This window comes from Undibacterium sp. GW821-FHT11B02, assembly GCF_058808955.1.
Map to the genome: position 1 here is coordinate 1 of NZ_JBXASD010000016.1, position 57671 is coordinate 57671.

At 51.6% G+C, this 57671-nt stretch carries 51 protein-coding genes (1 of these 51 running past the window's edge); 21 read left to right on the forward strand and 30 right to left on the reverse strand.

Annotation, left to right across the window (positions count from 1 at the left end):
- Together AC1RVX_RS26310 and AC1RVX_RS26315 are read left to right on the forward strand one after the other, a co-directional pair.
- Positions 1–177: a tautomerase family protein gene (locus AC1RVX_RS26310; RefSeq protein WP_493219632.1), complete on the forward strand. Its 177-nt coding sequence runs from the start codon at positions 1–3 to the stop codon at positions 175–177.
- Between the two features lie 12 nt (positions 178–189).
- Complete coding sequence (locus AC1RVX_RS26315) at positions 190–1035, forward strand: MBL fold metallo-hydrolase (RefSeq protein ID WP_493219550.1); 846 nt, start codon at positions 190–192, stop codon at positions 1033–1035.
- 1299 nt (positions 1036–2334) lie between these two features.
- Here the strand turns inward: AC1RVX_RS26315 and AC1RVX_RS26320 are convergent.
- The 6 genes from AC1RVX_RS26320 to AC1RVX_RS26345 form a co-directional block, all read right to left on the reverse strand.
- Positions 2335–2817, reverse strand: a complete 483-nt coding sequence (locus AC1RVX_RS26320; protein WP_493219551.1) for a DUF4405 domain-containing protein — start codon at positions 2815–2817, stop codon at positions 2335–2337.
- Positions 2818–2844: 27 nt separating this feature from the next.
- Positions 2845–3675 (reverse strand): FAD:protein FMN transferase, encoded by an 831-nt coding sequence (locus AC1RVX_RS26325; protein ID WP_493219552.1) that lies wholly within the window; start codon positions 3673–3675, stop codon positions 2845–2847.
- Entirely contained in the window at positions 3672–4208 is a 537-nt protein-coding gene (locus tag AC1RVX_RS26330) for an FMN-binding protein (protein ID WP_493219553.1), read from the reverse strand. Before AC1RVX_RS26330 ends, AC1RVX_RS26325 begins: the two co-directional genes overlap by 4 nt.
- A 9-nt stretch (positions 4209–4217) precedes the next feature.
- Positions 4218–5573 (reverse strand): porin family protein, encoded by a 1356-nt coding sequence (locus AC1RVX_RS26335; RefSeq protein WP_493219554.1) that lies wholly within the window; start codon positions 5571–5573, stop codon positions 4218–4220.
- A gap of 53 nt (positions 5574–5626) precedes the next feature.
- Complete coding sequence (locus AC1RVX_RS26340; RefSeq protein ID WP_493219555.1) at positions 5627–6874, reverse strand: cytochrome-c peroxidase; 1248 nt, start codon at positions 6872–6874, stop codon at positions 5627–5629.
- 723 nt (positions 6875–7597) lie between these two features.
- Positions 7598–8470, reverse strand: coding sequence for a helix-turn-helix domain-containing protein (locus tag AC1RVX_RS26345; RefSeq protein WP_493219556.1), 873 nt, complete (start codon positions 8468–8470; stop codon positions 7598–7600).
- A gap of 144 nt (positions 8471–8614) precedes the next feature.
- On the opposite strand from AC1RVX_RS26345, the gene AC1RVX_RS26350 reads away from it, so the two are divergent.
- Positions 8615–9589, forward strand: coding sequence for an alpha/beta fold hydrolase (locus AC1RVX_RS26350; protein ID WP_493219557.1), 975 nt, complete (start codon positions 8615–8617; stop codon positions 9587–9589).
- 133 nt (positions 9590–9722) lie between these two features.
- Positions 9723–9959: a hypothetical protein gene (locus AC1RVX_RS26355; RefSeq protein ID WP_493219558.1), complete on the forward strand. Its 237-nt coding sequence runs from the start codon at positions 9723–9725 to the stop codon at positions 9957–9959.
- A 192-nt stretch (positions 9960–10151) separates the two neighbouring features.
- Here AC1RVX_RS26355 and AC1RVX_RS26360 read toward each other — a convergent pair whose 3' ends face one another.
- The 3 genes from AC1RVX_RS26360 to AC1RVX_RS26370 all read right to left on the reverse strand — a co-directional run bounded on the left by AC1RVX_RS26360 (position 10152) and on the right by AC1RVX_RS26370 (position 12274).
- Positions 10152–10451, reverse strand: coding sequence for a hypothetical protein (locus AC1RVX_RS26360; protein ID WP_493219559.1), 300 nt, complete (start codon positions 10449–10451; stop codon positions 10152–10154).
- 163 nt (positions 10452–10614) lie between these two features.
- The gene (locus AC1RVX_RS26365; RefSeq protein WP_493219560.1) at positions 10615–11124 is read right to left on the reverse strand and encodes a Crp/Fnr family transcriptional regulator; all 510 of its coding nucleotides are present in this window, start codon (positions 11122–11124) and stop codon (positions 10615–10617) included.
- Positions 11125–11335: 211 nt separating this feature from the next.
- Positions 11336–12274 carry an AraC family transcriptional regulator gene (locus AC1RVX_RS26370; RefSeq protein ID WP_493219561.1) on the reverse strand — a complete coding sequence of 313 codons (939 nt, stop codon included), beginning with the start codon at positions 12272–12274 and terminating at the stop codon, positions 11336–11338.
- A gap of 201 nt (positions 12275–12475) precedes the next feature.
- Between AC1RVX_RS26370 and AC1RVX_RS26375 the strand changes: the two genes are divergently transcribed.
- Entirely contained in the window at positions 12476–13948 is a 1473-nt protein-coding gene (locus AC1RVX_RS26375) for an MFS transporter (RefSeq protein ID WP_493219562.1), read from the forward strand.
- Entirely contained in the window at positions 13945–14313 is a 369-nt protein-coding gene (locus AC1RVX_RS26380; protein ID WP_493219563.1) for a hypothetical protein, read from the forward strand. The genes AC1RVX_RS26375 and AC1RVX_RS26380 overlap by 4 nt, the downstream gene beginning before the upstream one ends.
- 24 nt (positions 14314–14337) lie before the next feature.
- Here the strand turns inward: AC1RVX_RS26380 and AC1RVX_RS26385 are convergent, their stop codons facing one another.
- On the reverse strand, positions 14338–14694 hold the full coding sequence (locus AC1RVX_RS26385) for a hypothetical protein (RefSeq protein ID WP_493219564.1): 357 nt from the start codon (positions 14692–14694) through the stop codon (positions 14338–14340).
- Positions 14695–15449: 755 nt separating this feature from the next.
- Here AC1RVX_RS26385 and AC1RVX_RS26390 point away from each other — a divergent pair.
- Complete coding sequence (locus AC1RVX_RS26390; protein ID WP_493219565.1) at positions 15450–17999, forward strand: chemotaxis protein CheW; 2550 nt, start codon at positions 15450–15452, stop codon at positions 17997–17999.
- Between the two features lie 70 nt (positions 18000–18069).
- Here the strand turns inward: AC1RVX_RS26390 and AC1RVX_RS26395 are convergent, their stop codons facing one another.
- Together AC1RVX_RS26395 and AC1RVX_RS26400 are read right to left on the reverse strand one after the other, a co-directional pair.
- Positions 18070–19053 carry an aldo/keto reductase gene (locus AC1RVX_RS26395; RefSeq protein WP_493219566.1) on the reverse strand — a complete coding sequence of 328 codons (984 nt, stop codon included), beginning with the start codon at positions 19051–19053 and terminating at the stop codon, positions 18070–18072.
- Positions 19054–19375: 322 nt separating this feature from the next.
- On the reverse strand, positions 19376–20284 hold the full coding sequence (locus AC1RVX_RS26400) for an AraC family transcriptional regulator (RefSeq protein ID WP_493219567.1): 909 nt from the start codon (positions 20282–20284) through the stop codon (positions 19376–19378).
- A 181-nt stretch (positions 20285–20465) separates the two neighbouring features.
- Here AC1RVX_RS26400 and AC1RVX_RS26405 point away from each other — a divergent pair, with 181 nt between their 5' ends.
- The 10 genes from AC1RVX_RS26405 to AC1RVX_RS26450 all read left to right on the forward strand — a co-directional run bounded on the left by AC1RVX_RS26405 (position 20466) and on the right by AC1RVX_RS26450 (position 33674).
- Positions 20466–21056 carry an NAD(P)H-dependent oxidoreductase gene (locus tag AC1RVX_RS26405; protein ID WP_493219568.1) on the forward strand — a complete coding sequence of 197 codons (591 nt, stop codon included), beginning with the start codon at positions 20466–20468 and terminating at the stop codon, positions 21054–21056.
- Positions 21057–21112: 56 nt separating this feature from the next.
- Positions 21113–21586 (forward strand): (2Fe-2S)-binding protein, encoded by a 474-nt coding sequence (locus tag AC1RVX_RS26410; protein WP_493219569.1) that lies wholly within the window; start codon positions 21113–21115, stop codon positions 21584–21586.
- A 10-nt stretch (positions 21587–21596) separates the two neighbouring features.
- Positions 21597–23834 (forward strand): xanthine dehydrogenase family protein molybdopterin-binding subunit, encoded by a 2238-nt coding sequence (locus AC1RVX_RS26415; protein WP_493219570.1) that lies wholly within the window; start codon positions 21597–21599, stop codon positions 23832–23834.
- A 17-nt stretch (positions 23835–23851) separates the two neighbouring features.
- Positions 23852–24877, forward strand: a complete 1026-nt coding sequence (locus tag AC1RVX_RS26420) for an XdhC family protein (RefSeq protein WP_493219571.1) — start codon at positions 23852–23854, stop codon at positions 24875–24877.
- 295 nt (positions 24878–25172) lie between these two features.
- Positions 25173–26756 carry a ferritin-like domain-containing protein gene (locus AC1RVX_RS26425; protein WP_493219572.1) on the forward strand — a complete coding sequence of 528 codons (1584 nt, stop codon included), beginning with the start codon at positions 25173–25175 and terminating at the stop codon, positions 26754–26756.
- Positions 26757–26765: 9 nt separating this feature from the next.
- Positions 26766–28175 (forward strand): hypothetical protein, encoded by a 1410-nt coding sequence (locus AC1RVX_RS26430; protein ID WP_493219573.1) that lies wholly within the window; start codon positions 26766–26768, stop codon positions 28173–28175.
- Positions 28175–28996 (forward strand): LodA/GoxA family CTQ-dependent oxidase, encoded by an 822-nt coding sequence (locus AC1RVX_RS26435; RefSeq protein WP_493219574.1) that lies wholly within the window; start codon positions 28175–28177, stop codon positions 28994–28996. The genes AC1RVX_RS26430 and AC1RVX_RS26435 overlap by 1 nt, the downstream gene beginning before the upstream one ends.
- Positions 28986–30425, forward strand: coding sequence for a radical SAM protein (locus AC1RVX_RS26440; protein WP_493219575.1), 1440 nt, complete (start codon positions 28986–28988; stop codon positions 30423–30425). The genes AC1RVX_RS26435 and AC1RVX_RS26440 overlap by 11 nt, the downstream gene beginning before the upstream one ends.
- The gene (qhpG, locus tag AC1RVX_RS26445) at positions 30418–31890 is read left to right on the forward strand and encodes a flavin-dependent monooxygenase QhpG (protein WP_493219576.1); all 1473 of its coding nucleotides are present in this window, start codon (positions 30418–30420) and stop codon (positions 31888–31890) included. Before AC1RVX_RS26440 ends, qhpG begins: the two co-directional genes overlap by 8 nt.
- 50 nt (positions 31891–31940) lie before the next feature.
- Entirely contained in the window at positions 31941–33674 is a 1734-nt protein-coding gene (locus AC1RVX_RS26450; RefSeq protein ID WP_493219577.1) for a phospholipase D-like domain-containing protein, read from the forward strand.
- A gap of 37 nt (positions 33675–33711) precedes the next feature.
- Here AC1RVX_RS26450 and AC1RVX_RS26455 read toward each other — a convergent pair whose 3' ends face one another.
- From AC1RVX_RS26455 to AC1RVX_RS26470, 4 genes are all read right to left on the reverse strand, one after another.
- Positions 33712–35241: a response regulator gene (locus tag AC1RVX_RS26455; protein ID WP_493219578.1), complete on the reverse strand. Its 1530-nt coding sequence runs from the start codon at positions 35239–35241 to the stop codon at positions 33712–33714.
- Between the two features lie 40 nt (positions 35242–35281).
- Positions 35282–36439, reverse strand: a complete 1158-nt coding sequence (locus AC1RVX_RS26460; protein WP_493219579.1) for a response regulator — start codon at positions 36437–36439, stop codon at positions 35282–35284.
- A gap of 372 nt (positions 36440–36811) precedes the next feature.
- Complete coding sequence (locus tag AC1RVX_RS26465) at positions 36812–41572, reverse strand: response regulator (protein ID WP_493219580.1); 4761 nt, start codon at positions 41570–41572, stop codon at positions 36812–36814.
- 178 nt (positions 41573–41750) lie between these two features.
- A complete protein-coding gene (locus AC1RVX_RS26470) occupies positions 41751–42398 on the reverse strand; it encodes a c-type cytochrome (protein WP_493219581.1) in 648 nt (215 codons plus the stop codon).
- 560 nt (positions 42399–42958) lie between these two features.
- On the opposite strand from AC1RVX_RS26470, the gene infA reads away from it, so the two are divergent.
- Positions 42959–43222, forward strand: coding sequence for a translation initiation factor IF-1 (gene infA / locus AC1RVX_RS26475; protein ID WP_110258049.1), 264 nt, complete (start codon positions 42959–42961; stop codon positions 43220–43222).
- 96 nt (positions 43223–43318) lie between these two features.
- Here the strand turns inward: infA and AC1RVX_RS26480 are convergent, their stop codons facing one another.
- Genes AC1RVX_RS26480 through dctP form a run of 11 tightly spaced genes read right to left on the reverse strand, consistent with a single transcriptional unit; the run spans position 43319 to position 53072 of the window.
- A complete protein-coding gene (locus AC1RVX_RS26480) occupies positions 43319–43951 on the reverse strand; it encodes a carboxymuconolactone decarboxylase family protein (protein WP_493219582.1) in 633 nt (210 codons plus the stop codon).
- A 37-nt stretch (positions 43952–43988) separates the two neighbouring features.
- Complete coding sequence (locus AC1RVX_RS26485) at positions 43989–44924, reverse strand: ACP S-malonyltransferase (RefSeq protein ID WP_493219583.1); 936 nt, start codon at positions 44922–44924, stop codon at positions 43989–43991.
- The gene (gene mdcB, locus AC1RVX_RS26490) at positions 44917–45846 is read right to left on the reverse strand and encodes a triphosphoribosyl-dephospho-CoA synthase MdcB (protein WP_493219584.1); all 930 of its coding nucleotides are present in this window, start codon (positions 45844–45846) and stop codon (positions 44917–44919) included. Before mdcB ends, AC1RVX_RS26485 begins: the two co-directional genes overlap by 8 nt.
- Entirely contained in the window at positions 45840–46532 is a 693-nt protein-coding gene (gene mdcG, locus AC1RVX_RS26495) for a malonate decarboxylase holo-[acyl-carrier-protein] synthase (protein ID WP_493219585.1), read from the reverse strand. The genes mdcB and mdcG overlap by 7 nt, the downstream gene beginning before the upstream one ends.
- A 3-nt stretch (positions 46533–46535) precedes the next feature.
- Positions 46536–47246, reverse strand: a complete 711-nt coding sequence (gene mdcE / locus AC1RVX_RS26500; RefSeq protein ID WP_493219586.1) for a biotin-independent malonate decarboxylase subunit gamma — start codon at positions 47244–47246, stop codon at positions 46536–46538.
- Positions 47246–48163, reverse strand: a complete 918-nt coding sequence (locus AC1RVX_RS26505) for a biotin-independent malonate decarboxylase subunit beta (RefSeq protein WP_493219587.1) — start codon at positions 48161–48163, stop codon at positions 47246–47248. Before AC1RVX_RS26505 ends, mdcE begins: the two co-directional genes overlap by 1 nt.
- Entirely contained in the window at positions 48160–48474 is a 315-nt protein-coding gene (gene mdcC / locus AC1RVX_RS26510) for a malonate decarboxylase acyl carrier protein (protein ID WP_493219588.1), read from the reverse strand. Before mdcC ends, AC1RVX_RS26505 begins: the two co-directional genes overlap by 4 nt.
- A gap of 8 nt (positions 48475–48482) precedes the next feature.
- Complete coding sequence (gene mdcA / locus AC1RVX_RS26515) at positions 48483–50147, reverse strand: malonate decarboxylase subunit alpha (protein ID WP_493219589.1); 1665 nt, start codon at positions 50145–50147, stop codon at positions 48483–48485.
- A complete protein-coding gene (locus AC1RVX_RS26520) occupies positions 50147–51496 on the reverse strand; it encodes a TRAP transporter large permease (RefSeq protein WP_493219590.1) in 1350 nt (449 codons plus the stop codon). Before AC1RVX_RS26520 ends, mdcA begins: the two co-directional genes overlap by 1 nt.
- A complete protein-coding gene (locus AC1RVX_RS26525; protein ID WP_493219591.1) occupies positions 51493–52047 on the reverse strand; it encodes a TRAP transporter small permease in 555 nt (184 codons plus the stop codon). Before AC1RVX_RS26525 ends, AC1RVX_RS26520 begins: the two co-directional genes overlap by 4 nt.
- The gene (dctP, locus tag AC1RVX_RS26530; RefSeq protein WP_493219592.1) at positions 52044–53072 is read right to left on the reverse strand and encodes a TRAP transporter substrate-binding protein DctP; all 1029 of its coding nucleotides are present in this window, start codon (positions 53070–53072) and stop codon (positions 52044–52046) included. Before dctP ends, AC1RVX_RS26525 begins: the two co-directional genes overlap by 4 nt.
- A gap of 195 nt (positions 53073–53267) precedes the next feature.
- Between dctP and AC1RVX_RS26535 the strand changes: the two genes are divergently transcribed.
- Positions 53268–53921: a GntR family transcriptional regulator gene (locus AC1RVX_RS26535; protein ID WP_493219593.1), complete on the forward strand. Its 654-nt coding sequence runs from the start codon at positions 53268–53270 to the stop codon at positions 53919–53921.
- A 46-nt stretch (positions 53922–53967) separates the two neighbouring features.
- Here the strand turns inward: AC1RVX_RS26535 and AC1RVX_RS26540 are convergent, their stop codons facing one another.
- Positions 53968–55257 carry a cyclic di-GMP phosphodiesterase gene (locus AC1RVX_RS26540; protein ID WP_493219594.1) on the reverse strand — a complete coding sequence of 430 codons (1290 nt, stop codon included), beginning with the start codon at positions 55255–55257 and terminating at the stop codon, positions 53968–53970.
- Between the two features lie 197 nt (positions 55258–55454).
- On the opposite strand from AC1RVX_RS26540, the gene AC1RVX_RS26545 reads away from it, so the two are divergent.
- Together AC1RVX_RS26545 and AC1RVX_RS26550 are read left to right on the forward strand one after the other, a co-directional pair.
- Positions 55455–56165, forward strand: a complete 711-nt coding sequence (locus AC1RVX_RS26545; RefSeq protein ID WP_493219595.1) for a queuosine precursor transporter — start codon at positions 55455–55457, stop codon at positions 56163–56165.
- Positions 56166–56294: 129 nt separating this feature from the next.
- Complete coding sequence (locus tag AC1RVX_RS26550; RefSeq protein ID WP_493219596.1) at positions 56295–56600, forward strand: hypothetical protein; 306 nt, start codon at positions 56295–56297, stop codon at positions 56598–56600.
- A gap of 3 nt (positions 56601–56603) precedes the next feature.
- Here AC1RVX_RS26550 and AC1RVX_RS26555 read toward each other — a convergent pair whose 3' ends face one another.
- Positions 56604–56813: a YgaP family membrane protein gene (locus tag AC1RVX_RS26555; RefSeq protein ID WP_493219597.1), complete on the reverse strand. Its 210-nt coding sequence runs from the start codon at positions 56811–56813 to the stop codon at positions 56604–56606.
- A protein-coding gene (locus tag AC1RVX_RS26560) for an efflux RND transporter permease subunit (protein ID WP_493219598.1) crosses the window boundary here: on the reverse strand, positions 56810–57671 show its final stretch. It continues 2348 nt past the right edge of the window; the window shows 862 of its 3210 coding nt (coding positions 2349–3210); its start codon lies beyond the right edge, outside the window; the stop codon is at positions 56810–56812. Before AC1RVX_RS26560 ends, AC1RVX_RS26555 begins: the two co-directional genes overlap by 4 nt.

Here is a 57671-nt window from a genome sequence, read left to right on the forward strand (position 1 = left end):
GTGGAGCAGAAACGCAAGCTCGCGGAGTTGGTTACCCGATATGCAGTAGAAAAGGTTGGCGTCAGCCAGGACGATGTTACCCTGATGATGTATGCCATTCCCTTGGAGAGCATGAGCTTCGGTGGTGGGAAGCTGGTCTCTGACATCGACCTTTCCATGCCTTGGGTAAACAAGTAAGAAGGACTGATCATGGCCTCAACAAACATCGCCTACGCTACTCTGAAATGGAAGCTGCTGACCAAGAAACGCGGGAGTTCAACCCAGGGACTTCCACCGGGGAAAGAGGCACTGGCATGGGTGAGCGGTACGGTGACCCTGATTTATGGTGAGCGGGATGCAATCCTCGTCGACACCTTCCTCTCTGAGGAACAGTCGAAGGAACTAGTGGAATGGGTCGCCGAGAGTGGCAAGAATCTCACCACGATCTATGTGACGCATGCCCACGGGGACCATTTCTTCGGCCTAAAGCTGCTGCTTGACCGGTTCCCGAATGCCAAGGCGGTCGCCAGTCCAGCTATCGCCGAAGGTATCCGCAAGCAGGTCGATCCCGATTTCATCAGGACCTTCTGGGAAACGCGGTTCCCCGGCCTGATTCCAAAAGAACTGGTCGTCCCCGATGTTCTGGAGGGAAACGAGCTGGAACTCGAAGGGCAAAAATTGGTGGTTGTGCAACTTGGACACACCGATACAGTCAGCACGACTTGTCTTCATGTTCCTTCGATCGATCTCGTCGTCTCAGGCGACTGTGTCTATAACAACACGCACCCCTATCTGGCGGAATGTGATGCAGCTGCCCGTGAGGAATGGCTTGCGGCACTCGACAAGGTCGAATCGCTGCATCCCCGTTCGGTAGTCGCTGGACACGGTGTACTTGATCCCGATAGCGACCCGAGACACATTGAGGAAACCCGGAAATACATTCTCGATTTCAACAAATCCTTGCAATCGGCGGCGAGTGCGCGAGACCTCTATGACGCCATGCTTGAGCTTTACCCGGATCGGGTTAATCCCGGGCTCCCTGTGGGCTGCCGCTAACGCCGCAAAGCCTTCGTAATGCCCGGTACAGATGGTTTATGCTCTTCTCAAGCGCATGAACCATCCGCTAGCATATTCGACGCTAATTTTTTGTTCCGCCACGTCTAACACTGTTCGGTCCATAAAGTCTTACTGTGCGATAAAGAATTTGGTTAAAATAAACGCTTGAGTAGGTAGCACACGAACATATCTATTTCCCGTGCGCTAGGAAAATATGACCTATCAGTACATCATTGGTATTGGGTACGTGATCAAGTGCGTGACGTGACTCAAACTCACATGGCAGTATATGTCGACATACTGACCATCAGCATGCAAACTCAACACTGGCAGCATTCGCAAGGTAGCAAATGGAAACACTAGCCTTGTAAATCTGAAATGCTCTTGAGGTCACAGACCATTCTCAATGGACATCTATTTGTAATGCGATGAATAAAGTTGAGCACCAAGCTTTTGCCATTGGCTAGATTTGAACGCCGAAAAATCCATTTCATCAATAGCTTTTAACATATTTCTATGAGAACTTTCACTCAACTCGTGTCCTGCCTCAATAATTTTTCTAAGACATACAATTAATCCATTAATTGCTGTTGGGGAATACGCAATTAATCGTTTTCACAATGATCCAGATTGTCGCGTTGCAATTGCTAATCCAGCCGCTTGTAGCGAAAGCATTAGTCTGCATAGGGCAAGCCATCATGCGATTTATTTGGACAGAAACTATAACGCGGCTCATTATCTGCAGTCGATTGATCGTATTCATCGGTTAGGGCTGGAGTTTAAGTTTTTGCCAGGTACCGCGCCGCTTTAACTGGCAAGCCTTCTTAGAGCAGTATGTCTGCGTGGGATTTTGGGGACGACTCGGAAATGATTCGCCACAAGCTAAACAGATTCTACTGTTCACGATCACCTCCCCTGGAGCAAACATGTCATCTACCGGGGAATTGTAAATAGTTTTCAGATCGGGATTTTAGATGTCGTTAAATATTCTCATTAATTGCTGACTTTTTTCTCATTTACTTCTGAATAATATTGCTTGATTTAAACGTTATTTCTCAATAACTTCTGATTGTTCACAACGGATGTGAAGGTGTAAAATATACGTATAAAAAGCGGCTCATTATTGACAATAATGAGCCGCTTTTTATGTCTGGCCTTTGCAATTTCGTAGGAGGCGCATAGAATCAGAATCGCGTATTTATGCTGTAATCATTGATGGGACGACATACAGGAAATAGTTTTTTTGCACGCGGCATCTCATGTTCCAGTCAGAATAAGAAGAAGTGGCAACTTTATTTATTAGAAGGGGTGGCGCCCCAAGCGTATATGCAGCCACAAAATTAGAGGTAACATTAAACCGATCATCCAGTGTGCCACAGACCAGTAAGGGCGCAAGGCTTCGCTAGCGAAGTAATACAGGGCATAGCCTGTCAGCGCCAGCCAGACGAAGGTGAAAATCATACTCCAGCCACTATTGCGATTCCGCCGTGCACGGTGGGCACGCCGCATGTGCTGGAACAGCAAACCGCCTGTAAGGAAACTCAGAGGAATGATGAACGCCCCATGGGCTTGCATGGCCCAGTGTTCCAACGGATGAATATTTTCACCAAACTCACCCGCAACACGCAAGTAGTAATGCGCCAACAACCAGGCAATTCCGCTGATGAACAGCGCTGTCACCAGCGCGTATTGCGCGTATCTGTGCCAGCTTTCAAGCTTGAAATGCTGGCTGGTGGCAGCCCTCAAAGGACGGTGATGCAGGCTGTGTTTATTGGTACGCATGTAAGGCAATCTGGCAGGGGAACAGGTTCAAATTATAAAAGCTTCTGCATCATACAGGGACAAACACGGGTGCTGTACATTGCCGCTAGCCGCAATCACCTTGGTCAGCGCATCGGCCAATAAGCAATTTGGTGCGACGACGGTGTAGCTATGCTGATCAACAATTGCCTTGCCTATAATTGGGTGTACCAGCGCACTCAACACACTCCCTGCCCTGTCTTTGCGAGAAAAATAGCTGGCCGAAGTCGCCATGGCACTATCGGCCAGTTGCACTTGTCTTGCTGCACTTTGCGGATAAGCTGGATCACGTATCAACACAGTCTGAGCCTGGCCCAGCACACGTAAATCTCCGCCAGCATTCACGCAGGCATGTCGCACACCATGCGCCTGCAAGGCAGCAATGGCACAATCAACAGCATAACCTTTTGCAATGCCGCCCAAGTCCAGCCAGTCATCACTACATTTTTCAATCTCACCATCAGATGGCAGGTCATACATCTCTGCAACGTCGCTGGGAGTAGTACAGGAGCGTACTGTTGCAGGGGCAGGCAAATAACCCCATTCAACCAGACGCCTGGCGACACGGATATCAAACAGACCTTCTGATACTTGATGCAATTGCTTGGCAGCGATCAGTACCTTAGCAGTATGAGCACTAATTTCTAGCAGTGCACCAACAGCCGCCTGGTTATAACGGCTAATGTCACTGTCCGGTGTATGAAAGCTCATCAGATGATGGATTTCATGTATCGCCGCAAAACCTGCCTGGAAGGCCGCATGGCTTTGCAACTCATCCAGATCATCGTGCAAACTGATTTCAACCAGCGTACCCAGTCCTGGTTGGGCACGGCGTTTCATTTCTTAAGGACGACCTGGGCAATCGCCGCTATACGCCTCACCCCATCAGTGACATGTGCACAAGACAAGGTAGCACCACTGATATTAGCAATACCCTCACCTATCGCCAGTCCACTGGTAGCTGTCTTGCCAACAAATTGCTTGCGCCAGTTGGCATTACGAATTTCGAAACCATGACTTTCGCGATAAGCGAGTATTTCAACCTGACGCACACTAGTATCTGCTTGCAAGCCCACGGCATAGGAAATCAATTCAAACTTGCCTATCACATCATCAAATACGATGTAACCCAGCAATTTATCGTCCTTGTAAGCAGCGACTGCGCGCCAGGCAACGGAGCGCGTGGGCAGGCCTGCCAGTTTTTCTACCTGCTTCATTTGTGCCGCATCAAGCTGCAACGGTAATGGTTTAAAACTGCTGGCGTCGGGAAATATCGTCTGCTGTGCCTGCTCCATACTCAGGTATTGCGTAGCAAAAGCATTGCCACTGATGCCAGCAACAGCAATTAAGGATAAGGGAGCAAGCTTGGACATAAATTCATATCAGAAAGAGTAACCGGCGCCGAGATTATAACGATCACGGCTACTGTCCTGTTTAAATTTCTGATAATCCGCCTTCAGTACCACACCCTCACCGATCTTGAAGCTGGCACCGACCGTAGTCACTTTTTCATCCGGACCAGTGGCAACACCCAAACCCAAAGGCATGGCTGAATAAGATTTGGCAGTATTAAACTGTTCATAACGCAGGAAAGGTGTCAGGCTATAGTCTTCATTCTTCCACAGTTGGTAAGCACCCTGCAGATACCAGCCTGCAAATGCCGACGGTACCGGATTGGGTTGACCAACAAAAGTCAGGTTCAGGGCATCGGTATTACTGATGGTGCCACGTGCATACAAGGCAGTCAGGTCAAGCTTGCCTGGATTGTAGCGGGCATGCACATCCCACAGTGTGACGCGTGCATCATTTGCTGCAAAGTCAGTCGTGGCGTGACCAACCTTGCCAGAAAATATCGATCCCCCCAACAACAGACCAGGTACACCACGCCAATTAGCGGCTGCATGCATGCTCAGGTCACGCGATTTGGCCTGTTGGCCTTCTTGGTGGATGGCGCGCAAAGGTGATTCACGGCCATCACTTGAATTGGCATCCCACTTGGTCAAATCAAAACCGGTGGTCAGACCAATGTCCCAGCTCAGGCCATTGTCGTGAGAGCCGGACAAGCCAAAACCTGCTTCACGCCAGGTCGAGGGAATAATCGCAGTTTCGACAAAATTACGTTGTACACCATAGTAAGCAGTCGGTTCGTGACTGGTATTGATGAAGCCTACCGGCATCAGGAACAAGCCTGCCTTGGCAGACAGGCCAGGTTTGATTTCATGCTCGACATACAATTGTTCGACTTCGCTCTCGCCATTGTCGCTTTTGGAAGTAACCGCATGCTCCCATTCAAACTCGGCCACCATTTTGGTTTTTTCACTGAAGCGATGGGTGATACCTATCACCGCGCGTGCGACATCCGTTTGTGCCTGGTTACTGGCTTCACGCGGGCGGGTGTAATTAATTTCGCCATAACTGCTGACGACAGTTTGTTGCATAGCTTTGTGTAAGCCTTCATTGCCACTGTCAGTAGTTTGGGCTGACGCCAACGGTGCAATTGGCGCGACAGGTGAGACCGTCTGCGCCTTGGCTGCATTACTGATCATGACATCTTGTTTTTGCTCAACCACTTCTGTTTTTCTGCGAGTTGCCGCCAGTTCCGTCTTGATGGCTTCCAGCTCTGCCGCCAGCTTTTCTATTTTTTGTAGCAATTCGGCTTCACCAGCATGAACAGGAGCAGCAAATGCGCCAGAGATCAGGGTTACTAAGGTAGCTTTGGCTAAGAATGATTTTTTCATGGTGGTTTTCCAGTTATTCAAAATTTCTATGTGACGTTGACCAGTTCAATGGCTCAAGGTTTGTAGCCGTCATTGAGTGTTGCCAGGAACTTGACAACATCATCCACTTCATCCTGCGACAAGGCCGCGGCCATGCCGCGTTGGCGGTTGTAGGGCACTTCCTTGGTATTCACATTGCCAATATAAGCGGCTGGCAAGTCATTGAACTTGATGACATTACCGTCAGCGCCGTAGGGGAACCACTCTTCAGGATTGGTATCGCGACGCACATAAAAACTCACCGTTTCCCGCAAAGTCTTGAATTTGCCGTTATGGAAAAAAACTTTACGGGTTGCCACATTGCGCAGAGTTGGTACCTTGAAAGCGCCACACAAGTCAGCACGTGTAGTGAGATCGGTACGATCTGGACCACACAGACCCAAATCAAAATAAGCGGGGTTCGCAGTGGCCGGAATGTCTGTATTGCGCGGCATACCGAGATTATCGAAGGTGAAATCTGTAAACAAAGGCGCGGCACCATTCGCCCCTTTACTGCTGGCGTGGCAAGCCGCGCAATTGCCTTTGACTGGATTGTTGAATAATGCAAGACCACGCAACTCTGCATCATTTAGCTTAACGCGACCAGCGAGGAACTGATCATACTTTGAGTCATAGGGATGAAATTCGCTGTCCTCTTTCTGGTATTGCTGCAGGGCGAACAAAATACGCTCAAACGCTGTATCAGTATTGTCAAAAATAGCGTTCCCAAAGGTCGACCTGAATTCGTTCACGTAAATTGCTCTTTGCAGTTTTGCGACTACATCTGCCCTGTCTTTATTGGCCATTTCATGTGCTGCCAGGAGAGGTGTTTCTGCCTGTTGCGCCAACGTATTAGCCCTGCCGTCGCGGGTAAAACCACCTGTAGGTGTGCCATCGGCTGCAAAAAAGAAAGCTGGTGTCAGATCCAGGTAGCGCAAGGATGGCACGGCGCGAAAACCTGGCACGTCGAGATTTGGTCCTCCCAGTTGCACGCTCAGGTTATTCTTTTGTGCATGGGCATTGTCAGCATCATGACAAGTTGCACAAGACATCTTGCCAGAAGCTGACAAGCTCGCATCCTTGAAGATTTTCTCACCCAATTGCGCCGCCGCACTCATACTGACATCAGGGACTACAGATGTACTACTGACGGCGGTATTGCTACCACCTCCCCCACACGCAGCCAAACTCAACACAAGTCCGGTAATAACCGTAGCAGGCAGCTGTTGAGAAAAATAAGGTAGCGCGACAATCCTTTTCAGGATATCTGAAGTAAATGACATCGTTGAATCCGTAGGTGTGTCCTGGAAGGAGAAATATAAATGTAAATGAGAATGATTGTTATTATAAGTTAATAATCATTCACCAAGCAAGCTCTGCAACCTATCTGTTGCAGATTGGCACTAAAATCTGGTCCTATACCACCCGAAACAATGTATTCGCCGCCCTGTATTTAAAAGGACCGTAATTCTTGGAGGCAATGAATTTTCCAAAGACAGAAGCGTCGCCGAGAATTGGGAAAAAATTGGTGTGGAACTCGATTGCGTACCCACAATGCAGAAGATAGGTATTGGCGGGGTCATCAGTACTAACGTAGATAGCACAGATTGTATCTGAGCGGCATTCGTGCAAAAGTTGAAGCGGATTAATCGAGAGAGATGGGGGCGGTGTCTATTTCATTAGATTGCACCTGCTGCATGTTGAGCAGCATGCGTTTTACATTCCACCTGTCTTGCGCACAGATACGATCCAACTACCATACTGATTAGCATGTGCACGAGGTGGAGATGGATGATGGATGTGAAAGTTTAAGAATAGAAGAGTTAAAAAAATGGCTCATTATTTTCAAGATAATGGGCCGTTTTTATATTTGTCCTAGGTTGGTATTTTCGTAGATTGGCTACGCTTCATCACTTCAGGATGGTTGCTTTCCCGCCGATCAAGAAATTCAACTTTCCTCTCAAACAACATCACCTGTAAATCAAGATAAACACGTCTGCATGATATTACGGCGTCATCATCCCCCGAACTTGCGCCGGACTCAAACCCAACACCCGACGCATGCTGCGGGTCAGGTGGCTGGGGTGGGCGAAGCCTGTTTCCATGGCTATTTCTGTCATGCTCTGTTTACCTTCCAGCATGAGCTGGCGTGCGCGGTGCAGGCGTCGCTGCATGACATAGCTATGTACAGGCATGCCTGTTGCCTGTCTGAACAGTGACTTGAAGTGTGACAGGCTGAAGCCGGCCACGGCAGCGAGTTCGGCAAGGCTGAGGTCGCTATCCAGATGTGTCTCTACATAATCGATGACGTGGCGCAGTCGCCAGGCCGGTAAGCTGCGGCCCGCTACCGGGTCTGGGGCTGGCTTGCGTGACTGCACGGCAAACAGGCGGGCGGCCAGTGCGACCGCCAGGCTGTCGGCAAAAATACGTCCACCGGGATAGGCGTCGTGGTCCTCTGCCTGCATCATCCAGCCTAAGCGTTCTATCTGTGGGTCACGTATGTGTATGGCTGGTGCCAGCAGAGCATTTTGGTTGCCCAGGTTCATAGCTTCTGCGGTGTCGCTCAGTATCTGCGGCGACAGGCGCAGCAGCAAAGATGTAGCAGGCTGAGTCAGTGTCCAGCGTGTGCTGGAGCCCCCAGGTACGACACAGAACTGGCCATGCAGGCGCACGCCCTGACGTTCATACCTGCCAGCGCCGTAAGACACGGGCACAGGGTCACCGAGATGCAGGCAGAGCACATGACGGGCATCGACAGGGGAATTGAACAAGCCAACTGGTACGGGTGAAGTCAGCACATCGAGCAGAGGCAGATCATGGTTGCCAGCACTGTTGAGCAGCGCTGGCGAAGGATGGGGATAGCATGCAGGTCTGGTCATCGCGCCCTCAAAGTATGCATACCAGAAGATGTATTAATGTAGCGCAAATCATCTGTCTGTGCTCGGGTTCGGCTGTTTGTGCGCGCCGTGGCAAAGCAATGTTGCTAGCATCGTCTCCACTTGCCATCCCATCTGGAGACTGAAATGAAAAGACGACTTTTCTTGCAAATCACCCCCGCTGCCATTGCCAGCCGTGTCGCCGCAACACTGGCACTGCCAGCGCTGGTCAAGGCCGCTGAACAAGACAAACTACAACAGACGACAGATGCAGCCGCATTTGGCGCAATGCGCCGCTTTACTAGTCTGCCCCAGGGCAAAATCGCCTATGTAGAACAAGGCCAGGGTGATGCTGCGCTGTTCTTGCATGGTGCACCGTTGAATAGTTTTCAGTGGCGCGGTGCGATAGACAGGCTATCGCCTTACCGCCGCTGCATCGCACCCGACTTCATGGGCCTGGGCTACACACAAGTTCCCGCGCAGCAATCACTGACAGCCGATGCCCAGTTGGGGATGCTGATCAACCTGCTGGATCACCTGAAGGCCGGCGTGGTCGATATTGTTGCCAGCGACAGTGGCGGCGCGGTGGCGCAACTATTTGCCGTGCGCCACCCAAAGCGTGTGCGTAGCATGTTGCTGACAAACTGCGACGTGGAACCAGACAGCCCGCCGGCAGGTGTGCAACCAGCCATCAACATGGCCCGCACCGGCACCCTGGCCGACGAAACCGCCAAATGGTTGACAGATAAAACCATGGCGCGTGCCACCTTTGGCGCTGCCGTATTCCACAACCCTGCAATTTTTACCGATGACAACATCGTCTATTACGTCACGCCACTGGTCAGTTCACCACTTAGCCGCCAGCAATATCACGCCTTTCACCTGGCGCTGGAACCCAACCCATTGGCGGGTATAGAGGCAGAACTCAAGCGTAGTCACATCCCCGTCAAAATAGTGTGGGGCGGTAGCGACACCCTGTTTTCCCTGGCCGATGCTGAGTATCTTGACCGCACATTTCCACAGTCACGCGGTATACGCGTCGTACCAGAAGGGAAGTTATTCTTTCAGGAGGAATTCCCGGATGTGATTGCGGAAGAAGCCAGACGCTTGTGGGGAGTGTGATGAACATACTGGTCTGCACTGGCGACCCATAGCGATAAACAGATGAGAGCGGAAATCACTGCCGAAGCGAATACCATGCTGCGTTACAATGCCCACCTGCACACCGCATCATTTATCATTGTCAGGAACCCGTATGAACACCGTATTCGCCGCCCCCGTCTTCGACGGCACCGTGATTTTTGAAGGAAATGAACTTTTCAAAGGCAGAAGCGCCGCCGAGAACTGGGCCAAAAAACTTGGTGCAGAACTCGACTGCGCGACCACAGTGCAAAAGATAGGTACCGGCTGGGTCATCTGCGGCAATGTCGATGGCGAAGATTGTATCTGGGCGGTATTCGGGCAAAGGTTGAAGCGGATTAACCGAGAGTGATGGGCTCTTTAGTAGGGTGCGCCATGCGCACCGTGAGATGTATTGTCAACAGTAGACGCTCTTTTAACAGCCTTTGTTGTATCTGGGAAGTATATATGTTTTTGCCAAGAGACATAGTTATGTAGTGCAGTGCTTCTGGAATTCGTAGTTTATGTTTGCATACAACTACGCTAAATCATTCGTAGCCAAGTGCTAAAACAATGATACCGACCCAACATCTTTACCTTCCAAATGCTCCCAAGTGAGGCGAACCAATTTCTTTACGATACTGGGGTCGCACACGCAGAGGGTATGAAGAAATTTTTCCATTTCTTCTGAAAAAGCAACCGATCGAATCCCTGCACTTTCTTTTGCACAGGCAGTAAAAAAAATTTCACTGCCTTCAAGATAAAAACAATAGCGAATCTCGTTTTCTGCCAGCAAATTCTCGATTGAAGAAAGCACCAGCGCATTTGGGTTTGAAACCAGCTTACGAATTTTAATTTCGTCCATTTTATTTTTAACCCTCAAATCTCGGGACGCAACGATAATAACCGTTCATGTGATTGCATTAGCTTATTCACCTCCGTTCACGGCACATTTCCATGCGAGAGAAGGTCATCAAACATGGTGCGCGCGGCGCACCCTACACGTGCGGCTCTTTACTATTCCCCACTCACAAATATTCAACCAACTGTCCACTCACGCTGCGCAGGCGCTGGCTCATCAGTTTTGCCAGTCTTGACAGGATGTGTACAGCCAGCACCGGCCCTTCCTTGATGATGCGTGCGTAGTTGTCTTTGGTCAGCAGCAACAAGACGCTGGCTTGTGAGGCAACGCAGGTAGCGGAACGTTTTTCGCCGTCGATGATGGACATTTCACCCACGGTCTTGCCGTGGCTTACCTTGACGATGCGGTGCAGCATGCCGTCCTGGTCGGACTTGAGTATTTCGACTTCGCCTTTCACCAGCAAAAACATGTAGGTACCAGATTCACCTTCCTTGAACACGACGGCGTTGGCTGACACTTCATAGCATTGCAGATAGCCCGCCAAAGCTTCGATGTCCTTCCACTCCAGATCCGCAAACAACTGGGATTCTGCAATCATGTCGCATATGTCACCACGTTGAAATGTCGTGCCTATCCCCACCAGGCGGAAGCCTTCCAAAACATGATCTGGATTCATTTTTTACCCGTTAATTTAATATTTCTGCTTGTCATAAATTGAACGTTCAACTAAGCCTACTGGCCGGTAGTAAGTTAATTTGGCAAGTTAGCCTGGCACGCCAACTTCGCTGACTGTGATTGATAGTTTATCGCAGTCCGGGCAAAAAAACAGCTGCAGGACGAACTACATTGCGGATCAAAATTGGATCGACGATCACTGCGTCAGTTCATCACGCGGCAGCCAGCTTTGCGCTTCGGCGAAACGCGCCGGGTGCTGCTCCGGTCAATCGTTTAAAGGCCTTGTTGAAGGCTGCCTCTGATTCGTAGCCGACACTATCGGCAATGTCTACCAGAGGTTTGTCCGTGTGGCGCAGCAAATGGCCAGCACGGAACATGCGCCAGCGCGTCAGGTATTCGAGCGGTGATTCACCGACCTTTTCCTTGAAGCGTAGCGCGAACCCGGAGCGCGACATTCCAGCGACTGCAGCCAGTGTCTCTACGGTCCAGCTGGACGCGACATCCTTGTGCAGAAGATGCAAGGCTGCGCCGATGCGGCGGTCTGACAGTGCTGCAAGCCATCCGCTCTCTGTGTCGGAGTCTAGCGTAGCGATATATGCCCGGACCACCTGCACGAAGATAATGTCGGCCAGGCGGCTAACGACCAGGCCAGAGCCGAGACCTCTTTGCGCTGTCTCCATCGCCAGCAATTGCAGTGCAGTCTGGAGCAGATGAGTCTGGCCCTGGTCCATGCGGATGTGCAGCAGCGCCGGCAACAGGTCCAGCAGGGGCCGCGCACCATACGGGTCGAAGTTAAACCAGCCGCTGATCACGGTGGTACCCGCGCCGCCACCACCAATCTGAACCACACCACCGATGTTTGTGCGTATGACATCGACACAGTTAAGCGTGGCGGACTTCAGGTCATCGCGCAGCGAGTATGGCAGACCGTGTGGAATGACGAAACAGTCACCTGTTGCCAGGGCGACGGGTTCCTGGTCAGCCGCGTCTTCGTCAAGCGTCAGCCAGCAGCCGCCGCGCAACATCAAACCAAAGCGCGCCGTGTCGTCACCGCGCCGGGTACTCAGACCCCAGGGGGCCGTAGCCTCCAGCCGCGCATACTGGGCGTTTTCGACACGCATCGCAGCAAATATTTCGTCAAGCGGATCCATGACTGAGTTTTTTTGGATGATTGGACAAAAATTATAGCGCTGCGAGCATTGAGTGTCCATCATCATCACCCTAAAATTGAAGCCAACAGCATTTCGCTCCTTAGCCCGGTGATTAGCAACCATTACCTCACAGGTAATGGTCTGTCCCCCTGGATCTGGATACACTGCGCCCAACGCTCATCTTTGAACAGGATTAATATCATGTCACAGACCGTCCCCCTCTCCCCCCTCCCAACGACTACAACCGCGCCGCCTTCTGCCGTTGCCGAACAGCGTCCAAGTGTGCTTGCACTACTGGTGATGCTTAGCGGTACCTTCATGGTGGTGCTCGACTTTTTCATCGTCAACGTTGCGATTCCATCTATTCAGCACGATCTCCACGCCAGCGCCGGTGCGCTGCAGCTCATCGTCATCGGTTATGGCCTGGCCAACGCGGCGATGCTGATCACCGGCGGGCGTCTGGGCGACATCCATGGCCGTCGGCGGCTCTTTATCATCGGAGTAGGTCTGTTCACCCTGGCATCCGCTGCGTGCGGCATGGCCCCGAACGCAGTCGTGCTGGTCGCTGCGCGCATTGCACAGGGCGTGGCCGGTGCACTGCTGCAGCCGCAGGTGCTGGCGATGCTGGGCCTGCTCTACACCGGGGAGCAACGGGCAAAGGCGTTCGCTGCCTATGGCCTGGCCATGGGGCTGGCGGCGGCAAGTGGCCAGATCATCGGCGGTTTGCTGATCCATGCCAACGTGGCAGGGCTGGGCTGGCGTAGCTGTTTCCTGATTAACCTGCCAATCGGCTTGCTGGCGCTGGCAATGAGCAAACGTGTGTTGCCGTCGATGCAGGGCCAGCGTTCAAGTCGCCTGGATCTGCCTGGCATGGCATTGGTTGCGTTAACGCTGACAGCCCTTGTATTTCCTCTGGTGGCGGGACGTGATGAAGGATGGCCTGTGTGGAGTTTCATCTGTCTGGCGACAGCGGTGCCTTTGCTCTTCGTGTTCTGGACTTACCAGCGTCGACTGGCAGCACGTGGTGGTCAGCCTTTGGTTGCACCTTCGCTGCTGGCTCAGAAGCCCTTCGTGCTGGGCCTGTTGATCACGCTGCTGTTCTTCGCAGGCAACGCGTCGTTTTACTTCGTACTGGCACTGTATCTGCAACGGGGGCTGGGATTGTCAGCACTCGATTCGGGGCTGGTCTTCACCGCGCTTGCCGTCGGTTTCTTTGCAACCTCTATGGCCTCGCCATGGTTCGCAAAAAGGCTGGGACGACACGCCATCTTTACCGGCGCACTGGTGTTGGCTGCCGGCCATGCCGCGCTGTATGGTCTGCTGGGCAAGTTATCCGCTCAGAACGTGGCCATCATGCTGCCCATGCTTCTGGTACAGGGTTGCGGCCTTGGGATGGTGATGACACCCTTGGCCTCAACCGTACTGGCCGGGTTGCCACCCCAACATGCGGGCGTTGCATCCGGCGTCATGGCAACCATGCAGCAAGTGGGGAATGCGCTCGGCGTCGCACTGATCGGTGTCCTGTATTACGGCACCCTTGGTCAGGGTACTGGTCTCGCTATCGTTGCTCGTGCCTTCGGCATAAGCCTGTTGTACCTGCTTGTATTGGCGCTGGGCGTGGCCGCCCTGTACCGATACTTCAGCCAAACCACACTCACCAAGGAACTATCATGAAAATCAATGCTCAACAACTGGCTGACCGTTACGTCGCTGTATGGAATGAAACGGATCTGGCAGCGCGTTGCGACGCCATCGCCCAGCTCTGGCGACCCGATGGCGTTCATTACATAACGACACGCGAAGCGCGCGGCTATACGGCACTGGAGGAACGCATCACCGGCTCGCACAACAAGAATGTGCGTGACGGTGCTTATGTGTTCAGACCCGTGATGAACGCACAGGCACTGCAGGGGATAGTCACGTTCAACTGGGAGATGATAAGACCAGCCACGGCTGAAGTGCTTGCCGTCGGCTTGGAATTTCTACAGATCGACGCGAATGGTCGCATCATCAGTGACTATCAATTTATCGTCTCGTAGGTCAACACATTCAAATATTACGTATCAGAAGGAAAATAGCTTGACTGCCGTTTTCCTTCCCGGATTTTTTTCAGCAAGCGATAATGTTTCAAAGCTCACACCTTGTCGATCTGGAACGCATATCCTTATCGCCAAGAAAACGATAACGACAGAAATTAAAGTCATTTCCTGACGAATCAGCAAACGCATATCCAACCTAATTTTATTCAATTTCGTCGCTAAACTTTCATCACCATCCTTCACTGCCTGCTCCCGCAAAATATATACGACACAAGCACCGCTGTGCTCTGAACCGGACCGCACTTTGGCCAAGCGATCAACATAGTGAACGATGATAAAGCGACGCTGCCGCCTGCCATTTCGCTTACCAAAAATACACATGATTGTGCCTTTGCAAACGTTACTGGCACTGGCATAAGAATTGCGTTCACACAATGCGTAAGCATCTGCCAATGCAACATATGACATTAGCAAAAAATATATTAATGAATCACATAAAACTCATTTCGCAGCAGAAGTTGAAGACAAACATGCCGATTCTGGATGCAGTACAGATGTATATGAAGGCAGGACATTCACCTCAGTGATATATAGCGAAAAACTGCACCTGGGGAAATGCGACACATATTGAATGAACACAGGTGGCCAGCATAGCGGTCACCAAAGGCCAGTCATTTCAATTTCATAGCGGCATAAATAGTCATCATTTACGTAGAAGGGGCATAAAAAAACAAACTTGAATCGAGCGTGCGCACCATGTTTGTGCATGTCTTTGTGCATCAACAACCTGTTGATGCGCTACGCCAGTTTTTTATACATAGGGCTTACGCAGTTGAAGCAATTCTGCGCAGGCCCTTGAAAATGACAAGCGGTTCATCGTTATATGCGCTCTGACATATTTGTTCGTGACGCAGAAGAGATTGAAGCGCCCACAAGGGCGCAAATCCACAGCGATAGCAATCGCTCATGGACGTGATCAATCAGGTGCCAACACCACTGGCTCCACTTGAAACTTGCAGTTTCGACGTTGACTTTTTGCATTAATTTTTTTCCGGTCATAGCGGTATGTGTCGGTTTATTTCGACTACACCCTATTTCACTTTCGAAAGAAAACAACTCTCAAAGGGTTTCGCAAAATGAACAATACTACTCCGCTCCAGATCGATACTTTTTTACCTTACATGCGCAATGTAATCAGGTGTGAACAGGCTCTGCATGAATTGAATTTGATGTGGCGCATGATAGAAGCAACTGCAAAAATGACCTGCGCAAGCGAAGCCAAAGCGGTATTACCAACCATGGCCGCTACACGTGATGGTTTCAATCGTCTGGAGCAGGAACTGGTGACCAGTCTGGTACATGAAAAAGTATCTACTGCATTAGGTGCAATCGGTACCAAGGCACAATATGTGATTGATATAGTCGTCCGCAATTTGTATGAGCGCACTGCCGACATCGGTTTTCTGGCGACTGATAATGAGCTGTGCGCCTTTACTGCCGGCTTACATGATATGCAGGGAAAGATACGTGCCAGGTTGCGTGCTTATCGCAACAAATATACGGTGTACGATGAAATCATTCTGCTGGATGTGGCAGGCAATGTACTGGTGCAAATTGACGAAGCCACCCCGCTGGAAGCCAGCACGGATCCCTTGCTGGCTGCAACCCTTGCCTCAAATACTTACGTAGAAACTTTCAGAGCCAGTGATCTGCGGCCAGGTAAAGAGAAAGCCCTGATTTATTCACGTCGCATGCTGCACCCTGAAACTGGGGTGGTAGTAGGTGTGCTATGCCTGTGCTTTAACTTTGAGCAGGAAATGGCAGGCATATTCAAGTCGCACCGTGACCCATCCGGGCGTGCCAACATGCTGTTGCTGGATGCCAGCAATCAAGTAATAGCAAGTGCAGACAGAAACTGGATACCTGTAGGTGTCAGCGTTCCTGTGAACTACAGTAGCGAACCAGAACTGATGATGTATGCCGGACGCGAATATCTGGTGCGGACTTTTCCGGCTGTGGGCTACCAGGGCTATATGGGACCACCCGGCTGGCAAGGACAAGTGATGGTGCCGGTGGAGGTGGCATTTACTGAAGCCAGCAGCAATCATTTGAACGAATTAAGTCCTTCAGTGGCCGAAGGTCTGTTAAGCCACGCACATTCATTTTGCCCGCCTTTGCACGAAATCATGATGGCAGCTGAGACCATACGTTGCGTGGTATGGAACGGCAAGGTCATGACCGCAGGCCAAACGAATGAGATGCAGAAGCTGAAGACCATACTTGACCAGATCAGCGACACTGGAGCGCGCAGCGATGAGTTGTTTGCCAAATCAATTGCCGATCTTTACGAAACGGTATTGGCATCTGGCATGCGCGACGCAGAATTTGTTTCGCATCTGCTGGTTGATCTGCTGGACAGAAATTTATATGAAAGGGCAGATGATTGCCGCTGGTGGGCATTGACGCCTGAACTGCGCCGGGTATTGGCGAACCCGGAACGGGATTGGGAAACCATGGCCGACGTTAACGGTATATTGAAATACATCAATCGCCTGTATACGGTATACACCCGCATCTTTATTTATGATGACAGCGGTCAGATTATCGCCAGCAGTCAACTGTCCCTGCCCGATCAGGAAATGGACCCAGCGATTGGTACCCATATCGACACAGAGACCCTGTCACAGGTTTTGGCGTTGCGCACAGAGCAGGATTACTACGTAACACCGTTCTCGGCGACCCCCATGTATGAAGACGAGCCGACCTATATTTATCATGCTGCAATTCGTGACCTGGATGACGATGCTCAAGTGATAGGAGGCATTGGTATTATTTTTGACTCGGCACCAGAATTTTCTGCAATGCTGAAAAGCGGCATGGGCAACAAAGACAATACCAGCGCCTTCTTTATCAACCGGCAAGGCATCATCCTGTCCAGTACCGATGCCAGTCGCCCGGTTGGCAGCAGCCTGGAAATTGACGACTCACTGCTTGCATTGGCAAACGGTAGCAGCGCGTCGCGCATTCTTGTTCATGACGGACACTATGCTGTCATGGGTTGCACGGTATCAAGCGGCTATCGTGAATTCAAGGTTTCTGACGGCTATCATGAAGACATACTGGCAATTGTCTTCAATAGCTTTGGCCCGGTACGGGACTATGCCAGCATCAACAAAGCGGACACCACACTCATTTCTGAAGCATCAGTTGAAGCTGATAATGAAGAGTTCGCCACCTTCTTTATTGACAATAGCTTGTTCGCATTACCCTCAGAATATGTACTGGAAGCTTTGCCGGCATCAAAGGTGTCCATGGCATCAATGAATGGGCGAGCGGAACGCATAGGCTTGATCGTACCGGAACGTGATAACGATCAAAAGAATTATGTCTGGGTATTCGATCTGGGCCATGCCATGCGCGGCAAGCCAGTCGTCATCGCCAATCACCATCAGGTCATCATTGTGCGCTTTGGCGGACAAATGATAGGCCTGTTGGTCAGCGGCCTGCACGGCGTACCACAATTCAATCCCGTACAGATCACACCCGCACCTTTTTCTGGCAACACCAGCAGACTTGTCACCAAAGTCATCAAGGCCAATGCTGGCAAGCTGCTGATTCAAGTGATGGACGTTGCATATTTGTTTGCCACCTTGACGACCAGGGAAGACGAATTGGTGGTGACTTGACGCAAACCTGTTTAAGGGTGGTACACCAATCTCTGGAGTCCGGATGTTTGGATGCGCTGCTCGCTGTCTGTCACCGACTGACCAGTTTTTGGCTGCTTTCAGAATAACGCCCACCCTGCACCGCGACGCTGGAAAGAGCACCCTGAATGTCTTGCATGTCACCTGCAGTCAATGTTATATCGGCAGCACCGATGTTTTCGGCGAGGCGGTGCTGCTTGGTAGTGCCAGGAATTGGCACTATCCAGGGCTTGCGTGCCAACAGCCAGGCAAGTGCAATCTGCGCTGGTGTTGCCTGCTTGTGGTCAGCGATTTTCTTGATCAAATCAACCAGGGCCAGATTGGCTTTGCGGGCATCCTGTGTAAAACGGGGAACGGTGTTACGGAAATCTGTACTGTCAAAACTGGTGTTTTCATCAATTGCTCCAGTCAGAAAACCTTTGCCTAATGGGCTGAATGGAACAAAGCCGATTCCCAGTTCTTCCAGCGTCGGCAGTATCTCTTGCTCTGGCTCACGCCACCACAGGGAATACTCACTTTGAAGTGCGGCAACAGGTTGTACCGCATGGGCGCGACGTATCGTTTGTGCTCCAGCTTCAGAGAGCCCAAAGTGTTTCACTTTGCCTTCATCAATCAGTTGTTTGACCGCGTCGGCTACATCTTCAATAGGCACATCCGGGTCAACCCGGTGCTGGTAGAACAAATCTATGCAATCTGTCTTGAGTCGTTTGAGTGCAGCTTCGGCCACTGCCCTGATATGCTCTGGCCTGCTGTCAAGACCGGCTTTCGCATCGGCATTCCTGAAGCCGAATTTGGTGGCGATAACAATCTGATCGCGCAGCGGGGCCAAAGCCTCGCCGACTACTTCTTCGTTAATGAATGGGCCATAAACTTCGGCAGTGTCGAAGAAGGTGACGCCACGTTCGGCGGCAGAACGTATCAGTGCAATCGCCTCTTGCCTGTCGGTAGCGGGGCCATAGCCGTAACTCAGTCCCATGCAACCAAGGCCGATTGCTGAAACTTCCAGACCGGTATTTCCTAATTTGCGCTTTTGCATATAATTTTCCTTTGAATGACAGGCCATAATTCCGGGCCGCGATTTTTGGCAGTTAAACCTCTTGACACACATCGCAGCAACAAATAACAAGCGACACCGATACAGCCTGCTTTGGCTGCACGTGTCATGACGTTAACTGTACGCTGTAGGTTCTGATTTGATTAGATGGCTTGGCCAGCATGTACTTATGAGCTGAGCTCATGAATGCTACCCTGATGGCAGTATCAAACCACTAGAGTGAGAAGGCGATGAGGCTGTGCGTTTCTTGATCAACATTTGGCGAATCACTCATAGCCGATTGTGACCCATCGTTCAATGATAGTTACGTCGCCAGCCTCACCCGCTTGATATCACGTAATGGTGGAGCACCAAACAGTCGTGTGTATTCACGGCTGAACTGGGATGCACTTTCGTAGCCAACGCGTAACGCGGCGCTGCTGGCGTCGATGTCTTCATTGAGCATCAGTTGCCGCGCATCTTGCAGACGCAAGTGCTTCAGGTATTGCAAGGGACTCATGCCTGCAACTGCCCGAAAATGCTGACGAAAGGTGGACGGGCTCATGTGGGCTTTATCTGCCAGATCGTCCATGGCAATATCTTCGGTGTAGTGCTGCTTTAACCAGCTGATAAGTTTGGCAATTTGCTGGCCCGGTGAACCCGCTGTCATCAGATGGCGCAATGCAGTCCCATGCTCACCGTTAAGCAGGCGCACAATAATCTCTTGCTGTATCAGCGGTGCAACCAATGGTATCAGTTGCGGCTCATTCAGCAGGCGCACCAGGCGGGTGATGGCATCCAGCAAACCGTTATCCAAGGTGACGACCGACATTGCCAGTGATGTCGATGCTTTCAGCGGTGCTGAGAAATTCATTTCAGCAGCGCACTGGGTAACGGTGCGGGCATCCAGTGCCAGACCCATTCCCAAAAATGGCTGCGCGCTACTGGCCCGCGTCACATAGGACACTACAGGCAGGTCCAGCGAAGTCACCAGCGATTGCCCGGGTGCATAGTCAAATATTTCATCACCCAGCATGACGCGCTTGCCACCCTGCACGGTTACACCCAGACCCAGGCCATAAACGCACGGCATGGGGTCGGTCAGCTTGCTGCGCCGGTACATCATCAAACCCGGGATCTGGGTCGTGTAGTCACCATCGGTTTGGGCAATATTGCCTACCAGTTCAGCCAGTGTATGGCTATTCGCAGCTTGTGCTTGATGTTCGGATTGCATGGCGTCGCCAAAGAATTCTTGAATATGCACAGCCTACCATTTTCGATGGCGTGTTTTCCATTTCTGCTGATGAATCATCAATTCAGGCAAGAAATACGTCGAATCAGGCAAACGCCTTTTATAACACCGGGCACACAATACCCTTCAATAAAACATTTCAGTAATTCAACGGAACTTATCAATGAAACATGCACTGATCATCAACGCACACCAGTTTTACGAAGGCATTTCCACCGGCAAGCTGAACCAGAGCATGGCCGGCATCATCAAGACCGAGCTTGAAAACCGCGACTATCAGGTCAGGCAAACCCATATCGAGCAAGGCTATGATATCAATGCAGAGGTACAGAATCATCTGTGGGCAGACATCATCATTTTGCAATCACCAGTTTACTGGTTTGGCATGCCGTGGATATACAAGAAGTATGTTGATGAAGTGTTTACCGCTGGCATGATGCAACAGGGCTTTCTGGATGGCGATGGCCGCACCCGTGAAGATCCCAGCAAACAGTATGGCAGCGGTGGCAAGTTGCAAGGCAAGAAATATATGTTGTCGCTGACATGGAATGCCCCCAAAGAAGCCTTTGGCGACACCTCACAGTTTCTGTTTGAAGGCAAGACAGTCGATGATGTCTTCGTTGCCAATACGGCCAATTACAAATTTTGTGGCGTTGATGTTCTGCCTGCTTTTTCTTGCCATGACGTGATGAAGCAGCCAGATATTGAGAATGACATGGTAAGGCTGCGTGCGCATCTGGCGAATCTAATCTGATCAATCTGCATCATCTACATCATCAGCCCCGCACCTTTCTCATTCTGGAGATTTTCATGATCAACACTACGATTAACGGCAAGAATACCAGTGTCGATGTCACGCCCGACACACCTGTGCTGTGGATGCTGCGCGATGCGCTGCAACTGACCGGCACCAAGTTTGGTTGCGGTGCCGCCTTGTGCGGTGCCTGCACCGTGCATCTGGATGGGCAAGCGATACGCTCCTGCGTCACGCCTGCTTCTGCCGTGCAGGGTAAAAAACTCACCACGATTGAAGCAGCGACTGGTGGCAGCGACAAGGTCGGTAATGCCGTCAGCGCTGCCTGGATCAAACATGATGTGGCGCAATGTGGTTATTGCCAGAGCGGACAGATCATGAGTGCCACTGCATTTCTGAAATCCCTGCCACATGGCAAACAACCGACTGCTGCTGAAATTGATTCAGCCATGGCAGGCAATATTTGCCGCTGTGGTACTTACGCCCGCATCCGCGCCGCTGTTGCTGATGCAGCCAAAGCCCTTATCTGAAGGAGAGACCATGTTGCCGAATATCGATTACAGCGAAATGCCGCGTGCTTTGCAGCATATGTTGGAGCGCGACCAGCCCGACCACTCAGTCAAGTCAGCCACACTGACGCGCCGCAGCTTTCTTAAATTTGCCGGCATAGGCGGATTGGCACTGGGTGCTTTCCCTCACCTTGCGCTGGCTCAGACGACGACTGCCTTGAAACCGACACAGCAGCCATCTGCCTTCGTGCAAATTGCCACGAATGGCGAGGTCACGGTCATTATCAACCGCCTGGAATTTGGTCAGGGTGTGCAGACTGCATTACCCATGATACTGGCGGAAGAACTGGATGCAGACTGGAATCTGGTGCGCAGCAGCCATGGCAGCAGTGACGTTGCTTATCACGACCCTTTCTTTGGCATTCATATCACTGGTGGCTCAAATTCAATCAAGAACAGCTTCACGCAGTACCGTGAGCTGGGTGCCCGCGCCCGCGCCATGTTGCTGGCGGCGGCAGCAGTACGCTGGAATGTCGAGGTGGCCACCCTGCGTACCCAGGCTGGTACTGTGATTGCCGCCGATGGCCGCAAGCTGGCTTATGGCGAACTGGCCGAAGCTGCCATGGCCCTGCCAGTACCTGAAAAAGTCGAACTAAAAAACCCCAAAGACTTCCGTCTCATCGGTCAACCGACAAGCCGCCTGGATGCACGCGCCAAAAGTAGTGGACGTCAGGATTACGGCATAGACATGCACTTGCCTGGTCAGTTGACGGCGGTGGTGGCACGTCCGCCGGTATTTGGTGCACGGCTGAAATCAGTCGATGACAGTGCGACACGCGCCATCAAGGGCGTGAATGCAGTTTTCCGCCTGCCGCTGGACCGTGGTGCCGAAGGTGTGGCTGTAGTGGCGGATGGCTATTGGGCCGCAAAACAGGGACGCGACGTGTTGAAACTGGAATGGGACACTGCCAGCGTCGAAAAGGTTGACACAACAAAACAACTGGCCGACTACCGCAAGCTGGCTGACCAAACCGGCCCGCGCCGCTTTGATGCCGACATGGCAGCACTGGACACTGCTCCCAAACATCTGGAAGCGGAATTCATTTTCCCTTATCTGGCGCATGCGGCGATGGAGCCGTTGAATTGCACGGTTGCCTTGAAGGATGGTGCAGCGGATATTTATACAGGCTCGCAATGCCCCGGACTGGATGCCGCAGCGGTAGCACGCACGCTGGGTATCAAGCCTGAACACGTGTCCATGCATGTGCAGATGGCTGGTGGTGGCTTTGGCCGCCGCTTTGCCAGCAGCAGTGACTTTGTGGTGGAAGCCTGCGAAATCGCCAAGGCTACCCGCGCTGCCGGCTTGACTGTGCCTGTGCGCACAGTCTGGAGCCGTGAAGACGATATGCGCGGCGGCTATTACCGCCCCATGCATTTGCACCGCGCCCGTATAGGCTTTGATGACACAGGCAAGGTGCTGGCATGGGATCATGTGATCGTTGGCCAGTCGATCACTGCCGGCTCGGTGTTTGAGCAATTCCAGGTAAAGAATGGTATAGACGGCACAGCCACCGAGGGCATGCGTGACCCCTACCCTTTCCCCATGCGACTGACTGTACATCATCCCAAGTTGAATGTGCCAGTGCTGTGGTGGCGCAGCGTGGGTTCTACCCATACTGCCTTTGTCATGGAAACCTTGCTGGATGACATCGCCCGTGCCACCAAGCAAGACCCGGTAGCTTATCGCATGAGCCTGTTTGGCGACAAGCATCCACGTCACCGCGCTGCGCTGCAACTGGCGGTGGATAAAAGCGGTTATGGGAAGAAGCGCCTGCCCGCCGGGCGTGCCTGGGGCGTGGCGGTACATGAGTCGTTCTCGACCGTGGTGGCATATGTGGTGGAAGCGAGCATGCAGCAAGGCCGCCCGGTACTTAAAAAGGTGACGGCTGGCGTGCATTGCAACCTGGCAGTCAACCCGCGCACTATCGAGGCACAGGTGCAAGGCGCGGCGATGATGGGACTGGGCATGTGTTTACCAGGTGCTGCCATCACGCTCAAGGATGGTGTGGTTGAGCAAAGTAATTTTGGCGACTACACAGTGGCACGCATCACGGACATGCCTGCCTTTGAGGTGCACGTTGTGCCCAGTGCCGAACCACCCACCGGCATGGGTGAACCCGGCTTGCCACCGCTGGCACCGGCCTTTGCCAATGCCATCGCCAAGCTGACTGGCAAACCTGTGCGCCAGTTGCCGTTCAATGTGAGCTAAGCAGAGGAAGAAACCCGATGGAAGATCTCGATACCCTGGTCTTGCGTACAGCGCTGCAATGGCAAGCGCAGGGCTTGCCACAGATACTCGTCACGGTGGCACGCACCTGGGGTTCATCACCGCGCCCACCGGGTTCGCTGATGGTGATCAATAGGCGTGGCGAAACTGTGGGATCGGTATCGGGTGGCTGCATAGAAGACGATCTCACCCATCGTATCAGGGAAGAAGGGGTGCAGGCTGTCTGTGCAGGTAACCTGCCCCTGGTGCTGCGCTATGGTATCTCTGCCGACCAGGCGCATCGCTTTGGCCTGCCCTGTGGTGGTACTGTGGAACTGGTGCTGGAACCTGTGTCTGCCCATAGTCGGCTGGATGAATTGTTGTTGGCTTGTGAACAAAGACGTAGCATAGCGCGCACATTGGATTTGCACAGTGGCCTGGTGGAACTGCGCACAGGTCAGCGCGACGGCATACCCCGGCTGGATGAACACAGGCTGATCACCTGGCTGGGGCCACAGGCACGCCTTATCGTTATTGGTGCCAGTGATCTCTCGCGCTATGTATGCCAGTTTGCCTTGAGTCTGAACTTCGAGGTCATCGTCTGTGATCCGAGAGAAGAATACCGTGCCAGTTGGCAACTGCAAGGGCTTACTGTCAGTACCGAGATGCCGGACGACCTGATACTGCGATTGCAACCCGATAGCCGCACCGCCGTCATTGCCTTGACGCACGACCCCAAACTGGATGACCTGGCGCTGATCGATGCATTGCAATCCCAGGCTTTCTATGTCGGTGCCATCGGTTCACGTCGCAACAGCGAGCAAAGACGAGAACGCCTGCGCACGCACTTTGATATTGCAGAGCCTGCACTGCAAGCCCTGCATGGACCAGCAGGTTTGTATATCGCCAGCAAGACCCCGGTAGAAATTGCCCTGTCCATCATGGCTGAGATCGTGGCAGTGAAGAACGGGATCAGCCAGCCCCTGGCCACGCCGGTGATGGCGGGCAAGTCGCTGTATGAAAACCCGGCTTTGGCTGCGCCATAAACCAACACAAGCTAAGATAAGCTGATTCCTTCACTTGCTTATCACTGCCAGGCATGTGCATTTGCAACCGGCGTCCACAAATAACTGTTGCAATTTAAATACGTCCCTTCACCGGCAAACTTCTTTGTCAAATAAAAAAATCCTTCCTGACTTGATATTAAGTCAATAATAAATTAATATCTTTTTTGTTATCATATTTTTAATTAACGATCCATAGTAAAACGTCCTTCAGATGTTTTTAGGATGTTTGCTTTTGCGTTCATCCGTAGCAACACCACATCAGAAGGACAAGGAAATGCGTTCTGCACAAATCAGGCGTCATCTTGGTGCCATGAACAAGCCCTTACCTCAGACCGGGTCGCCAAAGGGTTTGATGGCTGGGGTAAAAATGCTCTCTGCCGAGGCAATCAGCCCGACTACCCAGAGCCATGCCACCTCATTCAACCTGGAATTTTCCCCACGCGATTATGTGACCTACCTGCTATCCATCGATGCTGAAATTGAGCATTGCCTGATGGTGCAATACCTGTATGGTGCGTATTCGCTGGGTGGGCCACAGGTGCCAGAAGAATTCCGGGACATCGTACGCGACTGGCAGGAGGTGATACTGGGTATTGCCAAGGAAGAGATGGGGCATTTGATCTCCGTGCAGAATTCCTTGCGGCTGATCGGTTCGCCCCTGCATATGGAGCGAGAGGATTACCCATGGGATGTGCCGTTTTATCCTTTCCCGTTTGCGCTGGAACCACTGACACTGGATTCGCTGGCCAAATATGTATTTGCTGAATCCCCCGTGGATTGGGATGGTGGCAAGCTGGGTGATGAAATACGCGCCCGTGTGCATGCACAGACCGATGATCCACATCAGGTGTCAGAATTGTTCAATACGCTGATACCGCTGGTGCAAGACCCTGATTATTTGCCCGATGAGGTGTTCCAGGCCGACACCTATCCGGCCCAGGCCAACTGGGCTGAATGGGGGCGAGGCTACCAGGGCGGCAACCGGGGTAATAGCTCGGGCCAGCCCAGGCAAACGCCAGATGTGCTGGTAGTACCACAAACCTGTCGTGACGATATGGTGTCTGCCCTACAGGCGATTGCCTATCAGGGAGAGGCCACTACGGGTTCGACAAAATCACATTTTGTGCGCTTCTTGCGTATCTATATAGAAATGCGCGAGTTGCTGGGGCTGGAAACCCTGACTGATCTTGAATGGAGCGAAGCGCGCCCAACTGATTTTACGACTGAAGGCTGGCTGAAATTGCAACCGGCAAGCAAGGCTGGCTTGCTGCGTACAACATTTGCTCCGTGGTCACCGTCACGCAAGGTGGCGACCAACCCTTATGTATCGCTGGACCCCGATCTGGAACCTGAGCTGGAATCTGGAGGTGCAGGTGGTAAAACCACCCGGATTACGCACCCGGAATCAGCACTGTGGGCACAGTTGCACAATGTGCGTTACCGCATGCTGCTGACCTACCTGATACACAGCTTTACCCTGTTTGGCGGCCTGAATGCGGCGGGGGTGATTACCCCGCGTGGCGCCATCGTGAACGGTACTTTTGGTGAAATGTATAACCTGCGGGCGATATCCGAAATTTTGATGCAGTCACCTGTGTCTGCAACGGACCCTCATGCCGGTTTTGCCGGGCCACCTTTCCAGATGCCCTACACGCTGAACAGCCCGTTCGGTGAAGCCAATCGCTGGCGCGGTCATCTGGATTTACTCGCGGCAGCCGACAGTCTGGTGGAAGCGCTGTTGCACATCGCGCCGCCATCACGCCACATCTACCTGACATCGATGCGTGAAGCCGACCAGAATATGCGGGCACTGGCTCTGCGCATTCTGTCTGGCAGCATTGATACTGCATTGATCTAGGAGCCCACAATGTCCATACTGGAAATCAGAATTTTGCCGCCCTTGGCCATTGCCCGCCTGGGTGCAGCAGACGAGCCGCTGGAAGCATTTGATCTGGAAACAGACCCGGATAATCCAATGGATTATCGCCGCATCGTACCCCGCCCCAGCCTCGAAGTGGATCAGGCAACGGGTGAGATTGTGCGTGCCTATGTCCCGGAGCAAATCCGCTTTAAGGATGAAAACAAGAAAATCCGCCCTGTTGCCCCTTTTCTGGAAGTGTATGTACGTACCACGGAGCAGCCTGCTGAATTGCAGGCATTGACGCCCGATTTGCTGCATAAGGAAGGCTTGAGCATGGCCAGCCTGCACTGGGATGTTGCGCTGGGCAATATCAAACTGTTTCGCCGCACAGGTAACCCGGACGACCAGATTCACGCCAAGCTTGCAGACATCACAGATCATGCACGTCATGCCATGGTAGGACACTGCAAGAATTTCTTATCCGGCAAAACCCTGCCACTGGGGCACGTGCAGTTCATCAAACCAACCAGGCAATTTCCAGAGATACGGTTTCGCTACACACCGGCTGCCGGTATCGTGTACGGCTCACGCAAAGAAAGGCTGGAACCGGATCAGAATAATGTACCCCAACTGACGCCCGACCCCATCATCGATAGTGACGAGCTGATCCTGTATAACGAAAAGAAAGACTGGCTCAATTACACAGAAAGTGTGGGGCCTTCGCTGACCAATCCTGCCGGTATTTATGCGGGATATGCCGATACAGATGGCAACCAGGTCAGTTGGGGTTACCTTGACGATGAATGCGATGGCCATGTCAGGGTTTTCTTGAAACTGCATGACGGCAAAGTGCTGCACGCACAAAGTTATATCGGTGCCGGGCCACCGGCGTTTGCACCCGATACCTTGCCGGTACGCGTGATCTCTGACGAAATGGAACAATTGCTGTACGGGCCAGAAGTGAAAGAGGACGAGGTATCACTCGATGACGCCACCGAACTGGTACTGCGCGCGCTGGAAACCGTCAGGCTGATGAATACCGCAGTCATGAATGGCAATCCGGTAAATGGTCGCCTGAATGTGGCCAGCACGATGGTGCGACAAAACACCAATGATTTCGAGCGTTATTACGAACCGATCGCGGCCAGTTCGCTGGTTGACAACCTGGCGTTGCGTGCCCTGCATGAACGTGTATTCAGCGCCCTGTCTGCTGGTGGCGCGCCATGGTTTGCCCAGGTATTGCGACAACCGGAAGAGATCGGTGATCTGTCTGCGGCTACCTTGCGCAAGATGCCAGCGCTGATGCGCGGTGCCGATGGCCGCAGCCTTACCTTGACGCGTCGTCATATTGATATGGTCATCAAGGCGGCCAAAAATGCGATGTTTGCAGCACCAACGCCAGCAGGAGGTCAATAATGTCTGACAAGAAAACGATCAGTGCCAGCAACCTGACGGCGCAAATCCATCATCGCGGCATGGGCAACCCGGCATCGGTCTTGCCACGCAGCGCGATTTCCAACTGCTTCCCCGGGTTGGAATTTGATTTCAGGAACTTGTGGCGGCGTGCTTTTGAAGGCATCACCCTGGTCGAAAACAATAACTATGTGGTGGATGCCGAACCGGCCCATGCTGATTTGAAGTCCAGACGCCTGTTACGTTTTGCTGGCCTGGATGCCGGTACCATGGTGGTGACTACCGGGCCGGTTTTCCCGGATGGCAGCTCGGGCACGCTGGCTTCGGCGGCGAATCCAAATGCAGTGTCTTTCATGGAATGGTCAAATTCATTTGCACGCATCATCCACTTGCAAGGACAGATGGTGGAATGTGAATTCACCACGGACAAGGATGCTGACACCGAGGTCTTGTACAGCCCGGATACACCTACCCTTAAGGTTAATTTGAAGCTGCGTCACTTCTTTGAAGCGAATACAGCTTCATTCAACCCGGCCCTGTTGCAACCGGGCGAACTGACGCAAGGCTTGTGTGCACCGTGGCAAAATGATTACCGCGAATGTGCATGCTATTACTGGGCAGCGTCGCGGCCAGATTATGTGAATGTGGAACCTGGTGTTAATGGCTTGTCACGTGGTGACATGTGGTTTGCTAAAAAACGTACCGGTACCTATATCCCTGATAACCGCACAGACACGCGGCTGTATTCTTACGATGATTTATTCAAATCCTGGCAAGAGGATTTGCAATTTATCATCCGTGGCAAAGATGCTGATGAGTCCTGATCTGATCACGGAGCACGAGATGGTAGCAGATCCATCTGCTAAGACTGGGGCGGCTCTCGCATCTACTGTCGCACCGGCACTGGCCATGCGTATCGTCGAAGCGTCACGCCCATCGCATCGTGACGCCCATCTGGTAGAAGATGCGCAGGGTGCACAATTATTGCTGGTAAATGGCAGCAGGCTGTTTCACTTGCCAACTGAACTGGTGCCGGAATTTCGTGTTGCCGTGCATGACGATGACCAGCAATTATTGGCAGCACTGATAGACAGTTACGACTTGAACGCCCAGCCATTTATTGATGATATGCCACTGTCATCACCACCTGTCCACGCCTTGTCGCTGGCAATTGCGCAGAAATGCAATCTGGGTTGCACTTATTGTTATGCGCAGCAAGGAGAATTTGGCGGCAAGGCCAAGAGTATGGAATTGGCGAAAGCCATGCAGGCCGTCGATTTGCTGCTGGGCCAGGTCGCGCCGGGTGCCAAAGTGAACCTGGCATTCATGGGTGGGGAGCCGTTATCGAATCGCCCTGTCTTGCGCAGCGTGACTGACTATGCGAGCGAACAGGCAGCAAGACTGGGGGTACGCTGTCATTTTTCCATCACCACCAACGGCACTTTGCTGCAAGCTGAAGATGCTGATTTTTTTGAAAAGCATGGCTTTGCCGTGACAGTCAGCCTGGATGGTCCTGCTGAACAACATAATCGCCTGCGTGCTTTTAAAGGTGGAAAAGGTTCCTTCGATCAGATTGTCGACCGCATCGCCCCCCTGCTGGAAAGCCAGCGCCAGATGCAGGTATCCGCACGGGTAACGGTGACGCCGTTCAACCTGAACCTGCCACAAACTCTGGATATGTTCATAGGCATGGGTTTTCATAGTGTAGGCTTTTCTCCGCTATTGCGTGCATCGAATGGACAGGCAGAAATGGGGCCGAAAGATATGGCTGAAATGCTGCAAGGTATGATCGCCTGCGGCCTGGCGTTTGAACAGCATGTCATGCAGGGTAAACGCTACCCTTTCATGAACATGCAAAACGCCTTGCGTGAATTGCAGCGTGGCACGCACAGGCCTTACCCATGCGGCGCCGGTGCCGGTTATTTTGGCGTATCTGCTGATGGCGAGCTGGCTGCCTGCCACCGCTTTGTCGGCGATGAACAGGGTAGCATGGGCAGCCTGGATACGGGTGTAGACCGTGACAAGCAAGCCATCTGGCTCAGTCAGCGTCATGTACATCAGCAACAGCCCTGCAATACCTGCTGGGCACGTTATCTGTGCGGTGGTGGTTGCCATCACGAAGTGCTGGCACGTGGACGCCATGCCTGTGATTACATACGTGGATGGCTGCACTACACCATAGGTGCACATCAACGCCTGAGCCACCTGGCACCTGAGTGGTATACCGGCACGCCAGACAACATCCATGCCTGATATGAACAACGCGGTCGATATCGTTATCATTGGGGCCGGGCCAGCCGGGCTGACCGCAGCTTTGCGCTTGCAACAACTGGGCTATAGCGTACAAATGCTGGAGCGTAGCGCCAACTGGCCACGACCGCAGATAGGCGAAGCGCTGACACCCGGGGTCAAAAACATTATCGACCTGCTGGATGCTAACGAAGCACTTGAAGCCGTCCCGCATCTGGCGGGCCTGGCTACACGACTGTGCTGGCGCAGCGCCACTCCGGAAATCAAAAACCATGGTGATGCAGCAGTCGTCAACCGTGCCGCCTTTGATGCTTCCCTGTTGCAACTGACAAAACAGCGCGGCATAGGCGTGTACATGCCAGCCCATATTCAAGATATAACCGGTAAAGCCGGTGACTGGCAACTACACATCAGCACGCATGCAGGCATACAGCAAATGACAGTTCGTTTTATTCTGGATGCGGGGGGACGCAGCCATGGCACGCAGTTATATGCCTGCGCCCCACGCCTGTCTGCCATGTGGGCAGAACTGGATGCAGAACACATCCCCGCCGATATGGCGAACCTGACCCAGGTCGAAGCACAGGAACATGGTTGGCTATGGGGCACACGCCTGCCCGACCAGCGTTACAGGGTCATGCTGGTCAGTGACCCGCAGACGGCCCATCAACAAATGCCAGGACAGGCAGAAAACTGGCTAAGATCAAATTGTGCCAGCAGCCAGTTATTCAAGGCGATAGCACCAGTTCCATATTCCAGTCGCTTGCAGGCGTGCGCGGCAACGCCTTACCTGGCGCTGGATAGCTGGCAAGAAGGCAGGCTGAAGCTGGGAGATGCCGCATTTGCACTGGACCCTATTTCATCATCAGGGGTAGAAAAAGCCATGCGTTTTTCTCTGCAGGCAGTGGTTGCGATACATACGCTGCTAAGCAGTACAGACAGCAATCGCCATGAGCTTGCATGCCGCTTCTTTGAACAAAGGCTGACAGAAACCTGCGCCCGCCACAACTACTGGACGCAGTCGTATTATGCGCAAGTCTGGTGTAGTGAATTACCGTTCTGGCAAAACCGGGCTGATATTGCCATCCCCTTGTCCGATCATCCGCTTGTCCAGGCCATGCACGAACAAAGCACGCAACTACGTGACTATCAACCGACAGAACTGAAACCGCTGTCCACGTTTAATCCCAGTCAGCCTCTGCGTATCCACCCTGCTGCAAGCCTTGCTGAAAGCTATTGTGTAGTAGACGACCGGGTACAGAAACAACTGGCCCTGAGCCATCCCAATCTTGATCGCCCTATCTCTTTCCTGGAAAACCAGGCATTATTTCCGCACCTGAATTTCTTGTGGCAACCACAACCGTTAACATATGTATTGCAGAAACTGGAAGAAAACATGGGCAGACAAACTTCGCAAAAGATCACTGCCTGGCTGTGGCAACGTGGGGTGCTGGAGAGTTTGGCTTAGAACCTCGAACTCATTTCAACACCATGTGATTCATTAACTGAAGAAGCGACATGTCTGACAATCTGAATACTGCTGCAAGTTCTGGTGCTCTCACTGTTCATGCTTATAGCGGAGACCAGTGTGTGATGCTGGCCTTTAACGTTGATGAACACAAGAAAAAAGATCTGGCCGGCTTTTCCATACGTCGACGCTTTAAAGGCGGCAGTTGGAGTCAGTTGCTCAACAGGCTATCGTTCACATCAGATTACACCAATAAAACAACTGCAGAAGACAGAAAATGGCATTCGTCGGAAGATGCACCTTTCCAGAAGTTCTGGTGGATTGATTTCCCACCTGAAGATGCCTTTGGTGAACATGAATATGAAGTGTCAGTCAAGTTATTTTCAGCAGCGCATACCAGCGCCCTGACCACAGGAGATACCGTCAGTATCAAGGTCATGTGCCAACCATTCAAACGAGAGAATTTTGAATTAGCGTTTACCAGAGGTTACTTATCATCACAAGCTTACACTGACAAATTTGGCACTAAAGCGATCAGCCCGAAACCAAATGCGATTGATTTTCCGACCGCCGACTATGTAGATCAATATAAGTGGCTGGGGGCGCATGCACGAACAGCCATTATTGATTTTCTGAATGAATGCTACCTCAATAAAGACGCGACGCTGGACGCCATGGTTTATGATTTCAATGAACCAGATATAGTCCGCGCGCTGACCGTGCTTGGCAAGAAGGTGCGTATCGTCATGGACAATTCCGCTACTCATGTCGGCGATAAAGCGCTGGAACCACAGGCAATAACACTGCTAAAAAAGTCGGCAGGAAAGGAAAACGTAAAAACCGGGAAACTCTCAAGATATCAGCACAACAAAGTTTTCATCATGCGGGTTAAGGGGAAACCTGCCCGCGTGCTGACCGGTTCAACCAACTTTTCGGTGACTGGCCTGTACGTCAATGCCAATCATGTTGCAATCTTTAATGACAGCGACGTGGCACAGCTGTATGTACAATCATTTGAAGCCGCGTTCAACGGCGATTTGAAAACACCGGCATTTATAGCAGACAAGATATCCCAACAAGAATATCCCATCAACAAACCTGAATTACCTTCCAGCGTTTTCAGTTTCGCCCCCCATAAGGAAAATACGTTTTCTCTGGATCGCTTGCAAAGCGAATTGAACACGGCAAATAGCTCTGTTCTATTTGCTGTTATGGCGCTGGTGGGGAATAGCTCGGTGCTCGATACACTGAGGATGATTCACGATGACGGGAAAGTTTTTTCATATGGCATCACTGATAATCCGGGAGGTACAGAAGGTGAAAAAAATTCTGCTGACAAGAAAAAATCAATATCTGGCATGCAAGTGTATTCGCCTGGAAAACCTGGTGTACTGGTCACGTCGGCAGCCTTGAATAAGCTCGTGCCACCACCTTTCAATAAAGAAATGCAGGAAGGTCTGGCGCATAAAATACACCATAAATTCGTAGTGGTGGATTTCAATGACACCAACCCGGTAGTCTTCTTTGGTTCATCCAATCTGGCAGAAGGTGGTGAACAGGAAAACGGCGACAATTTGATTGCCATTTATAATCAGGAAATCGCTACCGTCTTTGCGATTGAGGCGGTGCGGCTGGTAGACCACTATGCTTTCAGGGCCGCCATCAGTACCGCACAGACAGCCACGCCACTCAGGCTAAAATTCAATGATGAAGACTGGGCGAAAAACTACTATACGCCGGGACATATCAAATTCAAGGAGAGGGTGCTGTTCTCAAAATCTTGATTTCTCAACCCTAAAAAATTGGGGAACTACTGCGGGCTCACTGACGTGCCTGCTCGCGCAACAGACACACTGTAAGCCGGGTCAAGTTATCACCATCATGACTTTCCATGGCAATGGAACCTCCTTGTGCCTCTGTCAGTAATTTTGCTGAATAGGTGCCAAGTCCGCTGCCCCCCACTTTACCCGCCGTTGCATCCCGGTCAAAAAACCTGTCCAGCATGCTTGCCGGCACAGCACCGGTATTTTCTATGACGATACGCAATGGTGATTCGTCATGCAGACTCAGTGCGATACGGCCACCTTCGGGTGCGGCCTCACAGGCATTTTTTAACAGGTTATGGAATATGGCATGGCACAAAACCGGATCGCCTGTTGCATTGGCTGTAACGTTTATCTCGTCGGCAAACACCAGTTGCCTGGCGGCGAAAGCAAACTGCACCAACTGCATCACCTGTTGCAACAATTGGCCTATATCTACAGCAACTGGTTCCAATTGATAGCGACCAGTTTCTATCTTGAACAAATCAGACGATAAGCTGATGGTATCGAGTGCCTGCACCGCCGCCGCTTCTATCTCGCTTAAACGCAGCGATTGCTGTTCGCCCAACTGACCATCGCTGGGAAAGTCTTGCAGCAAGCCGATTACACCGGCCAGCGGCCCGCGTATATCGTGCCGCAGCATGCGGTCTACGTTTTCGCGCAAGCGGGCATTGGCCAGCATGGTGTCGTATTCTTGCTGACGCTGTTTGTGCATTTCTACATAACGAATGAAATTCCTGACTCTGACTTGCAGAATTTCCGGGTCTATCGGTTTGCTGACAAAATCCACCGCACCCAGGTCAAAGCCCTTGCGTCGCGCATTGTCGTCGCTGAGCGCAGTGACAAAAATCACGGGTATCAATTCACTGTTGGGATGTTCGCGCATTTTCTGTGCGACTTCAAAACCATCCATTTCCGGCATCATCACATCCAGCAAGACCAGGTCTGGCGGATTGTCTGACTGGCAAATCGCCAATGCACGCCTGCCATTGTCTGCAATACGCACCCGATATTCATCGGCGAACAGGTCGGCGATCAACCTCAGGTTGAGGTGGGTATCATCAACCACCAAAATACTGGGCAACTGCACCGGCTTGGGTGCTTCCGCTGCCACCGGTTCTGGCGCTGAGGGCGAGCGACTGCGACGCAATGCACCGACAATCTTGTCTTCCATGCGCTGCGCTGTGTACGGTTTGACCAGCAGGTCAGACACGCCGTTCCTGACGGCCTCGGCGACACGGTCACGTTCCACTTCAGCTGTCACCATGATCAGGGGCAGATCTACCAGTTTGGGGTCGACCCGCACGGCGCGCAACAGCTCTAGTCCATCCATGACCGGCATATTCCAGTCGGTCAAGACCACATCGATTTTGCTTCGGCGCAGCAGCTGCAAGGCTTCCAATCCATTGCCGGCTACCTGAATCTGCTCTGCCCCCAGGGCACGCAATTGCCCTACCGCCACCTGACGCATGGTAGAAATGTCATCCACGATCAGAAATGCGAGCTTGCTGAAATCCGGTTTACGCATAGTGTTTGCCCATTATGGCGCTGAAAATTGAGTACTGATATCAGGGTTGTTCGGCGATCCATTCAAGCCGGTTTTGCTGGTCCTGGATATCAGCATCGCTATCGGTATAACGGGTGGCGATCGCCCGAAAATCTTCCTGTATCTGCAGGAAGGCATCGACCATGTCGGGATCAAAATGCTTGCCACGGCCTTCGCTGATGATTTCCACTGCTTTTTCGTGCGTCATGGCAGGTTTGTAGACACGCCGACTGATCAATGCGTCATACACATCGGCCAGCGCCATCAACCGGGCAGACACCGGAATGCCATCACCGGCCAGACCTTGCGGGTAGCCGCTGCCGTCCCATTTTTCCTGATGCGAATAGGCGATCTCTTTGGCAAAATCCAGGAATGCTACCTTGTAACCCAGTCTGCGTTCTGCCTGCACGATGGCATCACGCCCCAACGCAGCATGGGTTTTCATGATTTCAAATTCAGCGACATCGAATTTACCAGGCTTGAGCAAGATGCGATCAGGGATGCCAACCTTACCGATGTCATGTAAGGGCGCAGACTTGAACAGCAAATCTATGGTGGACGTAGTCAAGAAAGCAGAAAAACGCGGATGGCTCTGCAATTTCTCTGCCAGGACTTTGACGTAAAACTGTGTACGCAGGATATGGTTGCCAGTTTCATTGTCACGGGTTTCTGCCAGCGATGCCATCATCAGTATGGTGGCATCCTGAATCGCTCTGGTTTCCTCAGTACGGCGGGCGACTTCCTGTTCCAGGAACTCATTTTGGTCACGCAAGAAATCGGCAGACGCTTTTAAGGCAAGATGAGTTTTCACCCTGGCCAGGACGATGGATGGGCTGATGGGTTTGGTGATGTAATCGACGGCACCGATTTCGAATCCGTGGCGTTCGTCATCCTGCTCTGCTTTGGCGGTCAGGAAAATCACTGGAATATCGCGGGTTTGTGGGTCGGCCTTGAGCTGGCGACAGACTTCATAGCCATCCATGTCCGGCATCATGATATCGAGCAGTATCAAATCTGGCGGGGCGTCAGAGCGCGCTACCTTTAGCGCCCGGGCGCCACTGGGCGCAACTTTGACAACATAGTCATCCTGCAGCAAATCATTCATGACAGACAGGTTTTGTGGTGTGTCATCCACCACCAGTATGGTTGGCTTGGGCAAGCCAGCTTCCAGATTAATCATTTCATCGCTCCTGTGTTCGAAAACGGCGACAAACGCGCCGGACTTGCTGTTATTTAGAACTCATTTCATCAATAGGGATGAGTGCGAGTAAGGCGATTCCGGATGCAGTGCAAGGCGTAATGGTGACACTTGCAGCTAAGGCTAGTGCCTTAGTAAGCGGAATGTGACAACCTTACGCTGCAATACGCCCGCGAATTGTCAATGCGGCCAGCTCACGAAGGGTTTGCCTCATAACGCGTGCTGGACTGCAAGGGATGAACAATTCGACTCGTTATCAATAGCACCGCTATTGACTGCCTCATCCATAGACTTACCCTTGCCAACCCACGTTATGAGGCAAACGCATCTCACCCCCTATTGATGAAATGAGTTCTATTCTGTATCGCTGGTCTGCACATTTGATACCGGCACACGTGCTTCGTTCAACACCAGCAATGCCTGTTCATAATCAAACTGTCGTATCAATTCAGAAATTTGTTTGAAACGTGCTGGCAAAGCTGCTTCCAGCATCGCTTCGTGCTGTTCCAGAATTTTTTCGGCTTTGGCATTATCGTCCGCGAGTAATGCCGCCAGTTCATCACTGATCAACTTGAATTTTGCCATGTCTGCTACCAAGGCAATTTTTGGTTCTTCTGGCGGCAATTTATCCTGGATGGCAGCCATCTGGCGCGCCAGTCTTGCCTCTACTTCCATCAATAACTGTTCTGCTGGCTGTGCCGAGCGCAGCGCCAGCTCCAGGTCGCCACTGATCTCTTGCAAGCTGGTGGCTCCAATATTGCCGGCAAGACCTTTGAGAGTGTGGGCCAGGCGTTCCGCTGTTGCCAGGTCCCCCTGCTGCACGCAGGTTCGAATTTGCAGGGTGACATCGGCCTGGCTGTTGACAAAGCCGCGTAGCATGGTCAGGTAGCGGGCATGCTTGCCCAATACACGGCGTAAGCCAGCTGGCACGTCCAGTCCTTCTATCTGATCTGGAAAGCCCGCTGGTGCGTCCGTCGCATGTACTGCAGTGGTCGCCTGGTTGGCAACACGCGGCTTAATCCAGCGCAACAGCACACGCCACAGATCATCCGGCTCTATTGGTTTGCTGACGAAGTCATTCATGCCTGCCCCCAGACAGCGATCTTTATCAGCCTGCATGGCATTGGCGGTCATGGCGACAACGGGCAGGTCTGCCAGCGCAGGCAAGGCTCGCAAGCGCTTAGTGGCTTCAACACCATCCATTTCCGGCATTTGCATGTCCATTAAAATGAGGTCATACGCATTCTGTTGCGCCATATTTAAAGCAATACTGCCATTGTCCGCAACTTCGACGACGAAACCTACGTCAGCCAGCAATTCACAAGCAACTTGTTGATTCAATTCATTGTCTTCTGCCAGCAAGATACGGGCACCACGAATCACACTTAGTGCTTCTATACCGTGTGCAATGCCATTATCTAATTTTTCTCGATCTTCGGCATATACACCGCCCAACAAACGTATCAAGGTATCAAACAAGACGGAAGGATTGACCGGCTTGATGAGTACATGTTCTATACCCGCATCCTGGGTCTGCTTTAAGACTTCGTCGCGACCGTAAGCAGTCACCATGGCCAGCTTGGGTTCATTCTGCAATTGCAGAGCGCGAATACCGCGGGCGGTACCGATACCGTCCAGGCCTGGCATCTGCCAGTCCAGCATCACCACATCATAAGGCTGCCCCTGCTTTGCAGCATCCTGCAACATGTACAGAGCCCGTTCGCCCGATTCAGCAGAACCTGTAATGAAGGTCATGGAATCGAGCGACTCTGTCAGCACGGTGCGTGCACTGTCATTGTCGTCGACCACCAGAATACGTTTTCCGCGTAAATCTGGTTCTGGCAACAGGCTGCGCTCAATCACATTACCTTTGCCAAGCCTGGCAGTAAACCAAAAGGTCGAGCCCTGACCATGCTCACTTTCGACACCGACTTCTCCGCCCATCAATTGCGCCAGTTGCTTGGAAATGGCCAGGCCCAGACCCGTGCCACCGTATTTTCTGGTAGTGGACGCATCCGCTTGCTGGAAGCTCTGGAATAGCTGTGATATCTGCTGCTCTGTTAAACCTATACCTGTGTCCTTGACGGCGAAATACAGGAGCACGCTGTCATCATCCTGCTCTTGCAGACGAATGACGATATCAATTTCACCGCGCTCGGTGAACTTGACGGCATTATTGGCATAGTTGATCAATATCTGTCCAAGCCTGAGACTGTCACCTATCAGATTGACGGGAACATCCTTGCTAACGTCAAACACCAGTTCCAGACCTTTGGCCGTAGCTTTTTCTACAATCAGATTGGCGACGTTGTCGAGCAATTGCTCCAGATTGAAATCTGTCTGCTCCACACTCAATTTGCCAGCTTCTATCTTGGAAAAATCCAGCACGTCATTGATGATGCCCAACAAATGTTTGCCTGATAATTGTATTTTCTCCAGATAATCACGTTGACGCGGTGTCAGTTCGGTCTTGAGGGCGAGATGGCTCATACCTATGATGGCATTCATGGGCGTGCGTATTTCGTGACTCATATTGGCAAGAAAATCGGATTTCATGCGCGTGGCATCTTCTGCGATTTCCTTGGATTTTTGCGCCGCCGCCTGCGCCCGTTTTCGCTCTGTAATATCGATCAGAGTGAACTGGAACAATTGTCTTCCCTGATGCACGAACACCATCAGATGCACCTGCGCATCCCACTGCTCCCCGTTTGGTCGTTGATGCAACCATTCAAATACGGCTTTACGCTGCACCAGGGCGAGTGCTATGTATTCACCTGCAACCACTGCTGAAGGACGACCATCATATTGAGTCGGTGCAGATACATCCAGTGTATTCATCCGCAGTAATTTATCCCTGCTTTCATGGCCATAAATCTCGACTGCTGCCTGGTTGCAGTCAACAAATTTTCTAAGTACGGGGTCAAAGATCACCATAGGCACATAAGAATCCTGGAACAATAATTTGTTGTAGGCTTCGCTATCTTTGATCGCATCTTCAGCATGCTTGCGTTCAGTCACGTCCTGACTATAGCCATTCCAGATCAGTGAACCGTTGGCATTGAGTGTATCGGCGTAGGCTGTAGTTAGCACCCAACGCAAACCACTTGCCCCCTGCACCCGCACTAGCAACTCACCAGTTGCAGTGGCTACGCCCTCCTTCACTTTTTGTGAGCTTTCGCTCAATGCTTTTGTTGCCGCTTCAACATCTTCAGGAAGAATATTACGCCAACGTGCGTCTGCATCCTGCATCAATTCTGCCGCTGTCACACCCAGCACTTGCTCTACACGGCTACTGATGAAATTGTAACGACGCTTGCCATCGGCACTGACTTCCATTTGGAACATGGCCAGGGGCAAGGCATCTGACATGGCGACCAACTGGCGTTTGGTTGCTTCGGCTTGGGCGCGTGCACTTTCCAAAGCGGTCTCTGCCTGTTTGCGCTGTGTCATGTCAATCGCAATCACTATCGTCGAAGTGTAATTGCCCGCCTCATCCCGCACGGCAGACAGGCTGACGTCGGCCCAGCGATAGCTGCCGTCACGATGTATATAACGTGCTTCCAATCGTTGCGTGTTGGCCCCTTGCTGCAATTTCGCAGCTGATTCAAACACCATGGCCCTGTCTTCAGCAGCCACCAGATGACCCGGCGCCACATTGGGCAAGGCATTCAATTCATAGCCGATGAAATCTGCAAATGCCTGATTCGCTTCGCGGTGACCATCCTCTGCCACATTGAGAATACCAACCGGTGCATAATCAAAAATCGCACGAAAAAACTGTTCGCGCCGCGCCAATTCAGCCCGGCTCATTTCCAGCTCTTCCGTGCGCTCGGTAACTTTGGTTTCCAAGTTGCTATTGGCGTCGGCCAGACGTCGGGTCGCATCACGCAGCATTTTGCGCATGGATTCCTGCGCTTCACCCAATTGCCAGATCTCCAGCCAGCGCCCATCTGACTGCACGGGTTGCTCCAGATCCAGTTGCCCAATACGGCGGCTGTCTGAAGTCAGACGTTCCAGGGGGCCAACAAACTGGCGCGCTATCCATGCCGCCATCAACGCACCAGCCAACATGACTGCCAACGCCAGTTCTATCAACACCTGGAAATCAGAGCGACTACCGGGAACAAAATCTTCTTCCGGCGCGACCACGCCGAGCCAGACTTCATTCTGCCCTATGGAAAATGGCCGGAATAAACTATACCAGGCACGCCCATCGACGTCATAGCGCAATAACTCATCAGGCTTGTTGCTGATATCGTGCCAACGCAGCAAACCCTTGGCCAGCGGCGCAACCCCCAAGTCCGTAACAGGTTGCAAAATGCTAGCCTTGAGACTGCTATCGTCCTTGAAGCGCGCATCTTTCGGCAAGCCCATGATGCGGCCATCTGGATTCAAGATCACACCTATGCCGCTGCTGCCGGCAACTACCTTGGTCGTAAAACGCGACAGACTGAGTAATTTGACATCATGACTGATGACATAACGGGTACCATTGCGTGCAGTCCAGCGCATCGCGGCTGTAATGCCCGGTTCCTTGGTGGTAAAGAAAATATATGGAGATGTCCAGGCAATCTGGTCGTCATTGCCCAAAGCCATCGCTGCTTTGAACCATGGACGCTGGCGCGCATCATAATCGCGTTCACGCATTTCAACCCTGGTCAGGTGATACTGTTTATCCCAACTAAGCCAGTAAGTTTTTTTGCCAAAATGTTCGGGATCACTGATGCGATTGACCCAGGTACCGTCCTCATTCAGCAACAAGAGAATTTCGCGCCCGGATTCGGTAGCGATCAACGCCGAGCTGATCTCGGCATGATTGGCGATGACAGAAAATAAGTAATTATTGAAAGTGGGTAAGTCATCAACATCCAGCAAACCTCGTTCGCCCCAATCCCGGCTGGTGCGCAAGGTGGTTTCAACCATGCCAAACAATTGCTTGACCCTTGCATCGAGTTCGCTACTGGCTTGCGACATCTGCGATTTTGCCAGCGCAGTCACAGCAGGAGTGATAATGAATTTAATGGCGCTGAAAGCAAAAATAATCAGCAAAAAGACTATCAATATAGATACGCGCGTGATCAATGCACGCCGTATAGTGATTCGACGGCTTCTCATAATAGAATCAGAAATCTATTAATAAAAAGGCACCGTATCACATAGATTTATGCTACGCAACAGCTTTTCGGAGCTACACCTGACAATTTCAAAAAAGCAACAAAATAGCCAAAGGTAACGCTACTCCGTCTCCAACAGTTACAGGTCCGGGCTATGAGTAAAACGTACTCAGGACAATTTATTTCAAACTCGACAAATACGTAACCAATGCCTGTATCTCGCCTTCTTTCAAACTATAGGTACTGGCGCTCATCGGTTCGTAGATGCGTTCACCGGTTCTATCGCGATAACGTTTGATGGATTTTTTCAGGTATTCGATTTGCTGCCCCGCGAGCCTTGGAGTCGTTTCATTGCCATGGGCATGTTCAGCGTGGCATATGGCACATCGGGCAGTGTAAAGCGCCTGTCCTGTCAAGGAAACTTCCTTGCCGGCCGGCTCTATGGTTTTGCCTGAGTAAAAGATGGCCACGTTGATGCGGTCTTCTTCAGTCAGCAACTTCATCAGACCTTCCATGAATTTTTCTTGCCGCTGGCCGCGTGAAAATTTGTCTATCTGTGTCAGCAAATAACTGGGATTTTGTCCGGCCAGATTAGGAACATCACCTTTGACGCTACTGCCGTTGACGCCATGACAGACATCACAGAAGAAAGTGACTTTCTTTGCCGCAGTAACGGATAGGCTGCTTGCCGCATGGTCAGCCAGAACCTTTTTCATGCGTGCATCCAGCGGTGAAACCTGGGCCAGGCAAGTGCCGCTGAGCAATAGCAAACTACTTGCCAGCATCAAGGTACGCAACCGAGTACGGATTTGTGATTGGAATTGCATGAATACCTCCAGACCTGGGATGACGGCGTTGTTGAGATGGTGTCCTTGCCTCAATGGGCAAAACCATCGCCAATCATTCTATAAGGATGGATAGCAGGGGAAATTGCAAATACGACCGTAATTGATATGCGTCAAGCTGGTGTACCTGAATGGGCAAGCATGTTTCAATAATAAATTGATATCAATTTTATTCTTTTATTGACGATCTGCAAGCAAATGCCGGCAAACTGGTGTAAGAGAGTATAATCCTCGTATAACTGAATTTCGTGCACCTGAAAAAGCCGGGTTTCTGTATTTGCTACACCGGCAGCCAGCGGCGAAAAAAGATTCGTTGCCTTTTGCACTACCTTATCTGCCTTTGTATCTACGCACTGTGATGACCTGATGGCCACAGCCTCGGGAGCACAGCCTACTTCACACTCGATGCACCGGTTTTCTTGCCTGAAAGGTGGGATTGCCAGCGAGTTCACCGTATTCCCTTGCAGATGATTGCGATCATCTGTTCATTTGTGACACAGTCTGTGTGCTGTTGTCTCACCTACTATGAAGATGAAAAACCCATGGCAAAAGAAGAACTGTTGGAAATGAGTGGTCAAGTTGAAGAAGTGCTGCCCGATTCACGTTTTCGTGTGAATCTGGAAAACGGTCACAAGCTGATCGCTTACACGTCCGGCAAAATGCGTCAGCATCACATACGCATTCTGGCCGGTGACAAGGTGACGCTGGAATTGTCACCGTATGATTTGAGCAAGGGCAGAATTACTTTCCGCCATATTGAAACGCGCGGTCCATCAGGTGGTGGTCAGCAACGTCGTCGTTACTGATAGCAGCTAAGCTGGCAGATGTGAAAAATATGGGGCATTGGCCCCATATTTTTTTTCCTGGAATCACCTACCTCTTCAAGAGGGATGTAACAAGCATCATTCCGGAAAACGTACCAATTTTTTCCCATCTTTTGGCAGCTGGTACTGTGCCACATTCATCTGCATCGCCAGCAACGTGTAATAGGCGTTAATGCCTGTCAGATCAACTATCCCCTTATTGCCAAAACGTTTTTCTGCCCGTGCATAAGTACGGTCTGATACGCGTTTGTTCTTGTGCAACTCAGTAGAAAAGTCATACACAATTTCTTCATCCTCAGTCATGCCAACCGGGCGTCTGCCATCGGCAATGGCTGCAGTAATTTCGGGTTTGATACCTGCCTTCAAAGCGATGGGGTGGTGCACATACCATTCATAATCTTGTGACCATTCGCGTGCGGTGATCAGTATCACCAGCTCGCTGAGTGTGGTACCAAGTGCGGACTGATAACGCAGATAATCTCCCATGGCACGTGCCTGTGTCATGACTTGCGGGCTGTGCATCAGTGGCTCGAAGGGGCCGAATACCGGCACCTTGCGTGTCGCCAGAAATTCTTCAGCAGCTTTTTTCTGTTCTTCCGTATATTGCGACGGTGGGATGGTAGGCAGACGTTCGGCGGCCTGGGCCAGGGTATTGATAGTCATGGCGAAAATAAAGGGAATGAAGATGGAGACGAGTGTAATACGTTTCATGCTGACTCCTGAGGATGTGTTCTACGTTCAAAAATTTTCAATTCTCCCGCTGGCGTTGTCCCCACTGGATAAGGCCTTCAAGACTGCGGAAATCTGCTACTGAACGGCAGGCAATTTGCGGATAGCGTGCCTGCAGCATTTTTGACAAGGCAGAGCCTGGGCCCAGCTCCAGCGCAAAGCGGATGCCGTTTTCTGCCAGTGCATCCATGCAGGCATGCCATTGTATGGTGTGCGTCATTTGAGCCAGCAAGCTGCTGCGTATAGCTGCCGCCGTGGTGACAGTCTCACCGGTAATACCGGCCAGCACGGCTATGTCGGTATTGTGCATGCTGGTATCTGCCAGCAATTGTGCAAAGCCGGGGACTGCAGCCAGCATCAAAGGTGTATGTGAAGCGATGTGCACGGCAATTTCGGTGCAAGTAATGTCATGTCCTGGCAAGGTCAATATTTCTGGCATGGCAGCGTTGATATGTTCTGCCAGACCAGCGATGATGGCCTTGTTATCTGCCGTGATGATGGCGACATGCAAATCATGACTGCCAGCGAAATGCTGAATATCTGCAATAGCGATGCCAGACACGGCCAACATGCGTTGCGGTGCCTGCACGCATGTCTGCATCAGGGCTGCCCGTGCCGTTGCCAGTTCCAGCGCAGTATGTACCTCCACACTGCCGCTGACGGCATGAGCAGCAACCTCGCCCACACTATAACCGGCAACCAGGTCCGGTATGGGAAAGTGCTCCCTTAGCGCCAGCCAATTTGCCAGAGTCGCGGCAACCAGCAAGGGCTGGGCATAGCGGTTTTCAAACAAACGTTCTGTCGACGACAACACATCTGCAAGCGTTTTCTGATCAATGGTTCGCTTTAACACGTCCTGTACAAAACGGGCAGCACCGGCATGCTGATTGGCAAGGGCAAACATCTGCGCTGATTGTGCACCCTGCCCTGGGCAAAGCAGGGCGAATTTATTCATGACCAGTGTTGACAGAAAATACCTCTGCACAATAATGTACAAAGCAGGTTGCGGCCAGCATGTCTGCTGCGCCACCGGGTGAAAGCCTGCGCGCAATGAATTGCTGATGGCAGTACTCTGCCATGTGCAGCCATTGGGGGTTGGATGTAGCACCGTGATCCAGAAACTGTTGCGCGGCATTCCTTGCATAGGCAATACCTTCGGTACCACCACGGTGATACAGATTGGTGTCACTGATGTGTGCCATCAAGGTAAAGAAACTATCCACCTGCGCCAGATACAGGCTGCGGCCTTCGTGCAGGCTTTGCTGCAATCGGGGCAGGGCAAGTTCGAAGATGGACGGGAAACCCAGAGCAGCTTCTTCCCTTGCACCGCTGGCGGCATACTGCTTGGCTGCCTGCTGACCATGACTGTGCTTCTCACTTACTGGTGGTGCACTATGCATGCTCAGCGCCTGTCCCCATTGCGAGATAATGGTTTGACGTAATGCTACAGCGGTCGTTGCCTCGCCACGGGAAAGGCAATAAGCGGCAGCAGCACTGAGCATACCCAGTGCAAAGATGGCACCGCGATGGGTATTGATGCCGCAGGTCGCCAGCAACATGCGCTGCTCTGCTGCAATGCCTAACAGCTTCAATGTCTGAAAGTCTGCCCCCTGCGCACCCGCGATCGCAATGGCCTTGAAATAATGGCGTAACGAAAACAGACTGCGCATGAAACATGCTGCGTCCATGTCATGATGGCTGCCACTATCACGCAGGGATACCAGGCCAGGTTTGGGATAGAGGGCCAGTTCGGCATACAGGCTGCGTACTGCCAGTCTGGCGATTTGCTGCGCACAGGGATATTGCTGACCTGACTCTTTCGCGCTTCGTCGCAACGGCAAACCGGAATCAGCAATTGTTTGGCATTGCGTCAGCATCGTAAATCACCTTCTGGTAAATGCGTTAGCAAACTCTGCCGGGTGCGTAAACTAGCGCTGCGCATGTCTTTGACAATGACACGTTGCTGACTGAATTCCTGTTCTGTATGGGCAGGCAATGCCCATTCTTTCCAGGCAACTGCGGCTTCACCAGGAAACACCACCTCTCCATCCAGCGGCAATATTTGTTGAAATTCTTGCAGCAAAGTCAGACCAGCACGCAATTGCGCCTGATGAAATGGACGAAACAGGATGTCGATGTCAGATGTCTCACTCAGATAGTTTTGTCCAGTTAAAAACTGCATCGCCAGAGAACCATAGACACGCAGCTTGATACCGGCCATTAATGCCTGCTGATGCAGACTCTGCAATGCAGCCTGCCAGGTAATGGGGGCAACCGCAAGTGCGGTATGCAAAGACAAGGCAGATTGGTGGACAGCAATGTGTTCCACCTTCGCGATGGCGGCGAACCTTGGCTTGTGGCCATCTACAGGTGGCAAGGGAAAACCTATGCAGATTTCATCTTCTGCCACATAAGGGTGACGGCGTGTCACCACGGCGGGCCATTCCTGCTGTTGCCACTGTCTGAGCAGGTCCGGTGTTGCTGATGTTTGCAACACTGCAGCCCAGGCTTCATCAGATAGCCAGACCAGGTCATGCCTTTGGTATTGCGCCATACCATCCATGTTTTAATCTTCTTGAGCTTGCAACAGTATGGCGTCGATCACCTGCTGCGCCATGCGGCGACCATCACGTTGCTGCCCCAGCTCGCTACGTTGATCGCGTGCGTCGGCCTGCGCCAATGCTGTGCGCAGGCATACTGCCAGATCGCCTTCCCAAATGGCTTGTACGCCACCCATGCGTTCATAATTTTTTGGCCCGGGGGCAAATACCGGATTATCCTGCGCCAGCTCAGTCAATCTGTCTTCTGCCACCTTGGTGATGCGCGCCATGGCAGGCAAGCCCATGACGCGTATGGTTGCTTCTGGCAAGGCATAGCAGACGTCGGCCATCATGCCGCTGGTGATGAAACCACCAGACAGTGCCTGCTCATAGACCAGGGCAATGATCTTGTGACCTGACTGTCTCGCCAGTTCCAGGCATTTACCCAGATGTGCCATATAGCTGTTGATGCCCAGCATCTCATCGCGATGGCGCAGGCGCTGGCCCTGGGTATCCACCAGCAAGAGTATTGGTCTTTGCGGAAAGTCACGCACAGTCGCCAGTACGGCCCTGGCCTGCGCCAGTGCGATCTCCACACCTATCGGTGTATGGCCGCTGGTACCAATCACGCTGATGGTCTGCCCATCGAATTCTGCGGCACCAGATATGAAATCATCGACGATAGTAATCTGATGGCCTTGCGGGAATAATTGCCCCAACAATTGCATGCTATCCATTATTGTGCTCCATCCGTGTCAGCATAGTAGTGCTTGTTTTGCCGGAGCCCTGCTGTCAGTTGCAAGAAAGTCTGTGTATCGAGCATGGCCAGCTCTTCTGGCTGTCTGACACCCATGGCCGACCAGATGTCCATAGGTTCTTTCTTGTCACCAAAATCTTGCAGACGCTCGGTCAGCATGCGCTGTTCTGCTTCCAATTCAGTCAGGCTGAGCGCGACTTCAGTATGCGAGTACTGTTGCATGGCTTGTGCTATCGCGGCCTTGAACGTCGCATCATCGTCAGACACCAGCATCTGACAATCACCCAGCAGGTAGCGGTGTTTTCCACCTGTGGTGCGCCATACCAGGGCGCGGTCGCGTGAGTCAAATTCTTCAACGCCATTGGCGGTTTCTATGACTTCGGGGCCAGACATGGCCAGCCGTGCTTCTTCCGACATGATGATAACATTCGCGCAGCGCGAGACTATGCCCATGCCACCAAAGCAGCCATTGCTGCCACCGATGACGACAATGACAGGTATGCCTGCGGCACGCACGGCCAGCAAGGCACGCATGACTTCTGACACGGCTATCAGCCCTGCATTGGCTTCGTGCAGGCGCACACCGCCCGATTCTGCCAGCAGTACCAGCGCCTGCGGCTTTTGGATGATGGCAGCACGCATGAGGCCCACCAGCTTGGCACCATGCACTTCACCCACTGCGCCACCCATGAAGCCGCCTTCCTGCGCGGCGACATAGACGACTTTTCCGTCCAGCGTGCCACGACCAACGATGACGCCATCATCAAAAGAAACCGGGGCATTCAATTGTGGCAGATGCGGGCTGGTCCATTGTTTGGCTGGTGGCAAAAATTCTGTGAAATCACTGATCAGGGCAGCCAACCTTTGCCTGGCCGTTGCTTCCAGATAGCTGCTCATTTGTTTTGCTCCAGACAGGCTTCTATCGCCTGATCCATGCGCAGGCTGACTACTGCCGGGGTTGCGCCCATGTCGTTGATGGCGATGCGGCAGTCCGCCAGTTGCCAGCGCTGGTTAAAGTCGGTCATTACTGCTTGCCAGATAGCGCCAAAGCCAGTCGCTGCTGTACTGATTTCTATTTCGCAAGCCGACTGCAAATCCAGTGACTGCACCAGCACTTCCAGATTACCTGAACTGACCACACCAACCAGTTGCGGTACTGCACCCAGTTTGCGTTGTCCGTGTTCGAAACGGTATAACAAAGTTTCCATGATGATCCTTACCAGTTCCTGAAACGTTTTGGCGGTTGGTATAAACCTGCCGACGCACGTACCAGGTCTTTCATGTTTTTTGCGGCCAGCAGATCACGTGTGGCCATGCGCTTGTCTATGCCCATGTCTTCTGCACGCTTGATGATGCCACGGTCACGCAGGTTTTCTACCATGCGCTGATCGCGTGCCAAGCCAACTGGTGTATAGCCAGCCACTCCACGTATGGCTTGTTCACGTTCTTCTTCGCTGCGACACAAGAGCAGGTTGGCTATGCCTTCTTCGGTCAGGATGTGCGTTACATCGTCACCATAAATCATGACTGGTGGTATGGCCATATTGGCTTGTTCTGCCAATTGCCAGGCATCGAGTTTTTCTACAAAGGCGGGTTGCATGTGTTCACGGAAAGTCTCGACCATTTGCACTACCAGCTTTTGCCCACGTGGTATCTGATTGCTGCCTGCGCGTGCCTCGCGCCCTGCTTTTAACCACGCAGGACTGGCATGGCGACGGCCACGTGCATCTGCCCCCATATTTGGCGCACCACCAAAACCGGCTATACGACCCAGTGTTGCTGTCGACGAATTACCCTGGAGATCAATTTGCAGTGTGGAGCCGATAAACATATCGCAGGCATAATGCCCTGCCGCCTGTGACAGCGCGCGGTTGCTGCGCATGGAACCGTCGGCACCAACAAAAAAGACATCAGGCCGCGCACGGATATAATCTTCCATGCCCAATTCAGATCCAAAAGAATGCACGGACTCAACAAAGCCTGCCTCTATCGCAGGTATCAACGCCGGATGCGGGTTCAGCGCCCAGTGGCTGGCGATCTTGCCTTTCAGACCCAGCGAAGCTGCATAGGTAGGCAATAACAATTCTATGGCGGCGGTATCAAAGCCTATGCCGTGGTTGAGGCGTTTCACTTCATATTCAGCATAGATACCCTTGATAGCCATCATTGCCATCAAGACCTGTATCTCGGAAATCAAAGCCGGGTCACGGGTGAACAGTGGTTCTATGTAATGTGGTGTCGGTGCCTGTACTACAAAATCCACCCAGCCTGCAGGGATATCGACACGCGGCAAGACATCGACTATTTCATTGACCTGGGCAATCACGATACCTGATTTGAATGCCGTGGCTTCAACAATCGTCGGCGTATCTTCGGTATTGGGACCAGTATATAAGTTGCCTGCCCGATCAGCTGACTGTGCAGCCACGAGTGCCACCCGTGGTGTCAGGTCAACGAAATAGCGCGCATACAATTCCAGATAAGTATGGATGGCACCAATATTCAATTTGCCTGCCGATGCCAGCTTCGCCAGGCGTGCTGCCTGCGGGCCAGAAAAAGAAAAATCCAGTTTATTGGCAATGCCTTTATCGAACACATCCAGATGTTCCGGCAAAGCCAGTACGGATAGCAGCATATGCAAATCGTGGACACGTGTCGGGTCCAGCCTGGTCAGTGCCTTGGCCAAAAAATCGGCCTGCTTCTGGTTATTACCTTCCAGGCAAACCCGGTCACCTGCTTCCAATACCGCATGCAGGCAGTCGCCTATGCGCTGCTGCGGAAATATCTTGCCCTGCAATTCATTGCCCAGCGCATCGGCTGCCCGTTGCAGGCGCTGCTGACGGTTGGTTTGCAGGGTGTTCCAGCGACCGAGCGCGGTCATTATTTCACTCCCATCAAGGCATCAGGAAATGCAGTCGCGATGTGCGGGAATACGCATAACAAAATCACGGCCACAAGCATTAACAACAGAAAAGGCATGACACCCCAGATGATATCCTTCAAGGGTATATCCGGCGCAATATTCTTGATGACAAAAATATTCAAACCCACTGGTGGATGTATCAGCCCCATTTCCATGACGATGGTCATGACCACACCAAACCAGATCAGGTCAAACCCGGCCACCTTCAATGGCGGCAAGATGATGGGGCACATCATCAGGATAATCGATACTGGTGGCAGGAAGAAACCAAACACCACCACCATCAGCAAGATCACCGTCAACAACATCCATTTACTCAAGTGCAGGTCAACCACCCACTGCGCGGCCGACTGGCTGATGTGCAGATAACTCATTACATAAGAATACAGCAGCGACATGCCTATGATAAACAACAGCATCGTTGATTCTTTGATGGTCGAAGTGATGAAAGGTGAAATATCTTTTGGTCGCCACACACCGTACACGATAGCGATCAGCACCATGGCCAGCAAAGCACCCAGGCCAGCAGTCTCTGAAGGTGTGGCGTAGCCGCCATACAGCGCCACCATGACACCGATGAGCAAGATGACGAAGGGAAGTACGCGCGGCAGCATTTCGACTTTTTGCGCAAGTGTGAAATGCTCTTCTTCCAGGTACGCCGATTTGACGCCGCCCTGCTGGTAAGCCTGATAGGCGACTGCATATTCACGACGCGCACGATACACGGCATAGCCAGAGAACAAAATAACCAGTAAGACTCCGGGACCTATGCCTGCCAGAAACAAACGACCTAGCGACTGTTCAGCAGCGACGGCATACAGGATCATGGTAATCGACGGCGGCAGTAAAATACCCAAGGTACCACCGGCAGCGATGATGCCTGCCGCAAAACCTGGCGAATAACCGCGCCTGCGCATTTCCGGAATACCAGCAGAGCCAATAGCAGAACAGGTTGCAGGTGAAGAACCCGCCATTGCCGCAAACATGGCGCAGGCAAAGACATTGGCTATACCCAGGCCACCCGGCACCTTGTGTAGCCAGGCATGGATGGCAGAATACAGGTCACGTCCGGCTGGCGATTTGCCAATGGCCGCCCCTTTTAAAATGAATAACGGTATCGACAGCAAGGTGATCGATGCCATTTCTTCATACACGTTCTGGGTAATGGTATCGAGTGATGCAGCAGGCATGAAAAAATACATGAAGCCGGTGGCCACCACACCTAAAGCAAAAGCGATGGGCATGCCGGAAAACATCACGACCAGTGTCACAATGCCATATAAAACGCCAAGGGTAAGCGGACTCATGCTGCTCTCCTCTTGGCTGTGATGGCAGCCAGTACCTGAACAACGATTTGCAGCGACAGCAGCGTCATGCCCGCTGCCATCATGGCATACGGTATCCACAGTGGTGGTGCAAAGGTCGATGAGGTGGTTTGTCCATCTACCCAGGCTTCATGGAACAGGGTCCAGGACTTCCAGGAAAAGAACAGGCAAAAAGCCCCACTGATGATATCCACCATCAACAGACGTAAGCGGTTGATAGATGGCGGCAATATCGATGCCAATACCTCTATACCTATATGTCCGCGATACGACTGGACGTAAGCTGCAGAAAAGAAAGTCACACCTATCAACATGAAGACCGAAGCTTCATCCTGCCAATCTGTCGGCACCTTGAACAGATAACGTGTGATGACAGAATACGTGAGGATAAAGGCGGTCAACAGCATGGCAAACATGGATATGTTAACGATAATCTTATTCAGCCATGCCAGTATTTTAGCCAGCACAGCTATCTGGGCGTTGTCAGGAACTGGAGGCCCCTTGGGTGCTTCCATCTCAAAGCCATGACTCATAATAATTTCTCCGCCAGTTTCAGCAATTTGGCGCAGTTTTCACTTTTGTCAGCATAATCCTTCCAGGCTGTTGTACGGGCAATTGCCTGCCACTTTTTGACGGTGGCTGCATTCAGGTCAACTACCTTGGCGCCTTTCTTTTCATACACAGCGGCTACAGCAATATCGTCCTGTTTGGCTGCCTTGATGGCGAAGGCTTCCAGTTCGGCACCCACGGTCATGATAATGTTTTGCTGATCTTTAGGCAGTTTGTCAAAAATCGTTTTTGACATCATCAGCGGTTCAAACATATACCAGTAGCTTTGGCCGCGACCACTGGTCAGGAATTTGGATACTTCTTCCAGACGGAAAGACATGAGTGAAGTCGATGATGTCATGGCGGCTTCCATCGCCCCCGTTTGCATGGCTGCATAAATCTCATTTGAAGGCAGGGATACCACGGCAGCTCCGGCAGCTTTCAATACCAGATCCACTTCGCGTGATCCGCCACGTATCTTCATACCCTTGACATCATCCGGCTCCACCACCGCCTTGGTGCGCGATGCCACACCGCCAGCTTGCCAGATCCAGCTGACCACAACGATGCCCTTGTCCAGCAAGAGTTTATTGAGTTCCTTGCCGACTTCGGCATTCTTCCAGGCTGCGCCAATTTCATAAGAAGGTACCAGGCCAGGCATGAGGCCGATATTCACTTCGGGTACTTCACCACCTGCATACGACAAAGGAACTAAAGACAAATCCAGAGCCCCTTTGCGCATGGAAGAAAACTGCGCATTGGTCTTCATCAGTGAAGAACCGGGATAAATTTCAAACTTCAGGCTGCCCTTACTGCGCTTTTGCACTTCTGCCGCAAACATGCGACACAGCCGGTCACGAAAATCCCCCTCTTCCAGGGTACCGCCAGGGAATTGGTGTGAAATTTTCAGCGTCGTGTTTTGCGCCCAGGCGGTTAATGGCGACCATGCTGCAGCCAATGGGGCAAGACTCAGGGCTTGTAAGACTGTTCTTCTCTTCACTTGCGACATGATTACTCCTAAGGTTTTATGGATGAGACATCTCTTTTTGGCAAGTTTCTATCTTGCCCTGCGTCTTGCATATCTTGCCAGAATTTCTGTCTTGTATGCTTTTTTAGTCGTCTTGTATACAAGATCTTATATTTTGCATTCAAAGTCAACTTGAATATATACTAGATAGACGATTTATATTGATGTGCCCAAAAAATGAAAAACCGCTCCGCCAGTTTGCGAGAAGAGATAGAAGAATTGATAGCAACAGGACAACTCCAGCCTGGTCATCATCTGGATGAAACCGAACTGGCAGAGCGCTTTGGTGTATCCCGAACGCCGATACGTGAAGCCCTGATACAACTGGCTTCCATGGGTATTATAGAAATGCGTCCACGACGCGGTGCCCAGGTTGCGACCATCAGTCCGCAGCAACTGGTAGAAATGTTTGAAGTCATGGCAGAATTTGAAGCCATGTGTGGCCGCATGGCAGCGCGCCGCATGTCAAAACAGGAACAGGCAGATTTAAAAGCCGCCCATGAAGCCTGCAAGGATGCTCGTGATGCCGAAGACCCTGATGAATATTTTTACAAGAATGAAGTCTTTCACTACCTGATTTATCACGGTAGTCACAATGATTTCCTGGAAACACAGGCCATGAATCTGCACCGCCGCCTGCGCCCTTACCGCCGCCTTCAATTGAGAGTACGTGACCGTATCGCCAATTCCTATAATGAACACGACCAGGTGGTGCAAGCCATCTTGCAGGGCGAAGCAGAATTGACAGCGAATTTGTTGCGTGGGCATATCATGATACAGGGCCAGCGCTTTGCTGATTTGATCGCTTCACTGTCACGGCAATCAGCATAAATATCGTCAACTGAAAATAACGCGCAACAAACTCTTAAAATCCAGCCTATGGCCGACGCTGGTTATCTGCCTTTTGTGTATCAAAGAAATACGTCATACGCTTACGTGGACTCAGGTATTCATATACTTCTGGTGACAACTGGCCAGGCTTGAGGCTGGAGCTGATGTCCAGGGTAGGTTCGTGTATCAAGTCAAGAATGATGGCCTCGGACTTGGGAACGCTGGGGTCGTATATCAGTACACTGGGGCGCAGTGGCTTACCAGAATTAACTGCAATCACCATACCCAAAGTACCATCGCTGAGCTTGACAATGGTACCCGGTGGATACACACCCATGCAGCGAATGAAGATGTTCAGCGCTGGCGCATCGAACTGTTTGCGCAACTGGGCAAACATATAGGACATGGCTTCATAAGGGCTGAGTGAATCGGCTGGATTGGGCCGGTTGCACAAGTTATCATAGGTATTGACGATGGCGACAATTCGCGCGAGGGGAGAAATGCTGTTCCCCTTCAATTGCTGCGGGTAGCCACTGCCATCCACATGCTCATGATGTTGCATGATGATATCAGCCACACCTTTGGACAAGCCAATTTTTTCGGCAATCTGCTGGCCGTAGTGACAATGCATCTGCAAAAGATTCTGTTCGGCCTTGGTCAGGCCAAAAGCTTTATGCACTATGCGATCAGGTATTTCTACCTTACCTATGTCGTGGAACAGGCATGCCATCCCCATCAGTTTGATGTCTTCAGGAGAAAAAGCCAGTTCTTTTGCCAGCATCATGGTCAGCACACCGACATTCAGGGAGTGATAATAAGTTTCTTCCCCAACAATCTTGTCATTCATGAGGTGAATGGCAATGTCTTTATCTAGCAGCAGCGAATCCAGCATTTGCTGAATCATCTGGTCAGCCTCGCGTACAGATTCTTGCGGGCGGGAAAACAGGTTTTTGGTAATATTCTTTAAGGTGGTGGCTGCTTTCAGCAATTCTTTCTCACACTGGGCAACAGCCGTACGCTGCGCCACCAGCCGGTCTATGCGTGCTTTCTTTTCCTGTATCAGGGCCAATTCTTCAGGGCTCTGCTGCTGCACTGGTGGCGGGGTTGAGGCAGCCTTCTTAGGCTGTGGTGGCAAAGGCCGGTTATCAGACCTTGCCGGATTGACCCTGACCGTGGTCAGGCCCAACTGCCTGATGGCATCAATCTCTTCCTGAGTTTTGATCTTGAAACTATTTAAAGCAAATGAATGTTCCAGCCATGACACATCCAAGTGTACATATAAACCTATGCACAATTGCTCAATTGGAACATCAACGGTAATCGGAGTTGCGCACATGAAAATTCTTGTAAAGCTAAAATGAGGACATTCTAACAAATGCTGGTTTCAGGACAGGTTTCATTTTCAATCTATATAGATTCAAGGTTGACAAGTTCACTCAGACTACAGGATTATGCTGTGCAACATCTTCCAAATCTGCAGGCTATGACAATATTTTCAATCGGGAATTTTTTGCCCATTTCAGGACATCCCTTATGACCCGCTCAATTGCCAGTTATAAATACTACGATTTTGTGATGGCTGCTTTCGTCACCATCCTGCTGTGTTCCAATCTGATCGGCGCGGCCAAGGCAGCCCAGGTCACTTTACCCATACTCGGAACGGTCACTTTTGGTGCCGGTGTATTGTTTTTCCCGATTTCCTATATTTTTGGTGACATCCTGACTGAAGTATATGGCTATGGCCGTGACCGGCGCGTCATCTGGGCAGGTTTCGGAGCGCTGTTGTTTGCTGCCATCATGTCCATTGTCGTGCTGTCATTGACACCCGCAGCAGACCCGTTCAATACCGAATACCAGACCCACCTGAGCGCCGTTTTTGGAAATACACCCAGGATCATACTCGGCTCCATTACTGCATTCTGGTGTGGCAGCTTTGTAAACAGTTATGTGATGGCCAAAATGAAGGTCGCCATGCAGGGCAAACAGCTATGGATGCGCACCATAGGTTCTACCATCTGTGGCGAATTTGTGGATTCCAGCATGTTTTATGTGATTGCCTTTTATGGCATCTGGTCAGACCACCAGTTGGTCACGGTCATGGTGGCACAATACATTTTGAAAACTGGCTGGGAAGTCGTGATGACACCGGTAACCTACAAGGTTGTGGCCTTCTTGAAACGCATGGAAAATGAAGATTATTACGACACGGATACCAATTTCACTCCTTTCCAGTTGAAGATATAAAGCGTCAAACAATTTCATTACGGAAAAATTGGTTTAATCACAATTAAACCAATTTACCGGCATTTTCTAAAGTTTTACTCAGTTTTACCGTTCTAAGTGTTGAGAGTCATATTTACAGGCACTTAGGCCATGTTTCCTTTAAAAGTATTTCGTTTGTTTGAGCAGGCAGCTGAAACGCCGCAAAACACCACACAGCAACATCGTCAGCCTGCCTCACATGCGCAGGCAGGTGGCACTGCGACTGAAGAAAGCACGTGGCCAGAAGTTGATCGTCGTCAGAACGATGGCAGGCGCCGCGCCGACCGCCGCGAAAAACAACAGGCAATCTTGCTGAATACCCGCAAATTGCAGGGCCGGCGTAAAGATCCGGGACGACGCCTGGAAGACAAACTGGCCGCGCCGAATTCCCGCATTCATTTTTCTATTAAGGGTTAAGCTTCAATTACCCGGACGTACGCCCAGCTTACGTAAGATGCTTTCCATCAGGCACCATTTTGTGATGCCGCTCTGCAATAAATTAATTCCTACAAAAGCCGTAAAGGCCAGCCACCACTGATTCACAAACAGTGGGCTGCCAGGTATGCCCAATACCAGGCTAAAAAGAATGAAGCAACCTGCAACGATACGAACAATTTGCCAGCTAGTCATGATGAAGCTCCTTGTTGAAAATCAGGGTGGTTTTTATACGCGCTGTAGTACAGCAGTGGTATGACCACCAGGGTGAGTAAGGTCGATACAAAAATGCCAAAAATCAGCGAAATCGCGAGGCCATTGAAGATAGGATCATCGAGAATGAAGAAGGCACCCAACATGGCGGCAAAACCGGTCAGCGCAATTGGCTGGGCCCGCGTGATGGCTGAACTGACAATGGCGTCTTTAAAAGCCATGCCAGCTGCCTTCTGCACGTGGATGAAATCCACCAGTAAAATTGAATTCCTGACGATGATGCCTGCCAGGGCGATCATGCCTATCATGCTGGTGGCTGTATATTGCGCCCCCAGCAAGGCGTGACCCGGCATCACGCCGATGATGGTCAAAGGTATAGGTGCCATGATGATCAAGGGCGTCAGGTAAGAACCAAATTGCGCCACCACCAGCAAGTAAATCAGTATCAGGCCAACCCCATAAGCGGCCCCCATATCACGGAAGGTTTCAAATGTGATCTTCCACTCGCCATCCCATTTCAGGCTGAAACCGCGATAGGGATCGGATGGCGTGTGAATAAAAAATTCATTCAGTTTGCCACCGTCAGGGGCGATGATTTTCTTAATATCGCTACGCATGGCAAACATGCCGTACAAGGGACTATCTATTGCACCTGCCATATCAGCAACAACATAATTCACTGCCAGACCATCTTTATGAAACACTGGCTGCTCGCGCAGGGTGTCAGAGATGTTAGCCAGCTCACGTACTGGCACCAGTTTCCCTTGTGCAGACTTGACACTCAGGCTTAACAGGCTATCCAGATTACCTTGCTCAGTAACCGGCAATTGCAATTGTATG

What these genes read in the sequence shown, in the direction of transcription:
- AC1RVX_RS26315 (WP_493219550.1), top strand. Translation starts at nt 190, where the DNA reads ATGGCCTCAACAAACATCGCCTACGCTACTCTGAAATGGAAGCTGCTG.
- AC1RVX_RS26320 (WP_493219551.1), bottom strand. Translation starts at nt 2,817, where the DNA reads ATGCGTACCAATAAACACAGCCTGCATCACCGTCCTTTGAGGGCTGCC.
- AC1RVX_RS26325 (WP_493219552.1), bottom strand. Translation starts at nt 3,675, where the DNA reads ATGAAACGCCGTGCCCAACCAGGACTGGGTACGCTGGTTGAAATCAGT.
- AC1RVX_RS26330 (WP_493219553.1), bottom strand. Translation starts at nt 4,208, where the DNA reads ATGTCCAAGCTTGCTCCCTTATCCTTAATTGCTGTTGCTGGCATCAGT.
- AC1RVX_RS26335 (WP_493219554.1), bottom strand. Translation starts at nt 5,573, where the DNA reads ATGAAAAAATCATTCTTAGCCAAAGCTACCTTAGTAACCCTGATCTCT.
- AC1RVX_RS26340 (WP_493219555.1), bottom strand. Translation starts at nt 6,874, where the DNA reads ATGTCATTTACTTCAGATATCCTGAAAAGGATTGTCGCGCTACCTTAT.
- AC1RVX_RS26345 (WP_493219556.1), bottom strand. Translation starts at nt 8,470, where the DNA reads ATGACCAGACCTGCATGCTATCCCCATCCTTCGCCAGCGCTGCTCAAC.
- AC1RVX_RS26350 (WP_493219557.1), top strand. Translation starts at nt 8,615, where the DNA reads ATGAAAAGACGACTTTTCTTGCAAATCACCCCCGCTGCCATTGCCAGC.
- AC1RVX_RS26355 (WP_493219558.1), top strand. Translation starts at nt 9,723, where the DNA reads ATGAACACCGTATTCGCCGCCCCCGTCTTCGACGGCACCGTGATTTTT.
- AC1RVX_RS26360 (WP_493219559.1), bottom strand. Translation starts at nt 10,451, where the DNA reads ATGGACGAAATTAAAATTCGTAAGCTGGTTTCAAACCCAAATGCGCTG.
- AC1RVX_RS26365 (WP_493219560.1), bottom strand. Translation starts at nt 11,124, where the DNA reads ATGAATCCAGATCATGTTTTGGAAGGCTTCCGCCTGGTGGGGATAGGC.
- AC1RVX_RS26370 (WP_493219561.1), bottom strand. Translation starts at nt 12,274, where the DNA reads ATGGATCCGCTTGACGAAATATTTGCTGCGATGCGTGTCGAAAACGCC.
- AC1RVX_RS26375 (WP_493219562.1), top strand. Translation starts at nt 12,476, where the DNA reads ATGTCACAGACCGTCCCCCTCTCCCCCCTCCCAACGACTACAACCGCG.
- AC1RVX_RS26380 (WP_493219563.1), top strand. Translation starts at nt 13,945, where the DNA reads ATGAAAATCAATGCTCAACAACTGGCTGACCGTTACGTCGCTGTATGG.
- AC1RVX_RS26385 (WP_493219564.1), bottom strand. Translation starts at nt 14,694, where the DNA reads ATGTGTATTTTTGGTAAGCGAAATGGCAGGCGGCAGCGTCGCTTTATC.
- AC1RVX_RS26390 (WP_493219565.1), top strand. Translation starts at nt 15,450, where the DNA reads ATGAACAATACTACTCCGCTCCAGATCGATACTTTTTTACCTTACATG.
- AC1RVX_RS26395 (WP_493219566.1), bottom strand. Translation starts at nt 19,053, where the DNA reads ATGCAAAAGCGCAAATTAGGAAATACCGGTCTGGAAGTTTCAGCAATC.
- AC1RVX_RS26400 (WP_493219567.1), bottom strand. Translation starts at nt 20,284, where the DNA reads ATGCAATCCGAACATCAAGCACAAGCTGCGAATAGCCATACACTGGCT.
- AC1RVX_RS26405 (WP_493219568.1), top strand. Translation starts at nt 20,466, where the DNA reads ATGAAACATGCACTGATCATCAACGCACACCAGTTTTACGAAGGCATT.
- AC1RVX_RS26410 (WP_493219569.1), top strand. Translation starts at nt 21,113, where the DNA reads ATGATCAACACTACGATTAACGGCAAGAATACCAGTGTCGATGTCACG.
- AC1RVX_RS26415 (WP_493219570.1), top strand. Translation starts at nt 21,597, where the DNA reads ATGTTGCCGAATATCGATTACAGCGAAATGCCGCGTGCTTTGCAGCAT.
- AC1RVX_RS26420 (WP_493219571.1), top strand. Translation starts at nt 23,852, where the DNA reads ATGGAAGATCTCGATACCCTGGTCTTGCGTACAGCGCTGCAATGGCAA.
- AC1RVX_RS26425 (WP_493219572.1), top strand. Translation starts at nt 25,173, where the DNA reads ATGCGTTCTGCACAAATCAGGCGTCATCTTGGTGCCATGAACAAGCCC.
- AC1RVX_RS26430 (WP_493219573.1), top strand. Translation starts at nt 26,766, where the DNA reads ATGTCCATACTGGAAATCAGAATTTTGCCGCCCTTGGCCATTGCCCGC.
- AC1RVX_RS26435 (WP_493219574.1), top strand. Translation starts at nt 28,175, where the DNA reads ATGTCTGACAAGAAAACGATCAGTGCCAGCAACCTGACGGCGCAAATC.
- AC1RVX_RS26440 (WP_493219575.1), top strand. Translation starts at nt 28,986, where the DNA reads ATGAGTCCTGATCTGATCACGGAGCACGAGATGGTAGCAGATCCATCT.
- qhpG (WP_493219576.1), top strand. Translation starts at nt 30,418, where the DNA reads ATGCCTGATATGAACAACGCGGTCGATATCGTTATCATTGGGGCCGGG.
- AC1RVX_RS26450 (WP_493219577.1), top strand. Translation starts at nt 31,941, where the DNA reads ATGTCTGACAATCTGAATACTGCTGCAAGTTCTGGTGCTCTCACTGTT.
- AC1RVX_RS26455 (WP_493219578.1), bottom strand. Translation starts at nt 35,241, where the DNA reads ATGCGTAAACCGGATTTCAGCAAGCTCGCATTTCTGATCGTGGATGAC.
- AC1RVX_RS26460 (WP_493219579.1), bottom strand. Translation starts at nt 36,439, where the DNA reads ATGATTAATCTGGAAGCTGGCTTGCCCAAGCCAACCATACTGGTGGTG.
- AC1RVX_RS26465 (WP_493219580.1), bottom strand. Translation starts at nt 41,572, where the DNA reads ATGAGAAGCCGTCGAATCACTATACGGCGTGCATTGATCACGCGCGTA.
- AC1RVX_RS26470 (WP_493219581.1), bottom strand. Translation starts at nt 42,398, where the DNA reads ATGCAATTCCAATCACAAATCCGTACTCGGTTGCGTACCTTGATGCTG.
- infA (WP_110258049.1), top strand. Translation starts at nt 42,959, where the DNA reads ATGGCAAAAGAAGAACTGTTGGAAATGAGTGGTCAAGTTGAAGAAGTG.
- AC1RVX_RS26480 (WP_493219582.1), bottom strand. Translation starts at nt 43,951, where the DNA reads ATGAAACGTATTACACTCGTCTCCATCTTCATTCCCTTTATTTTCGCC.
- AC1RVX_RS26485 (WP_493219583.1), bottom strand. Translation starts at nt 44,924, where the DNA reads ATGAATAAATTCGCCCTGCTTTGCCCAGGGCAGGGTGCACAATCAGCG.
- mdcB (WP_493219584.1), bottom strand. Translation starts at nt 45,846, where the DNA reads ATGCTGACGCAATGCCAAACAATTGCTGATTCCGGTTTGCCGTTGCGA.
- mdcG (WP_493219585.1), bottom strand. Translation starts at nt 46,532, where the DNA reads ATGGATGGTATGGCGCAATACCAAAGGCATGACCTGGTCTGGCTATCT.
- mdcE (WP_493219586.1), bottom strand. Translation starts at nt 47,246, where the DNA reads ATGGATAGCATGCAATTGTTGGGGCAATTATTCCCGCAAGGCCATCAG.
- AC1RVX_RS26505 (WP_493219587.1), bottom strand. Translation starts at nt 48,163, where the DNA reads ATGAGCAGCTATCTGGAAGCAACGGCCAGGCAAAGGTTGGCTGCCCTG.
- mdcC (WP_493219588.1), bottom strand. Translation starts at nt 48,474, where the DNA reads ATGGAAACTTTGTTATACCGTTTCGAACACGGACAACGCAAACTGGGT.
- mdcA (WP_493219589.1), bottom strand. Translation starts at nt 50,147, where the DNA reads ATGACCGCGCTCGGTCGCTGGAACACCCTGCAAACCAACCGTCAGCAG.
- AC1RVX_RS26520 (WP_493219590.1), bottom strand. Translation starts at nt 51,496, where the DNA reads ATGAGTCCGCTTACCCTTGGCGTTTTATATGGCATTGTGACACTGGTC.
- AC1RVX_RS26525 (WP_493219591.1), bottom strand. Translation starts at nt 52,047, where the DNA reads ATGAGTCATGGCTTTGAGATGGAAGCACCCAAGGGGCCTCCAGTTCCT.
- dctP (WP_493219592.1), bottom strand. Translation starts at nt 53,072, where the DNA reads ATGTCGCAAGTGAAGAGAAGAACAGTCTTACAAGCCCTGAGTCTTGCC.
- AC1RVX_RS26535 (WP_493219593.1), top strand. Translation starts at nt 53,268, where the DNA reads ATGAAAAACCGCTCCGCCAGTTTGCGAGAAGAGATAGAAGAATTGATA.
- AC1RVX_RS26540 (WP_493219594.1), bottom strand. Translation starts at nt 55,257, where the DNA reads ATGTGCGCAACTCCGATTACCGTTGATGTTCCAATTGAGCAATTGTGC.
- AC1RVX_RS26545 (WP_493219595.1), top strand. Translation starts at nt 55,455, where the DNA reads ATGACCCGCTCAATTGCCAGTTATAAATACTACGATTTTGTGATGGCT.
- AC1RVX_RS26550 (WP_493219596.1), top strand. Translation starts at nt 56,295, where the DNA reads ATGTTTCCTTTAAAAGTATTTCGTTTGTTTGAGCAGGCAGCTGAAACG.
- AC1RVX_RS26555 (WP_493219597.1), bottom strand. Translation starts at nt 56,813, where the DNA reads ATGACTAGCTGGCAAATTGTTCGTATCGTTGCAGGTTGCTTCATTCTT.